The sequence below is a fragment of the Pseudomonas sp. BB438 genome, assembly GCF_057180225.1.
Genome location: NZ_CM170001.1, coordinates 992,744 through 1,049,210, shown reverse-complemented (window position 1 = coordinate 1,049,210; position 56,467 = coordinate 992,744). Strand labels below are relative to the sequence as shown.

General features: G+C 61.7%; 53 protein-coding genes and 3 tRNA genes (3 of these 56 running past the window's edge). 24 read left to right on the top strand and 32 right to left on the bottom strand.

All coding sequences use genetic code 11. The features are described 5' to 3' along the window. Positions 1–13 carry the beginning of a spermidine synthase family protein gene (locus AC1ZV1_RS05085; protein WP_484295782.1) on the bottom strand. It extends 593 nt beyond the left edge of the window, so 13 of the gene's 606 nt are visible here — the first part of the coding sequence; its start codon is at positions 11–13; its stop codon lies off the left edge, out of view. Beyond that, on the bottom strand, positions 1–1,760 hold the 5' portion of the coding sequence (locus tag AC1ZV1_RS05080) for a phosphoethanolamine transferase (protein WP_484295781.1). It extends 7 nt beyond the left edge of the window; only the first 1,760 of its 1,767 coding nucleotides appear in the window; the start codon lies at positions 1,758–1,760; the stop codon falls past the left edge of the window. The genes AC1ZV1_RS05085 and AC1ZV1_RS05080 overlap by 20 nt, the downstream gene beginning before the upstream one ends. A 63-nt stretch (positions 1,761–1,823) precedes the next feature. Next, the gene (locus tag AC1ZV1_RS05075; RefSeq protein WP_484295780.1) at positions 1,824–2,384 is read right to left on the bottom strand and encodes a pilin; all 561 of its coding nucleotides are present in this window, start codon (positions 2,382–2,384) and stop codon (positions 1,824–1,826) included. A 134-nt stretch (positions 2,385–2,518) separates the two neighbouring features. Between AC1ZV1_RS05075 and pilB the strand changes: the two genes are divergently transcribed. The 5 genes from pilB (at position 2,519) to yacG (ending at position 7,192) form a co-directional block, all read left to right on the top strand. Continuing rightward, on the top strand, positions 2,519–4,222 hold the full coding sequence (pilB, locus tag AC1ZV1_RS05070; protein WP_484295779.1) for a type IV-A pilus assembly ATPase PilB: 1,704 nt from the start codon (positions 2,519–2,521) through the stop codon (positions 4,220–4,222). A gap of 3 nt (positions 4,223–4,225) precedes the next feature. Next, entirely contained in the window at positions 4,226–5,443 is a 1,218-nt protein-coding gene (locus AC1ZV1_RS05065) for a type II secretion system F family protein (RefSeq protein WP_484295778.1), read from the top strand. Between the two features lie 3 nt (positions 5,444–5,446). Then, complete coding sequence (locus tag AC1ZV1_RS05060; RefSeq protein ID WP_484295777.1) at positions 5,447–6,319, top strand: prepilin peptidase; 873 nt, start codon at positions 5,447–5,449, stop codon at positions 6,317–6,319. Between the two features lie 64 nt (positions 6,320–6,383). Next, positions 6,384–6,992: a dephospho-CoA kinase gene (coaE, locus tag AC1ZV1_RS05055; RefSeq protein WP_484295776.1), complete on the top strand. Its 609-nt coding sequence runs from the start codon at positions 6,384–6,386 to the stop codon at positions 6,990–6,992. Further along, on the top strand, positions 6,989–7,192 hold the full coding sequence (gene yacG, locus AC1ZV1_RS05050; RefSeq protein WP_484295775.1) for a DNA gyrase inhibitor YacG: 204 nt from the start codon (positions 6,989–6,991) through the stop codon (positions 7,190–7,192). Before coaE ends, yacG begins: the two co-directional genes overlap by 4 nt. Positions 7,193–7,257: 65 nt before the next feature. Here yacG and AC1ZV1_RS05045 read toward each other — a convergent pair whose 3' ends face one another. The 3 genes from AC1ZV1_RS05045 to AC1ZV1_RS05035 all read right to left on the bottom strand — a co-directional run bounded on the left by AC1ZV1_RS05045 (position 7,258) and on the right by AC1ZV1_RS05035 (position 8,701). Beyond that, a complete protein-coding gene (locus AC1ZV1_RS05045) occupies positions 7,258–7,473 on the bottom strand; it encodes a hypothetical protein (RefSeq protein ID WP_484295774.1) in 216 nt (71 codons plus the stop codon). A 107-nt stretch (positions 7,474–7,580) separates the two neighbouring features. Next, positions 7,581–8,270 carry an energy-coupling factor ABC transporter permease gene (locus tag AC1ZV1_RS05040; protein ID WP_484295773.1) on the bottom strand — a complete coding sequence of 230 codons (690 nt, stop codon included), beginning with the start codon at positions 8,268–8,270 and terminating at the stop codon, positions 7,581–7,583. Continuing rightward, on the bottom strand, positions 8,267–8,701 hold the full coding sequence (locus tag AC1ZV1_RS05035) for an FAD/FMN-containing dehydrogenase (RefSeq protein ID WP_484297503.1): 435 nt from the start codon (positions 8,699–8,701) through the stop codon (positions 8,267–8,269). The genes AC1ZV1_RS05040 and AC1ZV1_RS05035 overlap by 4 nt, the downstream gene beginning before the upstream one ends. 121 nt (positions 8,702–8,822) lie before the next feature. On the opposite strand from AC1ZV1_RS05035, the gene AC1ZV1_RS05030 reads away from it, so the two are divergent. The 3 genes from AC1ZV1_RS05030 (at position 8,823) to AC1ZV1_RS05020 (ending at position 11,069) form a co-directional block, all read left to right on the top strand. After that, positions 8,823–9,452: a DUF1780 domain-containing protein gene (locus AC1ZV1_RS05030; protein ID WP_484295772.1), complete on the top strand. Its 630-nt coding sequence runs from the start codon at positions 8,823–8,825 to the stop codon at positions 9,450–9,452. A gap of 94 nt (positions 9,453–9,546) precedes the next feature. Then, positions 9,547–9,717 (top strand): DUF3094 domain-containing protein, encoded by a 171-nt coding sequence (locus AC1ZV1_RS05025; RefSeq protein WP_484295771.1) that lies wholly within the window; start codon positions 9,547–9,549, stop codon positions 9,715–9,717. Positions 9,718–9,770: 53 nt separating this feature from the next. Beyond that, positions 9,771–11,069 carry an NAD(P)/FAD-dependent oxidoreductase gene (locus tag AC1ZV1_RS05020; protein WP_484295770.1) on the top strand — a complete coding sequence of 433 codons (1,299 nt, stop codon included), beginning with the start codon at positions 9,771–9,773 and terminating at the stop codon, positions 11,067–11,069. 145 nt (positions 11,070–11,214) lie between these two features. Here the strand turns inward: AC1ZV1_RS05020 and cyoE are convergent, their stop codons facing one another. The 11 genes from cyoE to AC1ZV1_RS04965 all read right to left on the bottom strand — a co-directional run bounded on the left by cyoE (position 11,215) and on the right by AC1ZV1_RS04965 (position 22,593). Beyond that, positions 11,215–12,102, bottom strand: a complete 888-nt coding sequence (gene cyoE / locus AC1ZV1_RS05015) for a heme o synthase (protein ID WP_081517366.1) — start codon at positions 12,100–12,102, stop codon at positions 11,215–11,217. Positions 12,103–12,113: 11 nt separating this feature from the next. Beyond that, positions 12,114–12,476, bottom strand: a complete 363-nt coding sequence (cyoD, locus tag AC1ZV1_RS05010) for a cytochrome o ubiquinol oxidase subunit IV (RefSeq protein ID WP_484295769.1) — start codon at positions 12,474–12,476, stop codon at positions 12,114–12,116. After that, positions 12,476–13,105: a cytochrome o ubiquinol oxidase subunit III gene (cyoC, locus tag AC1ZV1_RS05005; protein WP_015475724.1), complete on the bottom strand. Its 630-nt coding sequence runs from the start codon at positions 13,103–13,105 to the stop codon at positions 12,476–12,478. Before cyoC ends, cyoD begins: the two co-directional genes overlap by 1 nt. Positions 13,106–13,109: 4 nt before the next feature. Continuing rightward, on the bottom strand, positions 13,110–15,092 hold the full coding sequence (gene cyoB / locus AC1ZV1_RS05000; protein WP_484295768.1) for a cytochrome o ubiquinol oxidase subunit I: 1,983 nt from the start codon (positions 15,090–15,092) through the stop codon (positions 13,110–13,112). A gap of 6 nt (positions 15,093–15,098) precedes the next feature. Next, positions 15,099–16,094 carry a ubiquinol oxidase subunit II gene (cyoA, locus tag AC1ZV1_RS04995; RefSeq protein WP_484295767.1) on the bottom strand — a complete coding sequence of 332 codons (996 nt, stop codon included), beginning with the start codon at positions 16,092–16,094 and terminating at the stop codon, positions 15,099–15,101. A 925-nt stretch (positions 16,095–17,019) separates the two neighbouring features. Beyond that, positions 17,020–18,474, bottom strand: a complete 1,455-nt coding sequence (locus AC1ZV1_RS04990) for a TolC family protein (protein WP_484295766.1) — start codon at positions 18,472–18,474, stop codon at positions 17,020–17,022. Positions 18,475–18,479: 5 nt separating this feature from the next. After that, a complete protein-coding gene (locus tag AC1ZV1_RS04985) occupies positions 18,480–19,781 on the bottom strand; it encodes an HlyD family type I secretion periplasmic adaptor subunit (protein WP_484295765.1) in 1,302 nt (433 codons plus the stop codon). Positions 19,782–19,787: 6 nt separating this feature from the next. Next, entirely contained in the window at positions 19,788–21,977 is a 2,190-nt protein-coding gene (locus tag AC1ZV1_RS04980; protein WP_484295764.1) for a type I secretion system permease/ATPase, read from the bottom strand. Between the two features lie 372 nt (positions 21,978–22,349). Beyond that, positions 22,350–22,425, bottom strand: a tRNA-Lys gene (locus AC1ZV1_RS04975). 6 nt (positions 22,426–22,431) lie between these two features. Next, a tRNA-Pro gene (locus tag AC1ZV1_RS04970) sits at positions 22,432–22,508 on the bottom strand. Positions 22,509–22,517: 9 nt separating this feature from the next. Then, a tRNA-Asn gene (locus AC1ZV1_RS04965) sits at positions 22,518–22,593 on the bottom strand. Between the two features lie 216 nt (positions 22,594–22,809). Here AC1ZV1_RS04965 and AC1ZV1_RS04960 point away from each other — a divergent pair. After that, a complete protein-coding gene (locus AC1ZV1_RS04960; RefSeq protein ID WP_484295763.1) occupies positions 22,810–25,113 on the top strand; it encodes a DUF1631 domain-containing protein in 2,304 nt (767 codons plus the stop codon). 11 nt (positions 25,114–25,124) lie between these two features. After that, complete coding sequence (locus AC1ZV1_RS04955; RefSeq protein ID WP_484295762.1) at positions 25,125–25,478, top strand: PilZ domain-containing protein; 354 nt, start codon at positions 25,125–25,127, stop codon at positions 25,476–25,478. Positions 25,479–25,542: 64 nt separating this feature from the next. Here AC1ZV1_RS04955 and clpB read toward each other — a convergent pair whose 3' ends face one another. From clpB to rluD, 3 genes are all read right to left on the bottom strand, one after another. After that, positions 25,543–28,107 carry an ATP-dependent chaperone ClpB gene (gene clpB / locus AC1ZV1_RS04950; RefSeq protein WP_484295761.1) on the bottom strand — a complete coding sequence of 855 codons (2,565 nt, stop codon included), beginning with the start codon at positions 28,105–28,107 and terminating at the stop codon, positions 25,543–25,545. A gap of 206 nt (positions 28,108–28,313) precedes the next feature. Beyond that, the gene (pgeF, locus tag AC1ZV1_RS04945; RefSeq protein WP_484295760.1) at positions 28,314–29,039 is read right to left on the bottom strand and encodes a peptidoglycan editing factor PgeF; all 726 of its coding nucleotides are present in this window, start codon (positions 29,037–29,039) and stop codon (positions 28,314–28,316) included. Beyond that, positions 29,036–29,995 carry a 23S rRNA pseudouridine(1911/1915/1917) synthase RluD gene (gene rluD, locus AC1ZV1_RS04940; RefSeq protein WP_484295759.1) on the bottom strand — a complete coding sequence of 320 codons (960 nt, stop codon included), beginning with the start codon at positions 29,993–29,995 and terminating at the stop codon, positions 29,036–29,038. Before rluD ends, pgeF begins: the two co-directional genes overlap by 4 nt. 147 nt (positions 29,996–30,142) lie before the next feature. Between rluD and AC1ZV1_RS04935 the strand changes: the two genes are divergently transcribed. The 4 genes from AC1ZV1_RS04935 (at position 30,143) to AC1ZV1_RS04920 (ending at position 34,486) form a co-directional block, all read left to right on the top strand. Further along, positions 30,143–31,168: an outer membrane protein assembly factor BamD gene (locus AC1ZV1_RS04935; protein ID WP_484295758.1), complete on the top strand. Its 1,026-nt coding sequence runs from the start codon at positions 30,143–30,145 to the stop codon at positions 31,166–31,168. Between the two features lie 143 nt (positions 31,169–31,311). Continuing rightward, the gene (locus AC1ZV1_RS04930) at positions 31,312–31,554 is read left to right on the top strand and encodes a PP0621 family protein (protein WP_484297502.1); all 243 of its coding nucleotides are present in this window, start codon (positions 31,312–31,314) and stop codon (positions 31,552–31,554) included. After that, positions 31,544–33,133, top strand: coding sequence for a sensor histidine kinase (locus AC1ZV1_RS04925; RefSeq protein ID WP_484295757.1), 1,590 nt, complete (start codon positions 31,544–31,546; stop codon positions 33,131–33,133). The genes AC1ZV1_RS04930 and AC1ZV1_RS04925 overlap by 11 nt, the downstream gene beginning before the upstream one ends. 15 nt (positions 33,134–33,148) lie before the next feature. Beyond that, complete coding sequence (locus tag AC1ZV1_RS04920; protein WP_484295756.1) at positions 33,149–34,486, top strand: sigma-54-dependent transcriptional regulator; 1,338 nt, start codon at positions 33,149–33,151, stop codon at positions 34,484–34,486. Positions 34,487–34,499: 13 nt separating this feature from the next. On the opposite strand, the gene thiO is transcribed toward AC1ZV1_RS04920, so the two are convergent. Next, positions 34,500–35,609: a glycine oxidase ThiO gene (thiO, locus tag AC1ZV1_RS04915; protein ID WP_484295755.1), complete on the bottom strand. Its 1,110-nt coding sequence runs from the start codon at positions 35,607–35,609 to the stop codon at positions 34,500–34,502. 194 nt (positions 35,610–35,803) lie between these two features. Here thiO and AC1ZV1_RS04910 point away from each other — a divergent pair, with 194 nt between their 5' ends. From AC1ZV1_RS04910 to AC1ZV1_RS04880, 7 genes are all read left to right on the top strand, one after another. Beyond that, entirely contained in the window at positions 35,804–36,316 is a 513-nt protein-coding gene (locus AC1ZV1_RS04910; RefSeq protein WP_484295754.1) for a GspH/FimT family pseudopilin, read from the top strand. A gap of 151 nt (positions 36,317–36,467) precedes the next feature. Continuing rightward, positions 36,468–36,950: a GspH/FimT family pseudopilin gene (locus tag AC1ZV1_RS04905; protein WP_484295753.1), complete on the top strand. Its 483-nt coding sequence runs from the start codon at positions 36,468–36,470 to the stop codon at positions 36,948–36,950. Between the two features lie 8 nt (positions 36,951–36,958). Continuing rightward, positions 36,959–37,462, top strand: coding sequence for a type IV pilus modification protein PilV (pilV, locus tag AC1ZV1_RS04900; RefSeq protein WP_484295752.1), 504 nt, complete (start codon positions 36,959–36,961; stop codon positions 37,460–37,462). A gap of 9 nt (positions 37,463–37,471) precedes the next feature. Then, entirely contained in the window at positions 37,472–38,287 is an 816-nt protein-coding gene (locus AC1ZV1_RS04895) for a PilW family protein (protein ID WP_484295751.1), read from the top strand. Beyond that, entirely contained in the window at positions 38,284–38,886 is a 603-nt protein-coding gene (locus AC1ZV1_RS04890) for a pilus assembly PilX family protein (protein WP_484295750.1), read from the top strand. Before AC1ZV1_RS04895 ends, AC1ZV1_RS04890 begins: the two co-directional genes overlap by 4 nt. Continuing rightward, on the top strand, positions 38,886–42,860 hold the full coding sequence (locus AC1ZV1_RS04885) for a pilus assembly protein (RefSeq protein WP_484295749.1): 3,975 nt from the start codon (positions 38,886–38,888) through the stop codon (positions 42,858–42,860). Before AC1ZV1_RS04890 ends, AC1ZV1_RS04885 begins: the two co-directional genes overlap by 1 nt. Next, on the top strand, positions 42,860–43,312 hold the full coding sequence (locus tag AC1ZV1_RS04880; RefSeq protein WP_484295748.1) for a type IV pilin protein: 453 nt from the start codon (positions 42,860–42,862) through the stop codon (positions 43,310–43,312). Before AC1ZV1_RS04885 ends, AC1ZV1_RS04880 begins: the two co-directional genes overlap by 1 nt. A 56-nt stretch (positions 43,313–43,368) precedes the next feature. Here AC1ZV1_RS04880 and ispH read toward each other — a convergent pair whose 3' ends face one another. The 6 genes from ispH to murJ form a co-directional block, all read right to left on the bottom strand. Continuing rightward, a complete protein-coding gene (ispH, locus tag AC1ZV1_RS04875; RefSeq protein WP_484295747.1) occupies positions 43,369–44,313 on the bottom strand; it encodes a 4-hydroxy-3-methylbut-2-enyl diphosphate reductase in 945 nt (314 codons plus the stop codon). Between the two features lie 97 nt (positions 44,314–44,410). After that, positions 44,411–44,863: an FKBP-type peptidyl-prolyl cis-trans isomerase gene (gene fkpB, locus AC1ZV1_RS04870; protein WP_484295746.1), complete on the bottom strand. Its 453-nt coding sequence runs from the start codon at positions 44,861–44,863 to the stop codon at positions 44,411–44,413. Further along, positions 44,856–45,365, bottom strand: a complete 510-nt coding sequence (gene lspA, locus AC1ZV1_RS04865) for a signal peptidase II (protein WP_484295745.1) — start codon at positions 45,363–45,365, stop codon at positions 44,856–44,858. The genes fkpB and lspA overlap by 8 nt, the downstream gene beginning before the upstream one ends. After that, a complete protein-coding gene (gene ileS / locus AC1ZV1_RS04860) occupies positions 45,358–48,192 on the bottom strand; it encodes an isoleucine--tRNA ligase (protein ID WP_484295744.1) in 2,835 nt (944 codons plus the stop codon). Before ileS ends, lspA begins: the two co-directional genes overlap by 8 nt. Positions 48,193–48,213: 21 nt before the next feature. Continuing rightward, positions 48,214–49,152 carry a bifunctional riboflavin kinase/FAD synthetase gene (gene ribF / locus AC1ZV1_RS04855; RefSeq protein ID WP_484295743.1) on the bottom strand — a complete coding sequence of 313 codons (939 nt, stop codon included), beginning with the start codon at positions 49,150–49,152 and terminating at the stop codon, positions 48,214–48,216. 106 nt (positions 49,153–49,258) lie between these two features. Further along, entirely contained in the window at positions 49,259–50,797 is a 1,539-nt protein-coding gene (gene murJ, locus AC1ZV1_RS04850; RefSeq protein WP_484295742.1) for a murein biosynthesis integral membrane protein MurJ, read from the bottom strand. Positions 50,798–51,050: 253 nt separating this feature from the next. Here murJ and rpsT point away from each other — a divergent pair, with 253 nt between their 5' ends. Continuing rightward, on the top strand, positions 51,051–51,320 hold the full coding sequence (gene rpsT / locus AC1ZV1_RS04845) for a 30S ribosomal protein S20 (RefSeq protein ID WP_009617555.1): 270 nt from the start codon (positions 51,051–51,053) through the stop codon (positions 51,318–51,320). Between the two features lie 146 nt (positions 51,321–51,466). On the opposite strand, the gene AC1ZV1_RS04840 is transcribed toward rpsT, so the two are convergent. The 5 genes from AC1ZV1_RS04840 to rplU all read right to left on the bottom strand — a co-directional run bounded on the left by AC1ZV1_RS04840 (position 51,467) and on the right by rplU (position 55,085). After that, positions 51,467–51,922, bottom strand: coding sequence for a CreA family protein (locus AC1ZV1_RS04840; protein ID WP_296288624.1), 456 nt, complete (start codon positions 51,920–51,922; stop codon positions 51,467–51,469). An 11-nt stretch (positions 51,923–51,933) separates the two neighbouring features. Further along, a complete protein-coding gene (gene proB / locus AC1ZV1_RS04835; protein WP_484295741.1) occupies positions 51,934–53,052 on the bottom strand; it encodes a glutamate 5-kinase in 1,119 nt (372 codons plus the stop codon). A 61-nt stretch (positions 53,053–53,113) separates the two neighbouring features. Continuing rightward, a complete protein-coding gene (gene cgtA / locus AC1ZV1_RS04830) occupies positions 53,114–54,334 on the bottom strand; it encodes an Obg family GTPase CgtA (protein ID WP_484295740.1) in 1,221 nt (406 codons plus the stop codon). Between the two features lie 159 nt (positions 54,335–54,493). Continuing rightward, a complete protein-coding gene (rpmA, locus tag AC1ZV1_RS04825; protein ID WP_017521622.1) occupies positions 54,494–54,751 on the bottom strand; it encodes a 50S ribosomal protein L27 in 258 nt (85 codons plus the stop codon). 22 nt (positions 54,752–54,773) lie between these two features. Continuing rightward, positions 54,774–55,085, bottom strand: coding sequence for a 50S ribosomal protein L21 (rplU, locus tag AC1ZV1_RS04820; RefSeq protein WP_017521623.1), 312 nt, complete (start codon positions 55,083–55,085; stop codon positions 54,774–54,776). Between the two features lie 241 nt (positions 55,086–55,326). Here rplU and AC1ZV1_RS04815 point away from each other — a divergent pair, with 241 nt between their 5' ends. After that, positions 55,327–56,295 (top strand): polyprenyl synthetase family protein, encoded by a 969-nt coding sequence (locus tag AC1ZV1_RS04815; protein ID WP_484295739.1) that lies wholly within the window; start codon positions 55,327–55,329, stop codon positions 56,293–56,295. Between the two features lie 170 nt (positions 56,296–56,465). Continuing rightward, positions 56,466–56,467 carry a 2-nt sliver of a PA4570 family protein gene (locus AC1ZV1_RS04810; protein WP_045217230.1) on the top strand. 223 nt of this gene lie beyond the right edge of the window, so just 2 of its 225 coding nucleotides fall inside the window; its start codon straddles the right edge of the window (only 2 of its three bases are visible, at positions 56,466–56,467); its stop codon lies off the right edge, out of view.

Genomic DNA, 56,467 nt, shown 5'->3' with positions numbered 1-56,467 from the left:
TTACAAGACGCATTCGCCAAATCCTTGTCATAATCCATAACTCGACCACCATCTATAGTCACGAGTCTCTTTCCACTCTTGTACGCAGAACTCGAGAAGCTACTCTCTCGCTCTTTTTTTGAAAGCTCAAACCCAGCTGACTGGAGGAAGGTCAGATAAAAGTCCCCCATATAAACCCGTTCACGCGAATTATTTCGTATCGCCTGCAACTCGCCATCATGGTTCTTAGCGTATCCATCCGAATACCAGAAGAGCGCCGGAACATGAAAATTGTACTTAGAGAAAAACCCATGCCCCGCCAAGCTACACCCAGGATCGAACAGAGACTGACCGTGATCCGATGCATACCACATAAATGACACACCAGCTTGTTGACGCAACCTCTCGATAACAGCAGATAGGAGATAATCAGTGTACCGCACACTATTATCGTAAGAATTAACAATTACTTCCTTCTGCGCAGCATCAAAGAGGTTAGGAACACTATCCCGCTTGGGCGAAGGCTTATACTCATCAAACTCAGGGGGATATCGTCGCTGGTAAGGCGTGTGACTACCGAGCGTGTGCAGAACAATCAGGCGCCTCTGACTTCCATCAGATAAGACCCTGGACAACTCAGGTAATAAATCGCCATCCACACCCCCCTTATTAAGGTAATTCCCAAGATTAAGATACTGCACATGATCAGCCAGCGAAGCATATATACCAATTGCCGTATCATGAACACCAACCGGCATCTGCATGGACAGCCAATAGACCTTAAAGCCGGCCTTTTTGAAGTCAGAAATCCAGGAAGTCTTGAAATTCCCAACAGAGATGTCATTTGCAGTAGTTTTACTTAAAATAACTGGAACCGCCGTACGCGTCGCCGCAGTGACAGAAACTGCATTCGAAAAAAATATCATGTTATCCAGCGCACCAAGACGTGGAGTGGTATCTCTTTCGTAACCGGCCAGCCCCCAATGATCAGCCCTAGAAGACTCACCAATAACTACGACATAGTTTTCCTCAGGCACCCCCCTGCTAAAATCCGCACTCCTGTCATGTACGTCAGTGGCCGTCCTCAGCATGCTAGCGTGCTCTTCCAGCACCCCCAGTTGCTGAAAATAATCAAAGACCCGAATAACGAGACCGAACGGGTAGGTCTTCCTATAGTCCCCTATATCCATGGGAAACTGATATGGATCGAATTCAGTATAAAGATCCGCAATAGCATCCCGGCCTTGATCTGTCACAATATGGCCATAAAAGTTAACCAACAGCGCACTCAACGAAGCCAATGCGATCCACCAGCGCGATCGATGACGCCATTTCAGCCGCCACCTCGCACAACCAATGCCGACCGTACAGACCAACACCAACCATAAGATATATGAGAACAGCCACCCTAAACCGGAACCGATATAACCTTGAATTTCATCAAAATTGGTCTCAGAGATTATCGAGATAACATGCGAGGACGATGGGCTGCCATAAACCCAGACATAGAAGATTTCGAATGGCAATAGAACGACAAATATGGAGTTGACCAGCAGCCACCTAGCAGGTGTTCCCAGAAGGGCCAGCAGAAAAATCTCGGCGAGGAGGACGAATGGCAAGGGGTCTGCCAACTCTAGCAAGTCAAGACAATCCCATACAAAGGCAACCGGACTATCAAAGATGGAAATCATCCCTTCAATATAAGGCGAGAAGAGACCATAGTTCGGAGCTAGAAGCAGAAAGAAAATTACAACAAAGAGAGCCCACAAGATGCGATTCATTCTTTCTTCTCAAAAATAAAAAAAGGCGAGCAACGCTCGCCTTTCTTTTACGCCAAAACTAAATCAGGTCGAAGAACGGCAGGAGGCCGGGAAGAATTTCGCAACAGCAGTGGAAGATACAGTGCACTTCCAACCCAGAGCGCCAGTGTAGCTCGAGCCCAGAGCAGTGCTACCATCGCTCTGCATCGGAGTCAGGGTAACGACGGCAGCATCCAAAGTACTATCACCGGTACCTTGCACGGCAACAGCGATAACACCAGTGGTGACGGTTACGCTTTTAACGTACTTGGAGTTGATGTTGGTTGCGGTAGCATCCAGACCAGCAGCAGTGTTATCAGCTGGCAGGGTGCCGGTAGCCTGATAGGACTCAGCAACAGCAGTCTTTGCGGCGCCAACAAAGCCCAACACCTCACTCATCTTGGCACGCTTGGTATAATCTTGGTAAGCCGGCAGGGCGATAGCGGCCAGGATACCGATGATTGCTACTACAATCATCAATTCAATAAGAGTAAAGCCTTTCTGAGCCTTCATAATTTTCTCCTGAGGTTTAGAGTCGGTCTTAGGACCTGAAACTGGATAAGCATATTCCATGCCAAAATCTGAATAGCCATGAATTTGAGGCATCAACAGGAAACCAATTGCTCACCTTCGCGAAAATTTCGCAGGAAGTGACATTTTTCGGCACCACCCCCACTGTGATTTGGCACCTCACTTCAACTACGTTATAAGGCATCCAATTCTCTATTTGGCCACCCTCCATGAACGATCAAGTCGTCTTGTCAGGCCTCGCACGTCAACTGGTCAACTCCCAGTTGCTGGACGAGAAAAGCGCTCAGCAAGCCCAGCAACAGGCCCAGCGAAACAAGCTACCTTTGGTAACCTATCTGGTTCAGAACAAGCTGGTGAAAAGCCGGCCATTGACTGAACTAGCTGCGGAGCAGTTTGGCGTAGCCTTTTGCGATCTGAGCAGCCTGGATCGCGAGAGCTTTCCGAAAGAACTGGTAACCGAGAGACTGGTCAGGCAACACCGTGTTCTGCCTTTATGGAAGCGCGGAAACAAGCTATTCGTCGGAGTCTCGGACCCAACGAACCATCAGGCAATCACTGACATTCAGTTCAGTACCGGTCTGACCACCGAAGCTATCCTCGTTGAGGACGACAAACTCGGTGATGCCATTGAGAAAATGTTCGAAAGCGCTACCGGCGGGCTCGATGATCTGGGCGATGTTGATCTGGACGGTCTGGACATCGAGAGTGGGAATGTAGAGCAAAAGGATGACACCCCAGGCAGCGATGCGGATGACGCACCGGTTGTCCGCTTCGTCAATAAGATGCTGCTCGACGCGATCAAGGGTGGTTCCTCTGACCTGCACTTCGAGCCTTACGAAAAGATCTATCGTGTACGCTTCCGAACTGACGGTATGCTACATGAGGTCGCCAAACCGCCAATCCAGCTGGCGAGCCGTATTTCAGCACGCCTGAAAGTGATGGCCGGTCTGGATATTTCCGAACGCCGCAAGCCCCAGGACGGCCGAATCAAGATGCGGGTATCCAAGACCAAATCTATCGACTTTAGGGTCAACACCTTGCCCACGCTATGGGGCGAGAAAATCGTGATGCGGATTCTGGACTCCTCCAGTGCCCAGATGGGCATTGATGCTCTGGGTTACGAGGAAGCTCAGAAGCAGCTCTACCTAGATGCATTGAAACAGCCGCAAGGCATGATTCTGGTGACCGGCCCCACCGGCTCGGGCAAGACGGTGTCGCTCTACACCGGCCTGAACATCCTCAACACCCCGGACATCAACATTTCCACCGCCGAAGACCCGGTGGAGATCAACCTGGAGGGTATCAACCAGGTGAACGTCAACCCACGCCAGGGCATGGACTTCGCCCAGGCCCTGCGAGCTTTCCTGCGCCAGGATCCTGACGTGATCATGGTGGGCGAGATCCGTGACCTGGAAACAGCCGAGATTGCTATCAAGGCCGCCCAGACCGGCCATATGGTGATGTCTACCCTGCACACCAACAGCGCCGCGGAGACGCTGACGCGCCTGCTGAACATGGGGGTCGCCTCATTTAACCTGGCCACCTCGACAAACCTCATCATCGCTCAACGCCTGGCACGCAAGCTCTGCTCTCAATGTAAAAAAGAGCATGACGTTCCAAAGGAGGCCCTTCTGCATGAAGGCTTCCCCGAGGACAAGCTAGGTACCTTCAAGTTGTACTCCCCGGTTGGGTGCGATAATTGCAACGGGGGGTACAAGGGTCGTTTGGGTATTTATGAAGTGGTTAAAATCACGCCAGCACTGCAACGGATTATCATGGAGGAAGGCAACTCCATTCAGATCGCAGAACAGGCCCGTAAAGAAGGCTTCAACGATCTGCGTACCTCGGGCTTGATGAAAGCCATGCAAGGCATTACCAGCCTCGAGGAAGTCAACCGCGTGACCAAGGATTAATCCATGGCGGAAAAAATATTGAAGAGCAGTGTCTTTGTTTGGGAGGGCACCGATCGAAAGGGTGGGAAGGTAAAAGGAGAGCTTTCCGGAACCAACACCGCACTGGTTAAGGCGCAGTTGCGCAAGCAAGGCATTAATCCGACCAAAGTGCGCAAAAAGGGGATCTCCCTGCTGAACAAAGGCAAGAAGATCAAACCCATGGACATCGCCCTATTCACTCGTCAGATGGCAACCATGATGGGATCGGGCGTTCCGCTGCTGCAGTCTTTCGACATCATTGGCGAGGGGTTCGACAATCTGAACATGCGCAAGCTGGTCGAAGAGATCAAACAGGAGGTCGCTGCCGGCAACAGCTTGGCCAACTCGCTACGCAAGAAACCAATGTACTTTGATGACCTGTACTGCAACCTCGTGGATGCCGGCGAACAATCGGGCGCACTGGAAACGCTGCTCGACCGAGTCGCTACCTACAAGGAGAAGACCGAATCTCTGAAGGCCAAGATCAAGAAGGCGATGACCTATCCCATTGCGGTAGTAGTCGTTGCTGTCATTGTTTCAGCCATTCTGCTGATTAAGGTAGTACCTCAGTTCCAGAGCGTTTTCTCCAGCTTCGGCGCAGAACTACCCGCGTTCACACAGATGGTCATTTCTCTTTCTGAAGTTTTGCAGCAATGGTGGTTTATTTTTTTGGTTGTGCTGTTTGCCATTGCATTTATGCTTCGAGAACTTCACCGGCGCTCAGAGAAGTTCAGGGACTCGGTTGATCGTTCTGTTCTGAAGCTGCCGATTGTGGGAGATATCCTCTATAAGTCGGCGGTAGCTCGCTACGCTCGTACCCTATCCACTACATTTGCCGCAGGTGTGCCGCTAGTTGAGGCCTTAGATTCCGTTTCTGGCGCAACCGGCAACGTTGTCTTCCGTAATGCCGTGCACAAGATCAAACAGGACGTATCCTCCGGCACTCAGCTAAACTTTTCCATGCGCACCACCGGTGTGTTCCCCAGCATGGCCATTCAGATGGCGGCTATCGGAGAAGAGTCCGGCTCGCTGGACAACATGCTGGACAAGGTAGCCAGCTACTACGAAGAAGAAGTCGACAACGCCGTCGATAACCTGACCACCCTGATGGAGCCGATGATCATGGCCGTCCTGGGGGTCCTGGTCGGCGGTCTCATTATCGCGATGTACCTGCCGATCTTCCAACTGGGCTCTGTCGTCTAACCCATGCCTGTTCTCGACTTCCTGGCCAGCACCCCGCTGGCCTTTGTTTTGTGCGCCACCCTCCTCGGCCTGCTGGTCGGCAGCTTCCTCAATGTGGTGATCCATCGCCTGCCGCGGATGATGGAGCTCGACTGGCAGCAGCAGGCCCGGGAAACCCTGGGCTTGCCCGACGGCGAGAAGCGCCCGACCTACAACCTGGTCCTGCCCAATTCCCAGTGCCCGCACTGCGCCCACGAGATCAAGCCGTGGGAGAACATCCCGCTGGTCAGTTGGCTGGTACTGGGCGGCAAGTGTTCGTCCTGCAAGGCGCCGATCAGCAAGCGTTACCCGCTGGTCGAGCTGGCCTGTGGCGTGCTGTCGGCCTTCATCGCCTGGCACTACGGCTTCGGCTGGCAAGCCGGGGCGATGCTGCTGCTGACCTGGGGTCTGCTGGCGATGAGCATGATCGACGTCGATCACCAGTTGCTGCCGGACACCCTGGTCCTGCCACTGCTCTGGCTGGGGCTGATCGTCAATCACTTCGGGCTGTTCACCAACCTGGGCGATGCGCTCTGGGGCGCGGTGTTCGGTTACCTCAGCCTGTGGTCGGTGTACTGGCTGTTCAAACTGATCACCGGCAAGGAGGGCATGGGCTACGGCGACTTCAAGCTGCTGGCCATGCTCGGCGCCTGGGGCGGCTGGCAGGTGCTGCCGCTGACCATCCTGTTTTCGTCGCTGGTGGGCGCGGTGCTGGGCGTGATCATGCTGCGCCTGCGCAATGCCGAAACCAGTACGCCTATCCCCTTCGGCCCCTATCTGGCCATCGCCGGCTGGATTGCGCTGCTCTGGGGTGATCAAATAACCGCGACCTATCTGCAGTTCGCCGGTTTCCGCTAGCCTTCTCCAGCGCCGACCTCCCTCGGCGCCCGCGACGGCCACCGGGCCGGCTGAAAGGAGAACCATGAAACCCTGGATCCTGGGCCTGACCGGCGGCATCGGCAGCGGCAAGACTGCCGCTGCCGAGCATTTCGCCTCGCTGGGCATACACATGGTCGATGCCGACCACGCCGCGCGCTGGGTGGTCGAACCCGGCCGCCCTGCCCTGGCGAAGATCGTCGAGCGTTTCGGCGACGCCATGCTGCTGCCGGACGGCCAACTCAACCGCGCCGCCTTGCGCGAACGCATCTTCAAGGCCGAGGACGAGCGCCGCTGGCTGGAGCAATTGCTGCACCCGCTGATCGGCCAGGAGATCGCCAGCAACCTGGCGCAGGCACAATCTCCCTATGCCATCCTGGTCTCGCCGCTGCTGGTGGAGTCCGGGCAGCACCGCATGACCCAGCGCGTGCTGGTCGTGGATACCCCCGAACACCTGCAACTGGAGCGCACCATGCGCCGAGACCAGGTGTCCGAAGAACAGGTCCGCTCGATTCTCAAGGCCCAGGCCTTGCGCGACGACCGACTCAAGCACGCGGACGACGTGCTGCTCAACGATGGCGACCTCGGGCACCTGCACCAGCAGGTCGAGCGTCTGCATCAGTTCTATCTCGGCCTGCGTGGAGGACAACCATGAGCCAACCCCTGACCATGGAATGCCCCACCTGCGGCGCACCCGTGGAGTGGAGCGCCAAGAGCGAGTTCCGCCCCTTCTGTTCGCACCGCTGCAAGCTCATCGACCTCGGCGCCTGGGCGGCGGAAGATCACGCCATCCCCGGCGATAATCTCGAGGACGAACTGTTTTCCGGCGATCTGGAGAATCCGCGCGGGCATTGATCCGCTCCGTGATTAGCTAGCTCCTACAGAGAAGAAAAAGGCCCGCATCTGCGGGCCTTTTTCATTCAGGGACGCATGAAGGCGTAGTCCCGCTCCTCGTCCAGGTTATCGGCGAGGAAATGCAGCTCATGCCCCAGGTCTTCCTGCGTACGAACCTGTGAGTTGGCCTGCACCACCGCGCTGAGCAGTGCGCGCACGACCAGTTGCGGGTCCTGTCCGGCCGCCTCGGCTTCGATCAGCAATTCGTGGAGGCGCTGCTCGGCCCAGCTGTGAATGCTCATCGGCAATCTCCTTGCGAATGGGGGCCCAAGCTTCCGCGATCACGGGAGGTTTCCGAACTGACCTGGATCAAGCCGCCACGGCCATGGACCTCGCAGATGGTCGAACATCAGCGTGGTTCATCGTCATCCTTCCACGGCGCCTGCAGGTAGCGCGTGCGGTTGAAGGTCTCCAGCCAGTCCGGGTAGAAGACCACCAGCCCGGTGACGATGGTGCCGTTGATGAACGCCTCGGGGAACATGATCAGCCAGAGGTAGCCGATGAAGTCCTCGATCCACGGCGGCATCGGGAACAACCCGTCCATCCACAGCAACCCGAGCCCCAACAGCAGGCTGCAAACCGCCGCCAGCGCGGCCGGGAAGAAGCCCGAGCAGAAGATGTAGACGAACAGGTTACGCGGCTGGCGGCGCTCGACGAGAATCGCCGCGACTTCAGTGATCAGCACTGGAATCAGGATCAACAGAATGCCGTTGACGCCGATGGCCGCCCAGTCCTGGCGGTCGATCAGGCACAGGCCGATCTGCGCGACCAGTCCGACGATGATCGCCAGCGGCCAGTCCAGCAACAGGGTCACGGCGGTCATGCCGATGAAATGGAAGGACACCCCAGAAGCGAAGTCCCGACGCACCAGCCAGAGCAGGAACAGCCCGAGCATGGTGCCGAATACCAGGTGCTGGCGACGGAAGTCGCTGACCAGCTCCAGCCAGGGCGTGCGCCAGATGGCCCAGGCGACGATGGGCAGGTAGATGGCCCAGCCGATCTCCAGGGTTTCCGCTGACAGCAGCTGTGCGGCGATCACGGTGTGCCTCGCTCCAGCGCCTGACGCAAGGCTTCAGCCGAATCGAGTTGGCGGGTAGAGACGACCTTGCCCTGTTCGAGCTGCAGCCAGGTCACCGCATCGGCCTGGGCGGGGAAGCGGTTGGCCACGCGCGGCTCGCGGTCGAGCAGCACGCGGTAGGCGTAGTCGCGCATGGCGGGGATGGCGAACAGCTTGGAGATGGGCGCCGGCATGCGGCTGATGTCCGCGACGAAGGCGACGTGGCGCGCGTCGAGATAACCGGCCGGGCGCTCCGCCAGCACTGCTTTCACCAGCTTCGAACCGGCCATGTCGTGGGCGACCAGCAGCACCTTGAGGTCGGCGTTGGCCGTGTAAGGTTGGTCGAACTGATCCAGCAGCGTCCAGCCGATAGCCGGCGACTCCTGCGCCACCGCCAGGCTCGTCAACACCATCAACAGCATCCCACCCAGCACTCGACTCACGCTTCCCCCTTCCCCGCAGCGGCCAATGGTTGGCAACAGTCTACACCGCCATCGGAGCCCGCCCGCGGTTGCCAGCAACTATGCTTGAGACATGAATGAGTCTGACTATCTGCGTCTGCTGACGCGCCAGGCGGAACAAGCCAACGACTTTCTCTCCAACGCCCGCAAGTGGGAGCGGGAGTGTTGGGCCTGCCAGCGCCTGCTGCAGGCGCTGAAAGTGCCGTATCGCCAGGAGGACTTCGTCGCGCCCACGCAACAGCCGCCGGATGTGCTGTTCCGTGACGCCACCTTCGAGGTGTTCTTCGTGCTCGACCAGGGGCGTCGGCTCAACGAGGAGTGGAAGGAGGAACTGTTGCGCCGACGCATGGCCCAGAGTCTCAACCAACTGATCCGCCGGGAGCAGCGACCGCGGCGGATTCCCTGTGCGGAACTGCAGGCGCGCCTGGCGCCGACGCTGCGCAAGAAGGCACACAACTACACCGAGCGCGGTATCGACCCGCGCGAGCTGGACCTGCTGGCCTTCGTCAGCCTCAAGCGCGAGACGCCGGACTTCAACACGCCCTTCCCTCCTCCGACCGAGTTCCTGCGCCAGGGGTGGCGATCGCTGTCGGTGGTCGGACCTACGTTTGCCCGCGTGCTCTTCGCCCACAGTGACGCGCCGGACTTCCTGCGCGGAAGCCTGGGCCGGAGCATCCTTTTCGATATGGGCGTCGGCCTGTAAACAGACGCCGACGCAAAGCGGCATTGATCGGCGGCGCATTGAGAGGCCGCCCAAGCCCGACTAGAATGCTCGACATTATAAACGGAGGCCGCCCATGCCCAGTCGCCTGAGCCCCGAAGACCAGCAGAAGGTCGATCAGTACCTCAGCTCCCCCGTCCACCAGGTCCAGCGTGCACCGTTCAAGCCCTGGCTGATGATGGCCGGATTGCTTGCGGTGGTCATCGCCCTGGGTTTGCTGAGCCGCCTCCTGGCCTACCTTGCGTGAGCGCCGTGCCGCCACGGGCCGATACAGGATTCCTTAAGCTATGAGAATGCATCATGTCCCATCGTATCGTGATCGTCGGCGGCGGCGCCGGCGGGCTGGAGCTCGCGACCCGTCTCGGCCGCACCCTGGGTAAAAAGGACAAGGCGCGCATTACGCTCGTCGACGCCAACCTCACCCACATCTGGAAACCCCTGCTGCACGAAGTCGCCGCCGGCTCGCTCAACTCTTCCGAGGATGAGCTGAATTACGTCGCCCAGGCAAAATGGAACCACTTCGAATTCCAGCTCGGCCGCCTAACCGGCCTGGACCGCGCGAGCAAGCGCATCCAGCTCGCCGCCACGCTCGATGAGCAGGGCGAGGAACTGGTGCCGGCGCGCGGACTGGACTACGACACCCTGGTCCTGGCCATCGGCAGCACCACCAACGACTTCGGCACCCAGGGCGCTGCGGATCACTGCATCTTCCTGGACACCCGCGAGCAGGCCGAGCGCTTCCACAAGCTGCTGCTGACCCACTACCTGCGCGCCCACGCCGGGCAGGACAAGGACGATCAGATCAGCGTCGCCATCGTGGGTGCCGGCGCCACGGGTGTCGAGCTGTCGGCCGAATTGCACCACGCGGCACAGGAACTGGCGGCCTACGGCCTGACCGGCATTCAGCCGCAGAACATGCGCATCACCCTGATCGAGGCCGGCCCGCGCGTGCTGCCGGCGCTGCCCGAGCGCATCAGCCAACCGGTACACCAGACGCTGGAAAAACTTGGCGTGCGCGTGGCCACCGGTTCGGCCGTGCAGGAAGTCACCGCCGAGGGGCTGCGCACGTCCGCTGGCGAGTTCATTCCGGCAAGCCTGAAGGTCTGGGCAGCGGGCATCCGCGCGCCAAGCCTGCTCAAGGACATCGACGGCCTGGAGACCAACCGCCTCAACCAGTTGGTCGTGCGTTCGACGCTGCAGACCACCCGCGACGACAACATCTTCGCCTTCGGTGACTGCGCCGCCTGCCCGCTGGGCGATGGCAGCGAGCGCACCGTGCCGCCGCGCGCTCAGGCCGCACACCAGCAGGCATCGCTGCTGGCCAAGGCTCTGGTCGCGAAGCTGGATGGCAAACCGCTGCCGGAATACCGCTACACCGACTACGGCTCGCTGATCTCGCTGTCGCGCTTCAGCGCGGTGGGCAACCTGATGGGTAATCTGATGGGCAGTGTGAAGCTGGAAGGCTGGCTGGCACGCATGTTCTATGTGTCGCTGTACCGCATGCACCAGATGGCGCTGTACGGGCCGTTCCGCACCGCGCTGCTGATGATCGCGGATCGCATTGGCCGCAGCACCGAGCCCAGATTGAAGCTGCATTGATCCATCGGTGAAGGACGAAGGGCGGACTCCGAAAGTATCCGCTCTTTTTAGAGCGCGAAGCCCCTGCAACATCTGCGTCGCCGAGAAATACCAGGCACAAAAAAGCCGCCCCGAGGGGCGGCTTTTTCGTTGCAGCCGAGCAGCCTTACAGCGCCGCCAGCATCGACTGGGCCGGGATGGCCTGGAAGTCGATGGACATCATCAGGCTCAGCACGCTGATTGCGATGATGGAGAAGGCGAACAACTGGCGGGCCCAGCGGCGGTCGTCTTCAGCACTGAAGCCTTTCACCGCGATGAACAGCCACCAGGCACTGACAGCCAGCGCCACCACCAGGTAACCGTAGCCGGCAAAGCCAGTCACGGTCAGCAGCAGGGTCGCCAGGCCGAAGGCCACGACGTAGTACAGGATCTGCTTCTTGGTCGCTTCGATGCCCCGCTCTACCGGCAGCACGGGAATCCCGGCGGCACGGTAGTCGTTGAGACGGAAGATCGCGATGGCATAGCTGTGCGGCATCTGCCAGAGGCAGAAGATCAGCAGCAGCACCGCCGCGCCCATGTCGAAGTGACCGCTGGCGGCGCAGTAGCCCACCACCGGCGGCATGGCTCCGGAGAGACTACCGACCAGCGTGCCGTAGACCGAGCTGCGCTTGAGCCAGAGGCTGTAGAGCACGACGTAGACGAAGAAGCCGAACGCAGCGAGCAGAGTCGCCTGCACGTTGGTCTTCCACGCCAGCAGGCCGAAGCCCGCCGCGCCGAGGACCACGCCGTGGGCCAGGGCGGCCTTCAGCGAGATCTGCCCGGTCACGGTGACACGGCTGCGGGTACGCTCCATGAAGCGATCGATGTCGCGGTCGATGCAGTTGTTGAACACACAACCACTGGCAACGACCAGGGACAGGCCGATCACGGTGGCCAGCAGCAGCATCGGGTCAACGCTGCCGCGAGCGGCGAGGAAGTATCCCCCCGCCACCGCGATCAGGTTTCCGAAGATGATGCCCGGCTTGGCGACCAGGAGATAACGCTTGAGTTTCACGGCATCGGCCCTCAGGGCATCGGCATCATCAGGGTGTCTGCGGTGTAGATGATCCACAGCGACAGACCGACCACCAGCAGGATGATGATGGCGGTGAAGATGAATGCCATGACGTTCCAGCGGCCTTCGGAGCTGAAGTTCATGTGCAGGAAGCAGATCAGGTGCACGACGACCTGCACCAGGCCCAGGATCACCATGGTCAACAGGGTGGCGTGACGCGAGAAGCCACCGTCGATGACCATGTAGAACGGGATCGCAGTCAGGATCACCGAGAGCACGAAGCCGACGGCGTACGAACCCAGGCTGCCGTGACCGGCGCCGTGGTTGTCGTGGCCGGCACCGTGGGAGTCGTGATGATGTGCAGCAGCGGTCATTACAGAGCCCCCATCAGGTAGACGACGGTGAAGACGCAGATCCAGACGATGTCCAGGAAGTGCCAGAACAGGCTCAGGCACATCATGCGGGTGTTGTTCTGCGCGGTCAGACCACGGGTGCCGATCTGTGCCATCAGCACCAGCATCCACAGCAGGCCTGCGGATACGTGCAGGCCGTGCATGCCGACCAGGGTGAAGAACGACGACAGGAAGGCGCTGCGGCTCGGGCCGAAGCCTTCGACGATCAGGTGATGGAACTCGTTGAGCTCCATGCCGATGAACGCGGCACCGCAAAGGAAGGTCACGCCCAGCCAGGCGATGGCCTTGCCCTTGGCACCCTTGTGCGCAGCCAGCATGGCCAGGCCGTAGGTGCAGGAGGAGATCAGCAGGATCGCGGTTTCGACGGCCACGTAGGGCAGTTCGAAGATGTCCTTGCCGCTCGGGCCGCCGGCCGTGTGATTGACCAGCACGGCATAGGTGGCGAAGACGCTCGCGAACAGGATGCAGTCGGTCATCAGGTACAGCCAGAAGCCGAAGACCGTCATGCCGCCGCTGTCGTGGGCGTGGTCATGGTCGTGCGCCGCTTCGTGCGTATCGACCAGGTGTTGATTCAGTACTGCCGTCGACATGGTTTTATACCTGCTGCGCGGTGGCGAGTTTCTGGAAGTTGGCGTTTTCGATGCGCTCGATCTCATCCGGCTGGACGTAGTAGTCCACGTCGGTGACGTAGCTGCGCACGATGACCGAGGCGATCATGCCGACGAAGCCAACACCCACCAGCCACCAGATGTGCCAGATGGCGGCGAAGCCGAAGAGGAAGGCAAACACGGCGATGGAGAAGCCCGCCGCGGTGTTCTTCGGCATGTGGATCGGCGCATAGGCCGGCAGCTTGCGGTACGCGGTACCGGTCTGCTTCATCTCGTGGAACGCGTCGATGTCGTTGACCTTCGGCAGTTCGGCGAAGTTGTAGTACGGCGGCGGCGAGGAAGTGGACCACTCCAGGGTACGGCCACCCCACGGGTCGCCAGTCTCGTCGGCGAGGGCCTTGCGGTTCTTGATCGACACCAGCAGCTGGATCAACTGGCAGGCGATGCCGAAGAAGATCAGCACGGCGCCGAAGAACGCCACGACCAGGTACGGCTTCCACATCGGGTTGTCGTAGTGGTTCAGGCGACGGGTCATGCCCATGAAGCCGAGGATGTACAGCGGCATGAAGGCCATGTAGAAGCCGACCAGCCAGCACCAGAAGGAACGCTTGCCCCACTTCTCGTCCAGCTTGAAGCCGAAGGCTTTCGGGAACCAGAAGACGAAGCCGGCCAGGTAGCCGAACACGGCACCACCGATGATGGTGTTGTGGAAGTGGGCGATCAGGAACAGGCTGTTGTGCAGCAGGTAGTCAGCGCCCGGGATGGCCAGCAGAACGCCGGTCATGCCACCGATGGTGAAGGTGACGATGAAGCCCAGGGTCCACAGGATCGGGGTGTCGAAGCGCAGGCGGCCACGGTAGATGGTGAACAGCCAGTTGAACAGTTTCACCCCGGTCGGGATGGAGATCAGCATGGTCGCCACGCCGAAGAAGCCGTTGACGTCGCCGCCCGAACCCATGGTGAAGAAGTGGTGCAGCCACACGGTGAAGCCGAGGAAGGTGATCGCGGCGCTCGCCCATACCATCGAGGTGTAGCCGAACATGCGCTTGCCAGCGAAGGTCGCGGTGACTTCGGAGAAGATACCGAAAGCCGGCAGGATCAGGATGTACACCTCAGGATGGCCCCAGGCCCAGAAGAGGTTGATGTACATCATGGCGTTGCCGCCCAGCTCGTTGGTGAAGAAGTGCATGTCGAAGTAACGGTCCAGCGACAGCAGGCCCAGGGCCGCGGTCAGGATCGGGAACGACGCAACGATCAGGATGTTGGCGAAGGTGCAGGTCCAGGTGAAGATCGGCATCTGCATCAGCTTCATGCCGGGAGTGCGCATCTTGAACACGGTCACCAGGAAGTTGATACCCGTGAGCAAGGTACCCATACCCGATATCTGTAGTGCCCAGATGTAGTAGTCCACACCCACGCCCGGGCTGTAGGCCAGCTCGGACAGCGGCGGGTAGGCGACCCAGCCGGTGCGGGCGAATTCACCCAGGCCCAGCGAGACGTTCACCAGCATGGCGCTGACGACCAGCAGCCAGAAGCTCAGGGAGTTCAGGAAGGGGAACGCCACGTCGCGTGCGCCGATCTGCAGCGGCACGGCCAGGTTCATCAGACCGGTCATGAAGGGCATGGCCATGAAGATGATCATGATCACGCCGTGAGCGGTGAAGATCTGGTCGTAGTGTTCCGGCGGCAGGTAGCCGTGGTTGGCGCCTTCAGCCAGCGCGAGCTGGCCGCGCATCATGATGGCGTCGGCGAAGCCGCGCAGGAGCATGACCAGGGCGACGATGATGTACATCACGCCGATTTTCTTGTGGTCGATGGACGTCAGCCATTCGGTCCACAGGTAGGTCCACTTGCGGTAGTAGGTGATCGCGCCGAACACACCGAGGCCCAACAGGGCGACGACGGCCAGCGTGATGACGATGATCGGCTCGTGATACGGCACGGCCGACAGTGTCAGTTTCCCGAACATCTGCGGTTACTCCTGGCTCGGATTCATTTGCATGCCCTGCATGCCTTGCATGTTGCTCATGTCGTGGTCCGCCATGGCGGCCTCGTCATGCACTGCTTCGCCGTGCTCGCCCTTGGCGGCCTGCTCCTTGGCTTCGTGAGCCTTGGCCATCGCGTGGCCAGCGTGTTCCCACTTGTTCAGCACGTGGGAGAACAGCTCGGGGCTGACGGTGGCGAAGTAGGTCGCCGGGACGTTCTCGGTCGGTTTGACCAACTCCGGGTACTGATCCAGGTTCAGGGTCTGCTGCGAGGCCTTGACCTTCGCAACCCAGTCCTGGAAGCCCTGCTCGGAGGTGGAGATGGCCTTGAACTTCATGCCCGAGAAGCCGCCGCCGCTGTAGTTCGCGGAGATGCCGTCGAACACACCCTCTTCGTTGGCGATCAGGTGCAGCTTGGTCATCATTCCGGCCATGGAGTAGATCTGGCTACCCAACTGCGGAATGAAGAAGGAGTTCATCACCGAATCCGAGGTGATCTGGAAGTTCACCGGGGTGTCTTTCGGGAAGGCGATTTCGTTGACGGTGGCGATGCCCTGTTCCGGGTAGATGAACAGCCACTTCCAGTCCAGCGAGATGGCCTGGATGGTCACCGGCTTGACCTCTGAGTCCAGCGGACGGTAAGGGTCCAGCTTGTGGGTGCTTTCCCAGGTGATCCAGCCGAGCACGGCGATGATCAGGCAGGGAACCAGCCATACCACCAGCTCGATCCTGGTCGAGTGAGACCAGTCCGGCATGTAGGTGGCCTTGGTGTTCGACGCCCGGTATTTCCAGGCGAACCCAAGGGTCATCAGGATGACCGGCACCACCACGATCAGCATCAGCAGGGTTGCCGTGATGATCAGGGACTTCTCGTCAGCGCCGACCTGCCCTTTCGGGTCGAACAGCGCCATGTTGCAACCACCGAGCATCAGCATCGGCAGAAACGCAAGTCTCTTCAAAATTCCTGTGTACTGCTCTTTTTTCATCTTGCGGCCTTAGTGGATGAAAATCGCTTCACCGCCCATGAGCCTTCGCCACGCTTTGCTCGACGACTCGTTACCCGCGACTTTTCCAAGCCGCCTGCCAGGGCTGTCATGGATTCACGAACGCGGCCGCAAGGATTCCAGGCAAAGGGAGGTCGCCCGGTCTTCGCGATGCGAAACCGATTTCGTCAGCTGATTCGTTCCGTGTTATTCAGCGTGTGGTGTCTGGACTGGCGGCCTGTTAGAGCACGCGCGTCGCACACCGGATGCACGAGTGGATTGCCCGACTCGTCGTATGACAGGAGCCCACCGATGGCAGCCCCCTGTTGTTATGCCGCTGCACCAAAGGGTGAGCACTGGCCATGATCTGCGTCAGTGCGACTCAGCGATTTGGGGGTAGGAAATGGACGGCGGGTATTACAAAGCATTTCAGAAACTGCTTTCAAGGCCCATTCCGCCCATTTTTAACAAGATATTTTCTCAGTCCGAGAAACAGTACCGAGCAGAACCGATCATAAAACGATCAATTCACAGAAGACGAGCAGGGTTATTCCTTCCCTGCCAGGGCCTTGCATGGGGTGCCACGGGGATGTGTCAGAACCATGAAGCACGCGGCTTTCAGAGGCCCGGAGCGAGCACAAAAAGAAGCGCTAGCGCCTTCGGCAAAGTCCTTGCCATGATGGCGATCAAGAAGCGTTGCGAAAGTCGCGGAATCCGCCTGCGCACCCTGCGACACATCGACGCACACCGACTTTAGCAAGGGGCAAAGTCATTCAAATTGTGACGTTCGTGCAGCGTTCACTCGAAGATTTTCCGCGGCTTCCCCGTCTCCCGGAATCGGCAAGACGGGGCCTTCTGATCGCCGACGCGGGCATGCCGGGATAATTCGGACAACACACGCGAAACCCGGGTTGCGCTGAGCGTGAAATCAGAGACTGGCGGCTTCGCTGCCGTTGGCCAGCCACGCGATCAGGCCGCTGGTTTCCGCGCGAATACGCAGGTCGGACGCCTTGACGCTGTAGTAGGTCTCGGCCGCAGCAATCTGCTGGGAGTAGTAGTCATTTTCAGCGATCAGGACATCCAGCAGGGTGCGCTTGCCCAGGTGGTACCACTGGTCATAGAACATCTTGCGCACCCGATCCGACTCCGCCAGCAGGGCACTGTAGTCACCCACACGGGCAGCCGAGAGGTCGCGCTGCTGGACCAGGTTGCGAATGAGGTACTCCGACTCGCGACGGGTCGCCTCCATCTTCTGCTCGGCCGCATCAGCCCGGGCGTAGGCCGCACGTTGCGCCGCCGACGCCGAGCCGCCTGAAAAGGCCGTCCACTGCACGGCAAGACCGGTCGACCAGGGCTCTTCATTGTCGAACATGTTGTCGCCGGTGTTACGGCCCACGACCCAGTTCAGCTTCGGCATCCGCGAAGACTTCGCGGACTCGGCACTGGCCAGCGCCGCCTCCTTCTCCCAGCGTGCCTGACGCACAGCCGGCTGATCACCCATCTGCGCCAGCGCACGATCCAGCGGAATCGGAGCCCAGTCCCATTTCGCGTTCGGCGGCACACTCACATCCTTCCCCACCAGCTTGGCCAGGGTGGTCTTCTGCTCCTGCAGCTTCGACTGCACCAGATCGCGGGCCGTCTGCGCCTGCAGCAAACGGGCTCGAGCCTGAACGACCTCGCTGGCGCGACCCGGGTCGGCCTCGGCAATCCGCGCGAGCATGCTCACCAGTTCACGCAAGCGCGCCACATAGCGATCGCTGATATCCAGCGCCTCCTGCTGACGCGCCAGTTCCAGAACACCCGAAGCGGTGTTGTAGGCGACCGTCACTTCCGTCTGACCTTTCACCTCTTCCTGTGCGTTCGCCGTTTTGCTGCGACTGTCGATGTTGTGCTTGATCGTGCCGAAGTCATAGACCGGCGTGACCATCTGTACGGACGTGGAACCGCTGTTGTCGTAGTTGCTGTTGCCGCTCTGCAGTTGCCTTGAGCTGGCGCTGATCTGCACCTGCGGCCAGCGCGCGCCCTTGGCCTGGTCTACATCGCCCTTGGCAGCCTGCCAGCCGGCATCAGCCTGTCTCATCTCCGGACTGATGCGCAGCGCGGTAGCCACCAGCTCACGCATATAGGCCAGCGAAGTCTCGGCTTGCCCCAGGCTCGACGCCGAGGCCCCTGCCTGCAGTTCTTCCGGCAGGCTCAGGTCCAGCCTGGTCGCCGCCGGTCGGGACGGAGCAGCGGCAGCCCGTTCGGACGCGGCGTAGGCGCTCATTGCGCCCCCCAGATCAGTAGCCTGGGCCACGGAGACAAGCGAGACCATGGCCAGGCCCAGAGCGGATTGGCTGAAGCCCCAGCGTTTGTTGATGGCAGAAGATTTAAGGCTTTTCATGTCAATCATCTCTCGCGGAAGGCTTCACGCGCTTTCAGCGCGGGCTTGAGCAGGTAGTCCAGGATGGTTTTTTCGCCAGTACGGATCTCCGCGGTGGCGGTCATGCCGGGAATGATCGGGAAGTGCCGGTCCCCCATGGTCAACGCGGCCTGGTCGGTGCGAATCAGCACACGGTAGAACGAGCTGTCCGGACGACCCTGGCGGGCCATCTCGTCGTCCTTGATGGTGTCGGGACTGATGAGCTCGACCTTGCCCTTCAGGCCGCCATAGATCGCGAAGTCGTAGGCGGAGATCTTCACAGTGGCAGCGAGGCCCGGGCGCAGGAACGCCACGTCGGCCGGGCGGATCTTTGCCTCCACCAGCAACTGGTCCTCCAGAGGGACGATCTCCATGATGTCCTGGCCCTGCTGAATGACCCCGCCGATGGTGTTGACCCGGACGTTCTTCACGATGCCCTTGAGCGGCGCCGTGATGGTGGTGCGCTTCATCACGTCCTCGCGGCCCGCCGCGCTCTCCAGCGACTGGGCAAGTTCGCTCTCGACGCGCGTCAGTTCGGCGTTGGCTTCGGAGCGGTACTTGTTGCGACGCTCGCTGATCTGCAGGTTGAATTCATTGGCCTGGCGGCGCATGCGAAGAATCTCGACATCCGAGATCAACCCCTGCTTGGCCAGCCGCTCCGAAACAACCAGTTCGCCGTTGGCCAGCGACAGGCTCTTCTGCAAGCCGGCAATGCCATCATCGAGCGCGTGTTTTCGGGCGTTGTAGGCCTCGGTCTCGGCCTCGACGATGGACGGCACGGCCTTCACATCATCCGGGAAGACCAGCGGCTGACCGTAGGCCTCCGAACGCAGGCGCACCAGTTGGCCCTTCAGCGCCAGGGCCTTGGACTGCGCCTCACGGTAGCTGGCGTTGGCACGGGTCGGGTCGATCTTCAGCAGGACCTGGCCAGCCTCCACCACGTCGCCCTCCCGGACAGTCATCTGCTCGAGAATGCCGCCTTCCAGGCTCTGAATGATCTGCTCGCGGCTGGAGGGAATGACCTTCGCTTCCCCGAGGGTGATCTCTTCTACCCGGGCGAAATAGGCCCAGATGATGAGCCCGGTAAACACGGCAGCGATCAGCGCCAGCACGACCGTACTCGCCGTGGTTTTCTGCGAGATCAGAGCAGCCTGCAGGTCGGAAACATAGGCAATGTCGTTTTCGCGCAGGCGGGCTACTTCCTTGGAGTAGGGGGTAGCCTGGGACGCAAGCGCCTTCGGGGAATCGACGACGGCGGGAGCCGTCGTTTGCATATCAGAAGTCGTCATGATTACTCACCGATCAGTAGCCGGCGCCTGACTCGGCGCGGGGGAGTTGTTGGCCTGCAGGGCCTGTAGAACGACGTCCTTCGGGCCGTCGGCAACGATCTGGCCGGTGTCCAAGACGATCAGGCGGTCAATCTGCTCCAGCACCGAGAAACGGTGGGTCGCCACCACGACCGTACAGCCCTGGGTCGCGGACTCCAGGCGCTTCAGGAACAGGCGCTCGGTCTGCATGTCCATGCCGCTGGTGGGCTCGTCCAGCAGAAGCACCTGGGGACGAAGCAACAGCGTGCGAGCCAGGGCGACCAGTTGGCGCTGTCCACCGGACAGGGCCTGGCCCATTTCCCCTACGGGACGGTCGAAGCCCAGCGGATGGTTGGCGACCACCGAGTCCAGGCCGGTCAGGCGCACCACGTGCAAGAGCTCCTCACTGCTCGCGGACGGATTGCCGATCATCAGGTTCTCGCGCAGCGAGCCGTAGAACAGCCGCGCATCCTGGCCGACGTAGCCCACTGTGGAGCTCCAGTCCGCCGGATCGATCTGCTCGGCGTCGATACCGTTGATCAGCAGTTGGCCTTCTACCGGCTGGTACAGGCGAGCCATGGTTCGCAGAAGGGTCGACTTGCCGCTGCCGATGCTGCCGACGATGGCCACGCGCTCACCGTGCTTGACGCACAAATTGATGTTGTTCAGAACCGTGGGGCGCGGCTGCATCGGCGGTGCCGGATAGGAAAACTTCAGCTTGCTCAACGACAGCGTCGCGTTGTTCGGAACGTCGAGGTAGCGGCGGCCGTTGTCACGTACCGTGGGAATCTCCATCAGTTGGTTCAGCGAGCCCAGGGCCGTTTTTGCCTGTTGGTAACGCACGGCCAGGCCTACCGAGCTGGCCAGTGGCGCGAGCGCACGGCCGCTGAGCAGCACCATGCCGACCAGCGCGCCTTGGGTGAGGTCGCCGTCGCCGATCAGATACACGCCCCACAGCACGGTGATGACGGTGGTGAGCTGGGAGATCAGCGAAACCGAGTTGGAGGCCATGTTCGACAGGGACTTGGTCTTGATCCCCGAGGCCGCCAACTGCGCACTGAAGTCTTCCCAGCGACGCAGCATGCTGCCCTCGGCGCGTACCGCCTTCAGCGTCTCGACGCCTTCGATGGCCTCGATCAGCAGGCCGTGCTTCTGCGAGGCTTCGCGCAGGTTTTCCTTCATCAGCTTCGACAGCGGCCACTGGATGTACGCGCACAGCGCCAGCAGGACGATCATCGCCCCCAGCGGCACCAGCGCCAGCGGCCCGCCGAGCACGAACAGCACGAAGACGAACAGCAGGCAGAACGGCAGGTCGGCCAGGGTTGCCAGCGACGCCGAGGTGATGAAGTCGCGCACCGACTCGAACTCGCGGAACTGGTTGGCGAAAGAGCCCGCCGACAGCGGCTTGTGCTCCAGCCGAACCTCCATCAACTGACGGAACAGCTTCGCTCCCAGGACCAGGTCGGCCTTTTTGCCAGCGTTATCGATCAGGTGGGCGCGGACCTGCCGCGAGACGAACTCGAAACCGATCGCCAGCACCACGCCGGCCGCCAGCGACCAGAGCGTGACATAGGCCTGGCTCGGCACGACCCGGTCGTACACGTTCATGATGAAGAAGGTGCTGGCCAGCGCCAGGATATTGATCAGGAAGGTCGCCAGCGCCGCGCTGTAGTAGAAGCGCCGGTAGCTCCACAGGGTGGAGAACAGCCAATGCCCCCTGCCCTCCTCCCTGGGAATCTCGGTGCGCGCATCCGGCGTCGCCTTCGGGCGGGCCAGCAGGGCGTAGCCCAGATAGTTTTCCTGCAGCTCCGCCGCACTCATGGTGATGCTGCCGCCACCCGCCTCCGGGAGCAGCAGCTCGAACTCCTCACCGCGGCGAGCCACCAGGATACGGGCCTCGCCATTACGGAACAGCAGCAGCAGAGGGAACAGGTAGGCCGACAGCTCTGCAGGACGGCGCTTGACCCAGCCGGCACCGATCCCGGCCTGCTCGAGCATGCGAGTCACCAGACTGGGACGCAGCTTCCGGTCACGCGGCAGACCGGCATAGAGCGACTCGAGCGTCGCTGGCCGCTCGAAGTGGGTGCACAGCCAGCGCACGCCAGCCAAGAGGCTGTCACTTTGAGATGAAAAGCCCAGGTCGACTTCAGCAGTCGCAGGCGCAGAGGAGGAATTCATGTGCACACCTTCGTAGGAGGGGGAAGCTGGGCACATGTTAGAAATGCGCGATTGAGCGCGGCATCGGAAAAGCCTGATAGGTCTGACATCCCTTTCCTTCAGCGATTTAGCCACATTGGGCCGCAGCGGAAGGTGCGGTCAGGAACTGAAAGGCGTCACCCGGACGGCGTACGATCCAGGCGATAGGGGCTGTCGGAGACGGGGAACCATCAGATAAGCGTGACAGGCGATTCCGACACAGCCGGCGCGCTGGAGAATGCGAAGAATTGAAGTGGGAGCAGAAACGAAAAAGCCCACCTCAAGAGGTGGGCTTTTTCTGAGAAGCGGTTTTGGGACCGCTCCAGGCATTCAGCAGACCTGATGCCTTGAATATGGTGGGTCGTGTAGGATTCGAACCTACGACCAATTGGTTAAAAGCCAACTGCTCTACCGACTGAGCTAACGACCCTGAATTTGGTCGGGGTAGGGGGATTCGAACTCCCGACATCTTGCTCCCAAAGCAAGCGCGCTACCGGACTGCGCTATACCCCGTTTGAAAGTTGGCTCCGCGACCTGGACTCGAACCAGGGACCCAATGATTAACAGTCATTTGCTCTACCGACTGAGCTATCGCGGAACGACGAGCCTTTCAATCTCCTTTACTTTCCTCCGGCTTCACCGGATTCCCGTATCAGAGGCGCGCCATTTTACGTATATCGAAACGCCTGTCAACACTCTGATCCAAAAAGTTTTTCTCTGCTTTGCAGGGGAGCGGGCTGGTTGCTATATCTGCATGGAAAAACACGAGTGATCCACCGCGGGTGCAAACGGAACGATCACGCACAGGATGGCCATGAGCAACAAGGACACCCCACCGCCCTCCCCCATTGCCAGCCGGGTGATCCAGCCCCGCTTCGGCGAACTGGTGCAGGGTTGCCGCCAGATGGCGATGAACCACCTCGCCGAACTCCTGGGCCATGTCTTCGCCCAGGTGGACGACACGCTTTTCGAATGCGCAGAAAAAGCCGAGAACAACCAGGTCCAGGCGCTGTTCTTCGACGCCATGCGGGAAGTCCGCCGTGAAAGACCGAATCTGGAGCGTTTCTATCACCAACGGATCGCCCAGGGGCTGAGCGACTTCCTCGAAGGCAATTTGCCCCAGCTGGAGCCGCTGGAAGAGCTGGATGTGGATCAGCTGACACTGGTCGGCAACGACGAATATGAAGAGACGCTGCTGGTGACCAACATGGTCAACCAGGTACGCGCCCATTGCGCCCAGCTGCTGTTTGCCCTGGATCAGCGCCTGGCGCTACTCAACAACGGCAGCAAGCTTGGCGAGGACCGCAACCCCTTCGGCCCTCACGCCATCGCCCAGGCCTTCCGCGACACCCTCGCGCGCAGCGCCTTCCCACTGCGGATCAAGACCATCCTTTATGTACTGTTCGATCAGCAGGTCATGCAGCACCTGCAACCTCTATATGAACAGTTGAACAAGCGCCTGGCCGACGGCGGCATCCTGCCGAACCTGAAGTACCGTCCACAGGGCCAGCGATCGGCAGCACCAGCCTCGCCCCGCCCGGCTGCGGCAGAGAAGATCACTACGACGACGGACAGTGGAGCGCTCCCGCCGCCAGCCCAAGCGACCGCTGGCGACCTGCCGGACATGCCGCCAGGCGACCGCAACGCCTTGTTCGGCGGTCTGGCCGTGCTGCTCGCCGAACACCGTCGACGCGGGGACAAGGCCACGCTGTTCGGCAACACGCAGAGTATCGTCAGCTTCGGTCCGAGCTCCGCCACCACGACCTACAGCGCCAACGAGCTATTGGAGGCGCTGAACCGCCTGCAGCGCGAATCGGCCCACGAGCTGGCCCAGCGCCTGCGCCAGCCGCAGCCGGTCGACGCGCTGAAGGCCGATCTGCAGCGCCAGCTGGAGGCTGGCAGCGCACAGCCGAACAACACCCGGCTGACCGACCAGGAAGCTGACGTCATCGACCTCGTGGGCATGGTCTTCGACTTCATCCTTGATGACGAGAACCTGCCCGACAGCTGCAAGACCACCCTTTCCCACCTGCATACGCCCTTCCTCAAGGTGGCGTTGCTGGACAAGCAGCTGTTCACCCAGCATCACCATCCGGCGCGCAAGCTGCTCAATGCCATGGCCCAGGCCGGCGTGCTCTATGGCGGCGAGGGCGAAGAGCGCGCGCTGCTGGCGAAGATGCACTGGGTGGTCGAACGGGTGATCCAGGACTTCGCCGGCGATCTGGCGCTGTTCGACACCCTGCTGGGCGAATTCAACGAATACGTCGCCAACCTGCGGCAAAAGGTCGAACTGCGCGAGCGTCGCGCCATGGAGGCCGCTCGAGGCCGCGATCGCCTGTTGGCAGCGCGAGAGCAGGCACTCGAGGCCATCGCCAAGGTCACCCATGAGCGCGATCTGCCGGAACTGGTGCGTAACTTTCTGGAAATGAGCTGGTGTGATGCTCTCACGTTCATTGTCCTGCGTAGCGGCGAGCACAGTGACGAGTGGAGGCGCGCCTGCGAGGTCGGCGAACAACTGGCCTGGAGCGTCACCCCACTGGATGCCGACGACCGTGATCACCTGCAGGCAATCCGCCTGGCCCTGCTGGAAGACCTGCGCAAGGGCCTGGAAGTGCTGGGCGGCTACCACGAGGACGGCATCCGGCGGCTGCTGCAGGATCTGGTCGCCTGCCAGCACGCGATCCAGGCACAGAAACCGCTGATCGCCGCACAGCTCAAGCAGGATCTGCCGGAAAGTCCACTGGGCGCCATGCTGGGTGCCGAAGGCCATACCCTGATCAAACCCAACGGCGAGGCGCTGTCCGACCGCGCCCGGGCATTGATGAAAGAGCTCAGCCACCTGGAGTTCGGCACCTGGTTCGAATTCGGCGACACCACACCTGCCCGCCGGCTCAAGCTCTCGTGGTTCAGCCCAACCACGCGCAACTACATGTTCGTCGACCACACCGGGCAGCGAGTGGCGGTCAAACCAATAGTGCAGTTGGCCCAGGAGATGGAAGCGGGCAAGGTCCGCCTGGTACCGACGGAACAGTCCGCCCCGCTGATGGATCGCGCGCTGAGTGCCATCTACCGGGTCCTGCAACGCATTACCTACGGGCGCAGCCCGGCACAGACCTGAAGGAGCAGTCGATGGGAGAACGTCGCCAGCACAGCCGGCATCAGACCGGGCTGACCGTAGAAGTCTTCGACCGCCACTCTGGGCGCAGTCTCGGACGACTCGCTGACTTGTCCGCCGAAGGCTTCATGCTCTGCGGCGTGGATGTTCCAGAGACCGATTCAGTCTGGGAATGCCTGCTGGTACCCGCACCGCCGCTGGACGAAGTCGGCGAGATCCATCTGGGCGCCGACTGTCTGTGGAGCCGCGCCGGCACTGACGGACAACTGGGCTGGGCAGGCTTCCACATCATCGATATCGCCGAGGATCAGGCGGAGCGGGTCGAACAACTGCTGGTCATGCTCGGTGGCGCCCGCGAAACAGACTGACCGCTGCGTCTGAATCGGCCACGAAAAAGCCCGCCAATTGGCGGGCTTTTTCGTGGAGCAAGGATCAGGAGAAGACGATCTCGTCGCTCTCGACCTTGGCATGGATCTGCGTGCCAGGGTTGAACTTGCCGGCCAGGATCAGCTGCGCCAGCGGGTTCTCGATCCAGCGCTGGATCGCGCGCTTGAGCGGCCGCGCGCCATACACCGGGTCGAAACCGACGGCGATCAGCTTGTCCATCGCCTCATCGCTCAGCTCCAGGCTCAGTTCGCGCTCGGCCAGGCGCTTGCGCAGACGGCCCATCTGGATCCGCGCGATGCCGGCGATCTGCTCGCGGGCAAGCGGCTCGAAGACCACCACCTCGTCGATCCGGTTGATGAACTCCGGACGGAAGTGCGCGTTCACCGCATCCATGACCGCCGCATGTTGCGCCTCACGGTCGCCCACCAGTTCCTGGATCTGCGCCGACCCGAGGTTCGAGGTCATTACCACCACGGTATTGCGGAAGTCCACGGTACGACCGTGGCTGTCGGTCAGGCGACCGTCTTCCAGCACCTGCAGCAGCACGTTGAAGACATCCGGGTGGGCCTTCTCGACCTCGTCCAGCAGCACCACGGAATAAGGCTTGCGGCGCACGGCTTCGGTCAGGTAGCCACCCTCTTCATAGCCGACGTAGCCCGGTGGCGCACCGATCAGGCGAGCCACGGAATGTTTCTCCATGAACTCGGACATGTCGATACGAACCAGTGCTTCCTCGGTGTCGAAGAGGAATTCGGCCAGGGCCTTGCACAGCTCGGTCTTGCCCACCCCGGTCGGGCCGAGGAAGAGGAACGAACCGCTGGGGCGATTCGGGTCCGCGAGGCCCGCACGGGAGCGACGGACAGCGTTGGAAACCGCCACCACGGCTTCGTTCTGGCCAATGACGCGCTTGTGCAGCTCGTCTTCCATGCGCAGCAGCTTCTCGCGCTCGCCTTCGAGCATCTTGGACACCGGAATACCGGTCCACTTGGCCACGACTTCGGCGATTTCCTCGTCGGTCACCTTGTTTCGCAGCAGCTGTTTCTCGGTCTGACCGTGCTGGTCGACCATCTGCAGGCTGCGCTCCAGGTCCGGAATGGTCTGGTACTGGATGCGCGCCATGGTTTCCAGGTCGCCCTTGCGCCGCGCGGTTTCCATTTCCTGCTTGGCTTGCTCGATCTTCTGCTGGATCTGCGCGGAACCCTGGACCTCGGCTTTCTCCGACTTCCAGATTTCCTCGAGATCGGCGTACTCGCGCTCGAGCTTGGCGATGTCTTCTTCCAGCTTGGCGAGGCGCTTCTTGGTGGCCTCGTCGTCTTCCTTCTTCAGCGCCTCGCGCTCGATCTTCAGCTGGATCAGGCGACGGTCCAGGCGATCAAGTTCCTCCGGCTTGGAGTCGATCTCCATGCGGATGCGGCTGGCTGCTTCGTCGATCAGGTCGATGGCCTTGTCCGGCAACTGGCGGTCGGTGATGTAGCGGTGGCTGAGCTTGGCCGCGGCGATGATCGCGCCGTCGGTGATGGTCACACCGTGGTGCACCTCGTAGCGCTCCTTCAGACCACGCAGGATGGCAATGGTGTCTTCCTCGCTCGGCTCATCGACCAGCACTTTCTGGAAACGACGCTCCAGGGCGGCATCCTTCTCGATGTACTGGCGGTATTCGTCCAGGGTAGTGGCGCCCACGCAGTGCAGTTCGCCGCGGGCCAGGGCCGGCTTGAGCATGTTGCCGGCGTCCATGGCGCCCTCGGCCTTGCCGGCGCCGACCATGGTGTGCAGTTCGTCGATGAACAGGATGATCCGACCTTCCTGCTTGGACAGTTCGTTGAGCACGGCTTTCAGGCGCTCCTCGAACTCGCCGCGGAACTTCGCGCCGGCGATCAGCGAGCCCATGTCCAGCGCCAGCAGGCGCTTGTCCTTCAGGCCGTCGGGCACTTCGCCGTTGACGATGCGCTGGGCGAGGCCTTCGACGATGGCGGTCTTGCCGACGCCGGGCTCGCCGATCAGCACGGGGTTGTTCTTGGTACGGCGCTGCAGGACCTGGATGGTCCGGCGGATTTCGTCGTCACGGCCGATCACCGGATCAAGCTTGCCTTCCTCGGCGCGCTTGGTCATGTCGACGGTGTACTTGTCCAGCGCCTGGCGAGAGTCCTCGGCGTTCGGGTCGTTGACCGCTTCGCCGCCACGCAGGTTGGCCACGGCGTTTTCCAAGGCTTTCTTGGACACGCCCTGGCTGGTCAGCAGCTTGCCGAGCTTGGTGCTGTCGTCCATGGCCGCCAGCAGGACAAGCTCGCTGGAGATGAACTGGTCGCCCTTCTGCTGAGCCAGGCGGTCGGCCTGGTTGAGCAGACGCGCCAGGTCCTGCGACAGGTTCACGTCGCCGGTGGGATTCTGGATCTTCGGCAGCGTGTCCATCTCCTTGTTAAGAGAGGAGCGCAGCGCCGGGATATCGAAGCCGACCTGCATCAGCAGGGGCTTGATGGAGCCGCCCTGCTGCTCGATGAGCGCGGACAGCAGGTGTACCGGCTCGATGGCCGGGTGGTCATGTCCAACGGCCAGGGACTGGGCATCGGAGAGTGCAAGCTGGAGCTTGCTGGTCAAACGGTCGATTCGCATGAGGGTCGTCCTTCCTTTCTATAGCGGGCCGGAGCGATGAGTGCCCCTGGTCACGACTAACCCGCCGGGATGCCAGATAGATAAGGACGATTTTGGTCGGTTCAAGCCATTTGGCCATGACACCCGTCAGTTAGTGCCTTGGAAAGGGCCTCCGAAACGGAGTTGAACCCGTAGAAGCGAGCAAGCTCGTCCCTACAAACAGACGGTCAGGCCAGCCAGACCAGACTGGCCAGGCGGCCAGTGCGGGCGCTGCGGCGGTAGGAATAGAAGCGCTCGGTGTCGGTGAAGGTGCAGAAATCCCCACCGTAGACGGCAGTCACACCCTTTGCCACTAGACGGATACGCGCCAGCTCATAGATGTCGGCCATGAACTTGCCAGCGTTGCTGCTCGGCACGAAGGCGCGGTCGGCTTCGGCATGGTTCGCCAGGAAGGCTTCACGCACCTCCGGCCCGACCTCGAAGGCCTGCGGGCCGATGGACGGGCCGAGCCAGACCAGCAGCTCCGCCGGGGCGATGCCCATGGCATCCACCGTCGCTTCCAGCACGCCACCGGCCAATCCCCGCCATCCGGCGTGGGCTGCACCCACGCGGGTACCGGCATGGTCGCAGAACAGCGCCGGCAGGCAGTCGGCGGTCATGATGGTGCAGGCAATGCCGTGCGTGGCGCTCCAACTGGCATCGGCAGTGGCGACGACCGACGGATCGGCCTCCACCACGTCGATGCCGTGCACCTGGCTCAGCCAGGCCGGCTGACACCCCAGCTCGGCAGTCAGGCGACGACGATTCTCGACCACGGCGGACGGCTCGTCGCCAACATGGTCACCCAGGTTGAAACTGTCGAAAGGCTCCGTGCTGACGCCGCCGGCACGAGTCGTCACGCAGGCGCGGACGTTAGCCGGAGCCGGCCAGTCGGGCGTCAGCCAGAGGCTCATACGAAGGACTCGTTGTCTTGTCGCAGGAGACTCAGCAGCCAGGTGAAGTCATCCGGCAGTGGCGATTCCCACTTCATGCGCACATTGGTGGCCGGATGATCCAGCTCCAGGAAGCGCGCGTGCAGGGCCTGGCGGGGGAAGTCGCGCAGGGACTCGACGAGGGTCGGGCTGGCACCCGGCGGAATGCGGAAACGCCCGCCATAGGTAGGGTCGCCCACCAGCGGGTGGCCAATATGCGTCATGTGGACGCGGATCTGGTGGGTCCGGCCGGTTTCCAGCTTCACCCGGGTGTGGGTGTGCGCCCGGAAGCGCTCCAGCACACGGTAATGACTGATCGCGACTTTGCCGGTCTCGATCACCGCCATCTTCTGCCGCTGGACGCCGTGACGGCCGATGGGCGCGTCGACGGTGCCGCCGGCGACGATCACGCCGGTGACGATGGCTTCATAGATGCGGCTGACGCTACGCGCCTGCAACTGGGCTACTAGGTTGGTGTGCGCTTCCAGGGTCTTGGCCACCACCATCAGGCCGGTGGTGTCCTTGTCCAGGCGGTGCACGATGCCGGCGCGCGGCACGTTGGCCAGGTGCGGCACATGGTGCAGCAGCGCATTGAGCAGGGTACCGTCCTGGTGGCCGGCGGCAGGGTGAACCACCAGGCCGGTCGGCTTGTCGATGACCAGGATGTGGTCATCTTCATAGACAATGTCCAGCTCGATGTCCTGGGCGACCCATTCACCCTGGGCCTCCAGCTCGACGTCCAGTTCCAGGCGCGAGCCGGCATGGACGATGTCGCGCGGGCGCAACACGGCGCCATCGACCTTGAGACGGCCGTCCTTGATCCAGCCAGCCAGGCGGGAACGGGAATGGTCGGAGAAGAGCTGGGCGGCGACCTGGTCGAGACGCTGACCACCGAGGTCGAACGGCACTTCTGCCGCGAGTTGGATCATATTGGACATGACGGGACACGAAGGGCGCGCGGCCTTTTGGTTCGGCTGCACGCTGTGGTTAAATACGGGGCCTTTGTCCCAGGGGTATCCCTGGGGCGCCAATCATAACAGACGGTTGCGGCCGCGACAGCCGACCGTCCAGGGACGCAAGCCGCCATGCAAGTGAAACACCTGCTGCTGATCGCCACCCTCGCCTTCGTTACCGCCTGCTCCTCCAAGGGCGAGAAGGTGGATGAGAACCTGAGCGAAAGCCAGCTGTACCAGCAGGCACAGGAAGACCTCAACAACAAGAGCTACACCAACGCCGTCGCCAAGCTGAAGGCGCTGGAGTCCCGCTACCCGTTCGGCCGCTACGCCGAGCAGGCCCAGTTGGAACTGATCTACGCCAACTACAAGAACATGGAGCCCGAAGCCGCTCGTGCCGCTGCCGAGCGCTTCATCCGCCTGCACCCGCAGCACCCGAACGTCGACTACGCCTATTACCTCAAGGGGCTGGCCTCCTTCGACCAGGACCGCGGCCTGCTGGCGCGCTTCCTGCCGCTGGACATGACCAAGCGTGACCCGGGCGCCGCCCGCGACTCCTTCAACGAGTTCGCTCAGTTGGTCAGCCGCTACCCGAACAGCCGCTACGCCCCGGACGCCAAGGCGCGCATGATCTACCTGCGCAACCTGCTGGCGGCCTATGAAGTGCACGTCGGCCACTATTACCTCAAGCGCCAGGCCTACGTCGCCGCCGCCAACCGTGGCCGCTATGTGGTCGAGAACTTCCAGGAAACCCCGGCTGTCGGCGATGGCCTGGCAATCATGGTCGAGGCCTACCAGCGCCTGGGCCTGAACGACCTGGCTGACTCGAGCCTGGAAACCCTGAAGGCCAACTACCCGGACAACCCCAGCCTCAAGGATGGCCAGTTCGTTCCGCGTGAAAACGAAGCCGACAACCGCTCCTGGCTGGCCAAGGCGACCCTGGGCCTGATCGAGTCCAACGATGCCCCGCCGCACATGGAAACCCAGGCATCCAAGGACGTGATCAAGCAGTACGAGGACGCAGAGCAGCAGATCCCGTCCGAGCTCAAGCCGGAAAACCAGAGCGACGTGCAGGAAGAACAGCACGAGTCCGAAGGCAACGCTGGCAACAGCGACCGCTCCTGGTTCAGCTATATGACCTTCGGCATCTTCGACTGATACCGACTGGTTCGACGAAAAAGGGAGGCTTCGGCCTCCCTTTTTCATGCTGGAAGGACATAGGCACTTTTTGCCGCACAGACACCAGCTCACTGTCCGCCACCGCCTGGCTTGGATAAACTGCCGCTCTTTGAGCACAAGGGATTGCCATGACCCGTCTGCTGTTCTGGATCGCCCTCTTCGCCTTTGGCTGGTGGCTGTGGCGCAGGGCCACCCGCCCGGCGCGCCCCGCGAAGAACACCAAGGCCGACGAACAGGCCCCACCCATGGTCCGCTGCGCCCAGTGCGGGGTCCATGTGCCGCAGAGCCACGCTCTGCAGGACGAGAGCCAGTGGTACTGCAGCCGCGCGCACCTGGAACAGGACCACGCCGACCGTGGCCGCTGAAGGCATCTCCCTCACGGGCCAGGGCCTGCGAGTCCTGCGCCTGTACCACCTGTACCGCCTGACCATCGGGCTGGTGCTCGTGCTGCTGATCTCCAGCAGCCTCGACGACGAACTCCTCAAACTGGCCCACCCCGAGCTGTTCCACGTCGGCTGCTGGGTCTACCTGGTCCTCAATATCCTGATTGCGGTACTGATGCCCACGCCGCGCCAGTTGCTGCCGCTGTTCATCCTGGCAGCGCTGGACATCCTCCTGCTCAGCGCCCTGTTCTATACCGCCGGCGGCATTCCCAGCGGTATCGGCAATCTGATGGTGGTCGCCGTGGCCATCGCCAACATCCTGCTGCGCGGGCGCATCGGCCTGCTGATCGCCGCCATCGCCGCCATCGGCCTGATCTACCTGACCTTCTACCTGAGCCTGAGCCAGGCCACGGCCCTGAACCACTACGTACAGGCCGGTGGCCTGGGCGCCTTGAGCTTCGCATCAGCCCTGCTGATCCAGGCCCTGGCGCGGCGCCAGCAGATGGTCGAAAGCATTGCCGAGCAGCGCGCCACCACGGTGGCCAACCTCGAGGAACTCAACGCACTGATCCTCCAGCGCATGCGCACCGGCATCCTGGTCCTGGGCGATCGCCACCGGGTGCTGCTGGCCAACCAGAGCGCCACCACCCTGCTGGGCGGCCACGACCTGCCTGGCCACTCGCTGGCCGAGTACAGCCCCCCCCTGGTCTCCAGCCTGCAGCAATGGCAACAGAATCCCGCCCTGCGCCCACCCAGCCTGCAACCCGTGGAGTCCGGCCCCACCGTACAGCCGAGCTTCATCCCGCTGCGCCGGGGCAACGAGCAGCACATCCTGATGTTCCTCGAGGATATCTCACAGATCACCCAACAGGCCCAGCAGCTCAAGCTCGCCGCCCTGGGTCGCCTTACCGCGGGCATCGCCCATGAGATCCGCAACCCGCTGGGCGCCATCAGCCATGCGGCGCAGCTGCTGTTGGAGTCCGAAGAGCTCGACAAGCCCGACCGACGCCTGGCGCAGATCATCCAGGACCAGTCGCGGCGTATGAACCTGGTCATCGAGAACGTCCTGCAGCTGTCGCGCCGCCGCCAGGCGGAGCCGCAGTTGCTTGATCTGAAATACTGGCTGCACCGCTACGCCGGCGAAATGCGCGAGAGCCTGCGCGAAGACCAGCAGATCCACGTGGAAACCGGCCAGGGCACGGTGCAGACGCGCATGGACCCGCACCAGTTGACTCAGGTACTGACCAACCTCGTGCAGAATGGGTTACGGTACAGCACGCAGAAGAACGGCGCCGGCCAGGTCTGGCTGCGACTGTTCCGCGACAGCGAGACCGACCTGCCCGTGCTGGAAGTGCTCGATGATGGCCCCGGTATCGCTACCGATCAGCGGGTGAAGCTGTTCGAGCCGTTCTTCACCACGGAAAGCAAGGGCACCGGCCTTGGCCTCTATATCTCCCGCGAGCTTTGCGAAAGCAACCAGGCCCGGCTGGACTACAAGACGCGCGACGAAGGCGGCAGCTGCTTCCGCATCACATTCGCTCACCCGCGCAAACAAAGCTAAGAAGACGCAAAGAACATGAGCCGTCAAAAAGCCCTGATCGTCGATGACGAACCCGACATCCGCGAGTTGCTGGAAATCACACTCGGACGCATGAAGCTGGATACCCGCAGCGCCCGCAACGTCAAGGAAGCCCGCGACTTCCTGGCCCGCGAGCCCTTCGACTTCTGCCTCACCGACATGCGCCTGCCCGATGGCACCGGACTGGATCTGGTGCAGTACATCCAGCAACGCCACCCCCAGATGCCGGTGGCAATGATCACCGCCTTCGGCAGCCTGGACACCGCAGTGCAGGCGCTCAAGGCCGGCGCTTTCGACTTCCTGACCAAGCCGGTAGACCTCGCCCGCCTGCGCGAACTGGTGAACTCCGCCCTGCGCCTGCGCTCCCCCGATGCCGAGGAAGCACCGGTGGACAGCCGCCTGCTCGGCGACTCGCCGCCCATGCGCACCCTGCGCAACCAGGTGGCCAAGCTCGCCCGCAGCCAGGCGCCGGTGTACATCAGCGGAGAATCCGGCAGCGGCAAGGAGCTGGTAGCCCGGCTGATTCACGAGCAAGGCCCGCGCGAGGTCCAGGCCTTTGTGCCAGTCAACTGCGGCGCCATTCCTTCTGAGCTGATGGAAAGCGAGTTCTTCGGCCACAAGAAAGGCAGCTTCACCGGCGCCGTGGAGGACAAGCTTGGCTTGTTCCAGGCGGCCAATGGCGGCACGCTGTTTCTTGATGAGGTCGCCGACCTGCCGCTACCGATGCAGGTCAAGCTGCTCCGCGTCATCCAGGAAAAAGCTGTGCGCGCCGTAGGCGGGCAGCAGGAAGTTGCGGTGGACGTGCGCGTTCTCTGTGCGACCCACAAGGACCTCGCCGCCGAAGTCGCCGCCGGTCGCTTCCGCCAGGACCTCTACTACCGCCTGAATGTCATCGAGCTGCGGGTTCCGCCACTGCGCGAACGTCGCGAAGACATTCCGCTGCTGACCGACCGTGTGCTCAAGCGCCTGGCCGGCGACACCGGACTGGCTGCTGCCTCGGTCAGTGCCGATGCGCTGGAGAAGCTCAAGAACTACCGCTTCCCGGGCAACGTCCGGGAGCTGGAAAACATGCTGGAGCGCGCCTACACACTCTGCGAGAACGACATTATCCAGCCGCACGACCTGCGCCTGGCCGATACCAGCACCGCAGATTCCAGCGGCGAAGCCAGTCTCGCGCAGATCGACAACCTCGAGGACTACCTTGAGGACATCGAACGCAAGCTGATCATGCAAGCCCTGGAAGAAACCCGCTGGAACCGCACCGCAGCGGCGCAGCGTCTGGGCCTGACCTTCCGCTCCATGCGCTACCGTCTGAAAAAACTGGGGATCGACTGATCCCCAGCCGTTCTCAGACGATGGGCGTCGCGACCAGGCGCCCTTCCGGCGCGTAAGGCGTCGCTTCGATGATCGGCAGACGCGCTTGGATCAGGTCTGCCAGCAACTGGCAGGATGCCGGTGCCAGCACCAGCCCATTGCGGTAGTGCCCGGTGTTCAGCCAGAGGCCATGATGGCCGGGCACCTCGCCGATGAAGGGAATGCCCTGCGGCGAGCCTGGACGCAATCCCGCCCAGTGATTCACCGGCTCCCTGCCCGCCAGCGCAGGGATCAGCTCTTCTGCCGAAGCACGCAGGCTGGCCAGAGCCTCATCCGACGGCGTCTTGTCGAACCCAGCGTGCTCCAGGGTACTGCCGATCAGGATGTGCCCGTCACGCCGCGGAATCGCATAGCGACCTTTTGCCAGCACCATGCTGGAAAGAAACGCCGGCTCGCCACGGTAGAGGATCATCTGCCCCTTCACCGGCTCCACCGGCAGTTCCAGTCCCAGCGTCGCCAGTAGCTGGCCGCTCCAGGCGCCGGCTGCCAGCACTACCGCGTCGGCGGTGAAGTTACCCTGTGCCGTACGCACACCCTTCACGGCATTGCCGTCGCGCAGAAAGCCAGTCACCTCGACCTGCTCCTGCACACTCACATTCGGCAGTCGTACCAGCGCCTCGCGCAGCGACTTGGCCAGGCGCGGGTTACGCACGTTGGCCACACCCGACATATACACCGCACGCTCGAAGCCCTGCCCCAGCACCGGAACAGCTTCGTGCACCGCGTCGATGTCCACTTCCGAAAGCGGGCGACCATGTTTTTCGGCCCAGGCCAACGCCTCGGCCTGATCGTCGAGATCGAGCCAGTACAGGCCCGTGACATGCACCTCAGGATCGAGCCCGGTATCGGCCAACAGGCGATCACCCAGTTTGGGATAGAAATCCTGCGACCAGTGGGCCAGGTTGGCGACAGCCGCGCTGTAACGCCACGGATAGAGCGGCGAGACGATGCCGCCACCGGCCCAGGACGCTTCGCGCCCGGTCTCGCCCCTCTCCAGCAGCACCACCTCGGCACCCGCCTGCCCCAGAGTCCAGGCAGTCAGCATCCCGACTACCCCACCGCCCACCACGATCATGTCCGGCATACCACGCCCCACATCACAGGAAAATCAACGGCCCAACGCCGGCCGCACACTATACCGGGCAGGGGGCACCGGCGGAGCACGACAGAAGTCGGTGCGGCATCGGACCACTCCTACAGCGTCTGTCCAACTCCCTGGCGGGCATGCCGTGTTCAGCAACCAATACTTCCCGCACCTCAATTGCCCGGAAGCGAACCATGCCCAGGGACCAAGGCTTCACCCTCGTCGAATTGCTGCTCACCCTCACGATACTTGCCATCGCGCTATCAATCGCCGCCCCCTCATTCAGTGAACTGCTGAATAATCAGCGCGCGAGCACCGCGACCCAGGAACTGCGCAACGCCCTGAGTTACGCCCGGGAAACCGCCGTGCACAGCGGACAACCCATCAGCATCGCCGCCACCAACGGTGACTGGGCCTCCGGCTGGGAGGTCTTCGTCGATCCCACCAACCGAGGGACTCGCGACTCCCTGCGCCTCCCGCTCGCCGTACACGGCCCGCTGATCGGCATCAGCATCCGCACCGACAACACCTCTCGCCGCTTCATCCACTTCACCCCGCGCGGCAACGCGATCCAGCCCAACGGCGCCTTCCACTCCGGCACGCTGACGCTCTGCGGCGCAGGCCAAACGAGTCATCGCATCGTGTTCAACAAGGCCGGGCGCATCCGTACCGAGGCCGGAGCCACCGGGGACGTCTGCCCGCTCTGACCGACTTCTCATGCTCTACGCGACGGGGTTCACAGAACCCGGAAAGGCATGACCGAACGTCACCCTAATACGAACGGTCATCCATAGAAAAAAGACATTTCCCACACGACTAGGCAGCATTGCCGCCATCGAAAATGTGAGGAGTTGGTCTATGTCGCGCCCCAGGGACTCGGCGGGGTTTACCATTATCGAGTTGATGCTTGTCGTGACTCTCGTCGCCATCTTCGCCGCGATCGCGTTGCCCAGCTTCACGACTACGATAACCAACTCTCGTCTGCAGTCGAGCAACAACGAGCTGGCCAGTTTGGTCCAGTACGCTCGCAGCACGGCTGTCCAAAACAATCAGGTCACGGCACTTTGTCTCAATGCCGGCGTGTGGTCGGTCCACAAGGACTGTTCGGATAGCAACATTTTGCGCTCGTTCACTCCAGCCTCCGGCGTCACCGTGTCCGCATCCGTGACCAATCTGACATTTCATTCCAACGGCACAGCCAGCTCGACCGCCAGCCTCATCAGCTGCTACGGCGGTGCAGCCTCGAAGGGGTACAAGCTGGAACTGCTCGCCAGTGGCTACCTCCGCGTCAACTCTCAGGGAAAGGACAACGGAAACGCCCTGTCCTCTTGCACTCCATGAGGCCTCTGATGAACAAGACGTGCGGCTTCAGCATGATTGAAGTGCTGATCACTCTGCTCCTCATCTGTATTGGGGTACTTGGGATGGTCGCCCTTCAGGGGCGTACCGTGCAGTACACCCAGGATGCAACTCAAAGGAACGCGGCTGCCGCCCTAGCCAACGATCTCATTGAGCTCATAAGGGCCAACCCGAACGGTTTGCCGGCAAGCTCAGGCTTCTACAAGGCAACTGGCACCGCATTCCCGGCCGTACCCTCGGCAGGGTGCAGTGCCATGACGAACGTTGCCTCCGAGCAACTGGCGTGCTGGGGCCAGAAGGCCGGTCGGCTACTACCCGGTGCCTCATCTTTGCTAACCAGTGATTTCTACGTCTGCCGGTCGCTTAATGCTGGTAGCTGTGCGACGACAGGATCTGCGGTCGAAATCAGGCTGGCCTGGAAGGTCAAGCCCGGCGAGTGCATGGATAACAGCTCCGCCACTACGTGCTACTACCGCTTGCGGACTGAAATCTAGGAAGACGCCATGAAGCTCTCTCGTCTACAACGCGGACTGTCCATGATCGAGCTAATGGTTGCTCTGGCCATCAGCAGCTTCCTCATCGTCGGCGTCACACAGATCTACATCGATAACAAGCGCGGCTACTCATTTCAGCAGGGCCAATCGGAGAACCAGGAAGGCTCTCGCTACTCAACGCTGTTCCTGCAGCAGGAACTAGCCAAGGCAGGTTATCGCCGAGCACCCGACCAGGAAATGAACGACGCATTCAAGGCAGAAAACCTCTCCGGCTGTAACTTCGCAGCCGGGCAGACAGTCATGAGGATCAGCGCATCGTCCATCTGCATCCGATACCAACCTCGTGACAGCACCGAACGGGATTGCCAGGGCAATGCGGTCACTACAGCAGCTGACTACCTAGCCCCCTACACCGCATCGACGGAAAACTTTGTCGAGCGCATCTGGTTCGACAGCAATAAGGGCGATCTGGTCTGCACGCGCCAACCCGCGGGCGGTGAAAGCAAAGATGTCAGCGTAATGACTGGGCTGGCAGACGTGCGATTTGCGTTTGGGACAGGGACTACCAGCAACCCCCGAGCAGTCACCCAGTTTGTCGTTACACCTGCAAACAACCAACCGATCCTGGCGATACGCTTCATCACCCTCACGCGCAGCATCTCAGGCGGCATCCGCTATGCGAGCACCGTCGATACAGCCTTACAGAACTGGAAAGACTATAGCGGCGCATCCGCTAGCGAAGTAAGTGCACTGAAGAATGCAGATAACAGCCAGCTATATCAGTTCAGCCAGAATACCGTCAGCCTCAGGAACCTTCTGCCATGATCACCGCCCGGCCCCACTTCTACGCACCGGCCCCTCGGCGCCGGCAGTCCGGTGCCTCGCTGTTCATCGCGTTGATCATCCTTTTGCTGGTGACCGTATTCGCACTTTCCAGTACACGCGAGACTGCGCTCGAATCACGTATCACCGCGAACTACATAGAACAGCAACGACTGCTCAACGGAGCTGAAGCCGGGCTACGCGATGGCGAGTCCTGGATGGTAAGTCCAATCAGGCCGCTGGATCCTACGGCCTCGTGCGCAGCGGCCTCTCCAAATACTGTTCCAGCACCATGCTTGCTTTCGCTACGGAACAACGTACCAACCTATTCAGTTCTATTCGCCACCAGCAACCTGTCCCGCCCTTATTACCCGAAGGACGGCACTCAAGCAGATTCAGCGATGCCGGTTCGCTGGTATGCCCTGCCCGCCCCCAACGGGGGCGCGTCCGCCCAGAATGAAAACCCGGAAAGCCTTCAGCAGGCCCAGGGAACTGGCACGTTCCGCTATGAGATCAATAGCAAGGCTGCGACGACCGCGACCGGTAACGCGACCTATCTACGCTCGACTACCGCAAAATACTTCGACAACGGTGATCGCTGATGAATCCCCGCACGTTCCCCCGTAAAGCCACAGCCAGCCTCGTACTGTGCTCGGCTTTTTTCGGCGGCGCCCATGAAGCTCAAGCCACGCTGCTGAACATCGGCCAGTCCCCGCTGATCCTTTCCGAGTCCGTGGCGCCCAACCTAATCCTGACCTTGGACGACTCAGGAAGTATGCGCTATGCCTTTGCCCCGGACAGCATGGGTGACAACGGTGCCACTCGCCGGTTCAAAGCTGCTGTGTTCAACCCGATGTACTACAACCCGGCAGTCACGTATCTGGTCCCAACCAAAGTGAACGCCGATGGAACGAGAGCCAACCCTGGCTATACCACCTCGTTCACTGCCGCATACTCCAACGGTTTCAAAACCAGTACCGGTACCACCGACCTGAGCACCTCATACTGGGTCACGCGCAACTCCGATCCTGCAACGGCTCCTAGCACCAGTTTCACAGCCACCGATTCGACCTACGGCTGGCGCCAGTATGTGCAGAACCCAACCGCGGACTTCGGCCCTAAGAGCACACAGAGCAGTTCCATTGCTCCGGCAGTAGTGACCAGTAACGTAACCTACGCCAGCAACCAATCACGCTGCCCTACCAACATCAATGCGTCGACACAGACAAGCAATAACAGCTCGACCGACGCCAACGGCACCGTGACCCGTCAAGACTACAGCACCACAACGAGCTACTCGAATATCAGCTGCTCGGGCTCCGGCTCCAGAATCAAGGTCACCGTCACCACTTCTGCCGTGACCACCACCACGACCACAGTGACTACGGCGGACAGAACACAAGCGCGTGTCCCTGCTTACTACTATCTGTACGACGCGACCCTAACCGGGTGCACATCCACCACCACAGACGACAACTGCTATCGCCTAGTAAACGTCACTGCCACTTCCGGCATCGGCAACTCCGATGAGCGTCAGAATTTCGCCATTTGGTACTCGTTCTATCGTACACGGGCGCTGGCCACGCTGAGCGCCGCGAACCTTTCGTTCAACAGCCTGCCTGTCAGCATTCGCCTAACATGGCAGACACTGAACAGCTGCACCACCTTGAACTCCAGTGGTTGCGGAACCAATTACTTCCGCAAGTTCTCTGACCAACACCGGGGAAACTTCTTTACTTGGCTGACCAACGTTCCATTCGTCGATGGCACCTCTTTGCGAGTGGCGATGAGTCGCGCTGGCGAATTCCTCAAGACCAGTGACGCCTGGGCGTTTGATCCCAATCCGTTCACATCGACCGGAGGTCGAGGAACCACCGTCCAAAGCCCAACGTACTCCTGCCGCCCGAGCTACCAGATCATGATGACTGACGGCATGTGGAACGGTAACAACGGCACCACCAGCGCTACGCTCAAACCAGACCAGACAACTGCCACACTGCCTGACGGCAAGTCGTACTCCCGCCAAACACCGTTCTACGATGTAACCCAAAGCACCCTTGCAGACTTGGCGTTTCACTATTGGGCGACGGACGCCAACACTTCCCTCGACAATGATGTGAAGCCCTTGCTTGTAGCGCCCAATACTGCCGACGCAACTGCCGAATACTGGGACCCACGCAATGACCCTGCCAACTGGCAGCATCTGGTCAACTACACCATTGGCCTAGGGCTGACCAGCGCATTGAACTATCCCGGCCTTCCTTGGACCGGAGATACCTATGGTGGTGCTGGATATACCGCACTGAAGAATGGCACTGCCTGGCCTGCAGCAGGGGCCGACAGCAGCAACAACGTTTATGACCTCTGGCACACCGCGATCAACTCACGCGGGGAGTTTTTCAGTGCAGACAGCCCGGACAAGATCGTCGAGGCCTTCCGCACCATCATCAATCGCATCAGCAACCGCACCACCTCCGCCAGTGCGCCGGGCGTGACAGCATCGGTCGTCGCCGACACCATCACCCGCGAGGTCTACGAGACACAATTCAATAGCGAGGACTGGTCCGGGAACCTGATCAAGTACACGATCGATAGCAATGGAGCAAGAACCCAGGCATGGGACCTGGCCACCACACTCAGCGGCGTGCAAGCATCTGGCCGGACGATCAAGATGTACAGCAGCAGCGGCACCAGTAAGCTCAAGGACTTCACCTGGAGCAACCTCAGTACCGCCCAGCAGACGCTACTCAACCGCGACTACGACACCACAAACTCTACCGCTGACACCAGGGGCGCCCAACGCTTGGCGTACATCCGGGGCGACCAGAGCAATGAAGGCAGCGCAACTGACCAATTCCGTGAGCGAGCCACCGTAGTCGGCGATATCGTCAACTCGTCACCGGTTCTCGTGGGCACCCCGAAGTTCCTCCCCTATCTGGCCGACGCTATCGATGGCGCCACCACAGACGGAACAAGCAAGTATGCAACCTTCCGTACGGCCAATAACGCCGACGGCAGCAATCCTGCCCGCCGCCCCATGGTTTATGTCGGCGCCAACGATGGCATGTTGCACGGATTCGATGCTCGCACTGGTGCTGAAATTTTCGCTTACGTACCATCGGCAGTAATCGAAAATCTCTACAAGCTGCCAGCCAAGAAGTACAAGGGGGGCGCTCACCAATTCTATGTAGATGGCTCTCCAGTGGTTTCGGACGTCTACTTTGGCGACGCCTGGCATACCGTACTGATCGGCACCCTGCGCGCTGGCGGGCGTTCGATGTTCGCCCTGGACATTACCAATCCGGACGCCATCACCTTGCTTTGGGAGAAGAGCTTCGATACCAGTAGCACGTACGCCAACATGGGGTACAGCTTCCCGCAACCGAGCATTGCTCGTCTGCACAACGGCAAATGGGCGGTGGTCACCGGAAACGGCTATGGCAACCAGAGCGGTACCGATGCCGACAAGGCATCGCTAATGATCCTAGATGTACAGACAGGTGACATGCTCAAAGAACTGGTCGTGGCTGGCGACACTACCAAGGCCAACGGCCTGTCTGCCGTGAAGCTCGCAGACAACAACGGCGACGGTGTATCTGAATACGCCTACGCCGGAGATCTACAAGGCAACCTCTGGCGTTTTGATCTTTTCCCGGCCAGCATCCGCAACAGCACCGCCGCGGACCCCTTCAAACGTGGCGGTACCAATGGCATTACCGATACATCGAGTACTTCCAATGACTTCACCGTCTCCTACGGCGGCAAGCCGATGTACACAGCCCTGGACAGCAGAAGCAGTGGCGCAACGTCGCAGACCATCATGGCTGCTCCATCACTGGTCCGGCACCCGAGCACCCTCGGGTTCCTGGTGATCTTCGGTACTGGTAAGTACTTCGAAACTACCGACGGCAACGTCGACTCGACCCGTGCTCAAAGCATCTATGGCATCTGGGACCGCAAGACCAAAGCCCAAAGCACTTCTGCCCCGAGCCCGGCACTTGGTCGGTCCAACCTGGTCAGCCAGAGCATCACAGAAGAGGCTGCGAGCAACCCATTCAGCAACAACGTGAACGTAGACGGGATTCGCACCATTAGCCAGAACGCAGTCCAGTGGTACACCACCGGCGCGAACGACACCACGGACTCCAGCGTGAACAAATGGGGCTGGGTGCTTGACCTGAAAATCGCGGGGGCCAGCACGTTGAGCGGTGAAATGATGATCAACCCAATGTCAGCGCGCAGCCAGACGCTCTTGGTGAACACTCTCACGCCCAACGCTGATCCCTGCAAAGAAGGAGTCGACTCCTGGGTGTACGGGCTTGACCCTTACACCGGCGGCCGGACGACATTCAACGTGTTCGACCTGAATAACGACAGGACCATCAATGATGGGGATACCTACGGCAGCAGCAATACTGTCATTTCAGGCTACAAGAAGCAGGGCGCCGGCGGCTTTACTACCAACAACGGCGACATATTCACTTCCCCTGGCCAGGGCGGAGGCGTGATGTACAATTCCGGCCCGTCGTCCAATGGACGCCAGACTTGGCGAGTCATTCCCGAGGAGGTGCGCTGATGAATGCTCTACCAAGATCCAGCAATGGCTTCACCCTGATGGAACTGATGATAGTTGTGGCGCTGATTGGGGTCCTTACCAGCATCGCGTACCCCAGCTACCAGAACTATGTGCTGCGCGCAAACCGATCCGAAGGGCAGGCTATGCTCAACGATGCGGCTGCGCGCCAGGAGCGCTACTTCGCGCAAAACTACAGCTACGTGACCAACGCAAGCGACATAGAAAAACTGGGTATGCGCAACAGCACAACCGCCAACAACGCCACCACCGTCACCTCGGATACAGGCAAATACACGCTCTCTGTGGCTGCAGATAACAGCGGTTACGCGCTGACGGCAACTACCGCCGGGCCACAGAGAAGTGACACAAAATGCGGCAATCTCACATTGAACGGTGCCGGAACCAAAGGCGTGACAGGCACTGGAGCTTCCGTAGAGGATTGCTGGAAATGAAAACGGAAAGCCCGATCAACTGATCGGGCTTTTTCTTGTCTGCATTCCGACTCGGCTCAGATCGCCTTCACCCGCAGTTCTTTGGGCATCGAGAAGGTAATGTTCTCCTCCCGCCCGTCCAGCTCGACTTCAGGCTCCGCCCCCCAGTCACGCAGCTGCTGGATCACGCCGCGCACCAGGACTTCCGGAGCCGAAGCGCCAGCGGTAATGCCGATGCGCTGCACGCCGTCGAACCACTCCTTCTGCATGTCCTCGGCGCCGTCGATCAGGTAGCCGGGGGTACCCATGCGCTCGGCCAGCTCGCGCAGGCGGTTGGAGTTGGAGCTATTCGGGCTGCCGACCACCAGCACCAGGTCGCACTGGTCGGCCAATTCCTTCACGGCGTCCTGGCGGTTCTGGGTCGCGTAGCAGATGTCGTTCTTGCGCGGACCCTGGATGTGCGGGAATTTCGCGCGCAGGGCGTCGATCACCTTGGAGGTATCGTCCATCGACAGGGTGGTCTGGGTGACGAAGTGCAGCGCCTCGGGGTTGCGCACGTCCAGCGCGGCGACGTCTGCCTCGTCTTCCACCAGGTAGATGGCGCCTCCATTGGAGTCGTCGTACTGACCCATGGTGCCTTCCACTTCCGGGTGGCCTTCGTGGCCGATCAGGATGCATTCGTGGCCGTCGCGGCTGTAACGCACAACTTCCATGTGCACCTTGGTCACCAGCGGGCAAGTGGCGTCGAAAACCTTCAGGCCACGGTTCTCGGCCTCCTTGCGTACCGCCTGGGAAACGCCGTGGGCGCTGAAGATGACGATGGTGTCGTCCGGCACCTGATCGAGCTCCTCGACGAACACGGCGCCGCGGTTGCGCAGGTTCTCCACCACGAACTTGTTGTGCACTACTTCATGGCGCACGTAGATCGGCGGGCCGAAGACGTCGAGGGCGCGGTTGACGATCTCGATCGCCCGGTCGACGCCGGCACAGAAGCCGCGGGGATTGGCGAGTTTGATTTGCATGGTGGCCTCGGGTGCTACGCAAGCCGGCCCACGAGGGGCCGGTAGGAATACTTCGCCTGCAACGCAACGGCCCGCCAGCAGCGAGCCGCGCAGCCAATCAGGCTGGTTGTACGTCGATGATATCGACTTCAAACGCCAGGGTCTTGCCGGCCAGCGGATGGTTGAAATCGATGGTGACGTGCTGCTCGTCGAATTCCTTCACGATGCCCGGCAGTTCGGTCTTGGCGGCATCGTTGAAGATCACCAGCAGGCCTTCGGCCAGCTCCATGCCTTCGAACTGGTCGCGCGGCATCACCTGAACGTTGGCCGGGTTCGGCTGGCCGAAGCCCTGCTCCGGCTCGATGGTCAGGGTGCGCTTGTCACCGGCCTTGAGGCCGAACAGTGCCTGCTCGAAGCCCGGCAGGAGATTGCCATCGCCGACCTTGAAGGTGGCCGGTTGCTTGTCGAAGGTGCTGTCGACGACGTTGCCGTCATCGAGTTTCAGGGCGAAATGCAAGGTGACCTTCGAGTCGCCGCCGATGCGCTGAATGGTGTCAGAGGAATCAACCATTGGCGGTCTCTCCGGAATTCTTCGATTTGAACATGTCCAGCGCCAGCATGATGGCGCCGACGGTGATGGCGCTGTCGGCCAGGTTGAAGGCTGGGAAGCGCCAGCGGTCCTGCCAGTGCACGAGGATGAAGTCCACCACGTGCCCGAGGACCATGCGGTCGTACAGGTTGCCCAGCGCGCCGCCCAGCACCAGCGCCAGGGCGATGGCCAGCCAGGTCTCGCCGCGCTTCAAGCGCTTGAGCCAGACCAGCAGCACGCCGCTGACCACGACGGCGATCAGGGCGAACAGCCAGCGCTGCCAGCCCGAGCTGTCCGCCAGGAAACTGAATGCGGCGCCAGTGTTGTAGGCCAGGGTCCAGCTGAACAGGTCCGGGATGACCTCGATCTGCTGGTACATGGTCAGTTCGGACTGGAAGAAGGCCTTGGTGACCTGATCCAGGACAAACACGACCACGGTGATCCACAGCCAGGGCAGGCGGCCGAAGCGGTCGGCATTAGGCATAGTGACGCACCTCGCCCGCGCCCTCGATGTTCTCGACGCAGCGACCACACAGTTCCGGGTGTGCAGCGTTGCTGCCGACATCGGCGCGGAAGTGCCAGCAACGGCCGCACTTGGCGTGGGACGACTTCACGACCTGCAGCTTCAGGCCCGGCAGCTCGCTCGCCACTGCGTCAGCCGGCGCGGCGGACAGCGGCGCGACGGTGGCCGCGGAGGTGATCAGTACGAAGCGCAGCTCGTTGCCCAGTTTCTCCAGGCGCTTGGCCAGGGAGTCATCGGCATACAGGGTGATCTCCGCCTGCAGGTTGCCGCCGATGGTCTTGGCGCTGCGCAGGTTTTCCAGTTCCTTGTTCACGGCCGCCTTGGCAGCCATGACTTCGTCCCAGTAGGCGCGGTCCAGTTCGGCATCGACCGGCAGCTCGGTCAGGCCGTCGTACCAGGTGGTCAGCATCACCGACTCGGCGCGCTCGCCCGGCATGAAGCTCCAGATCTCTTCGGCGGTGAACGCCATGATCGGTGCGATCCAGCGCACCAGGGCCTCGGCGATGTGGAACAGCGCGGTCTGGCAGGAACGGCGGGCAACGCTGTTCGCCTGGGTGGTGTACTGGCGGTCCTTGATGATGTCCAGGTAGAAGCCGCCCAGCTCCTGCACGCAGAAGTTGTGCACCTTGGAGTAGACGTTCCAGAAGCGGTAGTCGCGGTAGGCCTCTTCCAGCTCGCGCTGCAGCTGCAGGGCGCGGTCGATGGCCCAGCGGTCCAGGGCCAGCAGCTGGTCGTTGGGCAGCAGGTCCTTGGCCGGGTCGAAGCCGGAGAGGTTGGACAGCAGGAAGCGCGTGGTATTACGGATACGACGGTAGGCGTCGGCGCTGCGCTGAAGGATGGTCTGGGATACCGCGATCTCGCCGGAGTAGTCGGTGGAGGCGACCCACAGGCGCAGGATGTCGGCGCCCATGCTGTCGATCACGGTCTGCGGCACCACGGTGTTGCCCAGGGACTTGGACATCTTGCGGCCGGACTCGTCCACGGTGAAGCCGTGGGTCAGCAGCTGGCGGTACGGCGCATGGCCGTCGATGGCGCAACCGGTCAGCAGCGACGAGTGGAACCAGCCGCGGTGCTGGTCGGAGCCTTCCAGGTAAAGATCGGCGGCCGGGCCGCTGGCGTGCCCCAGCTCGGCATGGGAGCCGCGCAGCACGTGCCAGTGAGTGGTGCCGGAATCGAACCAGACGTCCAGGGTGTCGTTGATCTTGTCGTATTGCGCGGCCTCGTCACCCAGCAGTTCGGCGGCGTCGAGCTTGAACCAGGCCTCGATGCCTGACTGCTCGACACGCTGGGCGACTGCTTCCATCAGCTCGACAGTGCGCGGGTGCAACTCGCCGGTGGCCTTGTGCAGGAAGAACGGGATCGGTACGCCCCAGTTGCGTTGACGCGAGATGCACCAGTCCGGACGGCCAGCGATCATGCCGTGCAGGCGCGCCTGGCCCCAGTTCGGCACGAACTCGGTCTCGGTGATGGCTTCCAGCGCGCGCTCGCGCAGGGTGGCGCCGGTCTGCGGCTGCTTGTCCATGCCGACGAACCACTGCGCGGTGGCACGGTAGATCAGCGGAGTCTTGTGGCGCCAGCAGTGCATGTAGCTGTGGCTGATGCTGGCGTGCTTGAGCAGCGCGCCCACTTCATCGAGCTTGGCGACGATAGCCGGGTTGGCCTTCCAGATGAACTGGCCGCCGAAGAACGGCAGGTCGGTCACGTAGACGCCATTGCTCTGCACGGGGCTGAGGATGTCGTCGTTGCTCATGCCGTACTGCTTGCAGGTACGGAAGTCGTCCTCGCCGTAGGCCGGAGCGGAGTGGACCACGCCGGTGCCAGCGCCCAGCTCGACGTACTCGGCCAGGTAGACCGGCGAGAAGCGCTCATAGAACGGATGGCGGAAGCGGATCAGGTCCAGCGCCTCGCCCTGGGCGGTGGCGATGACCCGACCTTCCAGGCCGTAGCGCGCAAGGCTCGACTCGACCAGCTCTTCAGCCAGCACCAGCAGACGCTCGCCGGTGTCGACCAGCGCATAGGTGAATTCGGGGTGGACGTTCAGCGCCTGGTTGGCCGGGATGGTCCAGGGGGTGGTGGTCCAGATGACGATGGCAGTCGGCTTCGGCAGGCTGGCCAGGCCGAAGGCGGCGGCCAGCTTGTCGGCGTCTTCCACCGGGAAGGCGACGTCGATGGCGTCGGACTTCTTGTCGGCGTACTCGACTTCCGCCTCGGCCAGGGCCGAGCCACAGTCGAAGCACCAGTTCACCGGCTTCAGGCCCTTGAACACGAAGCCCTGCTTGACCATTTCGGCGAGCGCGCGGATTTCGCCGGCCTCGTTGGAGAAGTTCATGGTCTTGTAGGGATTGTCCCAGTCACCCAGTACGCCCAGGCGGATGAAGTCGGCCTTCTGCCCTTCGATCTGCTCAGCGGCATATTCGCGGCACAGTTCGCGGGTCTTGTCCGCCGGCAGGTTCTTGCCGTGGGTGGTCTCGACCTTGTGCTCGATCGGCAGGCCGTGGCAATCCCAGCCCGGCACATAGGGGGCGTCGTAGCCGGCCAGGGTCTTGGAGCGGACGATGATGTCCTTGAGGATCTTGTTGACCGCGTGACCGATGTGGATGCTGCCGTTGGCGTAAGGCGGGCCATCGTGCAGGATGAATTTCGGGCGACCTTCGCCAATCTTCCGCAGCTTCTGGTACAGGCCAATATCGTTCCAGAGCTTCAGGGTCTGCGGCTCGCGCTGCGGCAGGCCGGCTTTCATCGGGAAGTCGGTTTCGGGAAGGTTCAGAGTGGCTTTGTAATCGGTCATCTCAGGGCCTGTTCAGGATCTTCAATCAAGCGGTTGGCCCAGCCAATAGGCTCGGGCGGCGGCGATGTCGGCGAGGATGGCCGCCTTGAGTGCCTCGAGCGAGGCGAAACGCTGCTCATCACGCAGCTTCTGGTGGAACGTGATATCCAGGTGCTGGCCGTAGAGATCGCCAGCAAAGTCCAGCAGATGCACTTCCAGGTGGGGCCGGCCGTCGCCATTCACAGACGGTCGGGTGCCGATGTTGGCCACCCCGTTTTGGCGCTGGCCAGCCACCATCGTGCTGACAAGGTAAACGCCATTGAGCGGCGCCTTGCGGCGCTTGAGCTGGATGTTCGCGGTGGGCGAGCCCAGGGTGCGACCCAACTTCTGCCCGTGCAGCACGCGGCCGCTCAGGCGATACGGACGACCCAGCAGGCGCTCGACCATATGCAGGTCGCCGTCGGCCAGGTCCTTGCGAATACGCGAGCTGCTCACGCGCATGCCGTCGACTTCCACGGTGGTCGCGGCTTCGACGGTGAAGCCCTGCTCCGCGCTGGCGTTGACCAGGAAGGCGAAGTCGCCGGAACGGTCGCAGCCGAAGCGGAAGTCGTCACCCACTTCCAGATGGCGGACCCGCAAGCCTTCCACCAGCACCTGGCGAACAAATTCGGCGGCCGACAGCTCGCGCAGACGGCGGTTGAACGCCAGGCAGAGGACGAAGTCGACGCCATACTCACGCAGCAGTTCGAGCTTCTCGCGCAGGCGCGTCAGGCGCACCGGGGCGGCATCGGGCGCGAAGTACTCGCGCGGCTGCGGCTCGAAGATCACCACGCAACTGGGCACGCCCAGCTCCAGCGAACGCTCGCGCAGACGCCCCAGGATCGCCTGGTGGCCGAGATGGACGCCGTCGAAGTTACCGATGGTGGCGACACAGCCCCCGGACAGGGGCCGCAGGTTGTGAAGGCCTCGAAGCAGCTGCATAGCGCGCGTATTGCTCAGAAAGTGGTCGATTATACCCACACCCGCGGCCGCGCGACAGGCAAAATGCCGTCGCCGCAAACGGATGCAATGCTTTGCCCGGCGAAGGTTACAGCACCGCGCGGCGGGAGAAGTCCCGCAGGCGGAAGCCGAGGAGCGCCAGCATACCGAAATAGGCAATCACACCGGCCACCACCAGCATACCCAGGCGCACCAGACGAATCGGCATGCCACCCTCATCCCAGGCCGGCATGAAGTGCATCATGCCCAGCAGCACGGCGCACATCACCAGTACAGATACGACTAATTTGGCGATGAACCTGCCCCACCCTGGCTGCGGGTCGAAGAGCTGGTGCTTGCGCAGCTGCCAATACAGCAGGCCGGCGTTCAGGCAAGCCGCCAGGCTGATCGCCAGCGCCAGGCCTGCATGCTTGAGCGGGCCGATGAACACCAGGTTCATCAACTGGGTGGACACCAGGGTGAACAGCGCGATCTTAACTGGCGTCTTGATGTTCTGCCGCGCATAGAAGCCCGGCGCCAGCACCTTCACCAGGATGATGCCGAGCAGGCCGACCGCGTAGGCGATCAGCGCGTGCTGGGTCATCAGGGCGTCGTGGGCGCTGAACTTGCCGTACTGGAACAACGCGACGGTCAGCGGCTCGGCGATCACCGCCAGCGCCAGGGAGCACGGCAGCACCAGCAGGAAGCACAGGCGCAGGCCCCAGTCCATCAGCCGCGAATACTCGTGGCGGTCATCGCTGGCGTAGGTCTTGGCCAGGGACGGCAGCAGGATGGTACCCAGTGCCACACCCAGTACGCCGGACGGCAGCTCCATCAGGCGATCCGCGTAGTACATCCACGACACCGAGCCGGCAACCAGGAAAGACGCGAAGATGGTGTTGATGATCAGTGAAATCTGACTGACCGAGACGCCGAGGATCGCCGGGCCCATCTGCTTGAGCACGCGCCAGACGCCGGAGTCGCGCAGATTGACGCGTGGCAGCACCAGCATGCCGATTTTCTTCAGGTGCGGCAGCTGGTAGAGCAGCTGCGCCAGGCCACCGGCCAGCACTGCCCAGCCCAGCGCCATGATCGGCGGATCGAAGTACGGCGTCAGGAACAGCGCGAAGAGAATCATGCTGACGTTCAGCAGGGTCGGCACGAAGGCCGGCACCGAGAAGCGGTTCCAGGTATTGAGGATCGCCCCCGCCAGCGAGGCCAGCGAGATCAGCAGGATATAAGGAAAGGTGACCCGCAGCAGGGAGCTGGTGAGCTCGAACTTTTCAGGCGAATCGACGAAGCCGGGCGCCGTCACCCAGATCACCCAGGGCGCGGCGAGCATGCCCAGCGCCGTGACCAGCGCCAGGATCAGGGTCAGCAGGCCGGACACATAGGCGACGAAGGTGCGAGTCGCCTCCTCGCCCTGCTGGGTCTTGTACTCGGCCAGGATCGGCACGAAGGCCTGGGAGAACGCCCCCTCGGCGAAAATGCGCCGCAGCAGGTTAGGCAGCTTGAAGGCGACGAAAAAGGCGTCGGTGGCCATGCCGGCACCGAACATGCGCGCGACGATCGTGTCGCGCACGAAGCCGAGCACCCGCGAGATCATGGTCATCGAGCTGACCGCAGCCAGCGACTTGAGTAGGTTCATAGCGTCCAGAACTGGTAGAATGGCCGCCCCTGCAGGGTGCAGCCCTGGGCTGGAGCGATTGCTCGAGCGCCAGGCGAAGCGCAGCAGTGTAGGGCCGCGGGGCGAATAAATCACCCCATCCGCCGGACAGCGTGCGCCCGCCGCACCACTCGTCGGAGGCCGCGCATACCCTTGACAAGGCCCTGATGCAACGGCATTATTCGCGGCCTTAATTTATTCGCAACATCCCAAGTTTTTTTCGAGGAGCTCGACGGTGGCCAACACACCTTCCGCCAAAAAACGCGCCAAACAGGCTGAGAAGCGTCGCAGCCACAACGCCAGCCTGCGTTCCATGGTTCGTACCTACATCAAGAACGTAGTCAAAGCAGTCGACGCCAAGGACCTGCCGAAGGCCCAGGCCGCTCTGGTTGCTGCCGTACCGGTCATCGACCGTATGGCTGACAAAGGCATCATCCACAAGAACAAGGCCGCTCGTCACAAGAGCCGCCTGAACGCCCACGTGAAGGCCCTGGCCACCGCGTAAGCGTTCTGTTCTTGAAAAACCGGCCTCAGGCCGGTTTTTTATTGCCTGCGATTTACTCTTCGAACGAGTTATCCCCAGACTCATCACCTCTACCGGTGAAAGGCCTGCAGGCAAAAAGAAAGGGCGGTCACCCGCCCTTCTCTTTTCTACTTTTCAGGCCACGGCATGATCGGAATCGCCGTCACCGCATTCTGCGGACTGCCCTCGATCACCCGATCGCTATAGACGAGGTAGACCAGCGCATTGCGCTTCTTATCGAAGAAGCGCACCACCTGCATGGTCTTGAACACCAGCGAAGTACGCTGCTGGAACACCACCTCGCCATCCTTCAGCTCACCCGCGAAGCGGATCGGCCCGACCTGGCGACAGGAGATCGACGCCTCGGCACGATCCTCCGCCAAGCCCAGACCACCCTTCACGCCGCCGGTCTTGGCACGCGAGAGATAGCAACTGACACCCTGCACCTTCGGGTCATCGAAAGCCTCGACGACGATCTTGTCGTTCGGCCCCACCCACTTGAAGACGGTGGACACCTCGCCGACCACATCGGCCCGAGCCAGCACCGGCAGCAGCATCAGCGCCGCCATCAATCCCTTGCGCATGGGCAATCTCCTCAGACGAGCACCAGGTTGTCGCGATGGACCAGCTCCGGACCGTCGACATAGCCGAGCAGACCTTCAATGGCATCGGTCGGCTGGCCAATGATCTTCTGCGCCTCGAGCGCACTGTAGTTCGCCAGGCCACGGGCGATCTCCCGACCCTGCTGATCCACACAGACCACCATCTCGCCGCGACGGAAACTGCCCTGCACGGCTTTCACGCCGACCGGCAGCAGACTCTTGTGATCCTGGGCAATCGCCTTCACCGCACCATCGTCCAGCACCAGCGTACCGCGCATCTGCAGATGGCCAGCCAGCCACTGCTTGCGAGCCGCCTTGCGACTCTGCTCGGGCGTCAGCAGCGTACCGAGACGCTCACCAGTACGCAGGCGATCGAGCACGCGCTCGATACGACCGCCCACGATGACAGTGTGCGCACCAGAACGCGCCGCCAGGCGCGCCGCGCGCAGCTTGGTCTGCATGCCACCACGCCCCAGCGCACCACCAGTACCACCAGCCACCGCATCCAGGGCAGGGTCATCGGCGCGAGCCTCGAAGATGAGCTCGGCATCCGGATTGTTGCGCGGATCGGCGTCGAACATGCCATCGCGATCGGTGAGGATCACCAGCAGATCAGCCTCGACCAGGTTGGCGACCAACGCCGCCAGGGTGTCGTTGTCACCGAAGCGAATCTCGTCAGTGACGACGGTGTCGTTCTCGTTGATCACCGGGATCACACCAAGATCCACCAGCGTGCGCAGGGTATTGCGCCCGTTCAGGTAGCGCTTGCGGTCGGAGAGGTCGTCATGAGTCAACAACACCTGCGCAGTCTGCAGGCCGTGCACGCCGAAGCTGGACTCCCACGCCTGCACCAGGCCCATCTGCCCCACCGCGGCAGCCGCCTGCAGCTCGTGCATATCACTCGGCCGGGAAACCCAACCCAGTCGACTCATACCCGCCGCGACAGCGCCGGACGACACCAGCACCAGCTCGACGCCCGCGCAATGGAGCGCGACCATCTGCTCGACCCACACCGCCATGGCGTCGCGATCCAGACCGCGACCATCAGCGGTCAGCAACGCACTGCCAATCTTGACTACCCAGCGCTTGGCGCCAGTGACCTTCTCACGCATACCCTCAACCTTAGAAGTCAGGCTTCACACGTTTCATCCGGACCGGCGGGCGCCGACCCGATCAAGGCACGTAGAAGATTTCCGGCCCATCGCCGTCGTCTTCGTCATCCTCGAAATCATCGTCATCCACATCATCGACATTCTTCAGACCGGAGCGACGCAGTGCACGGGCGTCATCCAGGGCCTGCAGACGAGCACGAGCCTCATCCTCGATGCGCTGATCCAGGGCGGCCAGGGCTTCGCCATAGGCCGGCTCCTCCTCGATGCGCAGGGTGCGCTCGTCGAGGTATTTCATGATGTCCTGGCTCAGCTTCTCGGTGCCTTCGCGCTCCAGCGCAGAGATCACGTAGACCGGTCCCTCCCAACCCAGGCGCTCGACCACGGCCTGCTTGCGACGCTCCTGCTCCTCGGGCTCAAGGATCTGGTCCATCTTGTTCAGCACCAGCCAACGGTCACGCTCGGTCAGCGCGGGACTGAACTTCTCCAGCTCGTGAACGATGACTTCAGCAGCATCGGCCGGGTCGCTTTCATCCAGCGGCGCCATGTCGACGATGTGCAGCAGCAGGCGAGTACGCGCGAGGTGCTTGAGGAAGCGGATACCCAGACCGGCACCTTCGGCAGCACCTTCGATCAGGCCGGGAATATCGGCGACCACGAAGCTCTTGAAGCGACCAACGCTGACCACGCCCAGGTTCGGCACCAGGGTGGTGAAAGGGTAGTCGGCGACCTTGGGCTTGGCGGCGGACACCGCACGAATGAAGGTGCTCTTACCTGCGTTCGGCAGCCCCAGCAGACCAACGTCCGCCAGCACTTTCAGCTCCAGCTTGAGGTCGCGCGCCTCGCCCGGCTTGCCCGGCGTGGTCTGGCGCGGCGCACGGTTGGTACTCGACTTGAAACGGGTATTACCCAGGCCGTGCCAACCGCCCTGGGCCACCATGATGCGCTGACCGGCAGCGGTCAGGTCACCGATGATTTCCTGCGTATTGGCATCAATGATGGTGGTACCGACCGGCACCGGCAGGACGAGGTCCTCGCCCTTGGCGCCGGTGCAATCCTTGCTGCCGCCGTTCTCGCCGCGCTGGGCATCGAAACGACGGGTGTAGCGGTAGTCCACCAGAGTATTCAGGTTCTCGTCGGCCTCGAGGAACACCGAGCCGCCGTCGCCACCGTCACCGCCGTTGGGACCGCCTTTCTCGATGAACTTCTCGCGGCGGAAGCTCATGAGGCCGTTGCCGCCGTCACCGGCTTTCACGTGGATGGATACTTCGTCGACGAATTTCATTGCGAACGCCTCCCGCCGAGCCGGCGGGTTGAAAATAAGAAAAGGAGCATAGGATACAGCCAAGTACGCGCAAACGCCCGAACCGACAGCACCTCGCCTGGAGACGCCAGAAACAAAAAAGCCCCGTCGCGAGACAGGGCTTTTTCAGTGAGAGCTCGCTTAGGCAGCGACGACGCTTACATAGCGACGGCCAAAGGCGCCTTTCACTTCGAACTTGATCACGCCGTCGACTTTGGCGAACAGGGTGTGATCCTTGCCCATGCCAACGCCGTAGCCAGCGTGGAACTGGGTGCCGCGCTGACGCACGATGATGTTGCCTGCCTTGACAGCCTGGCTACCGAACAGCTTCACGCCAAGGCGTTTGCTTTCTGAGTCGCGGCCGTTGCGGGTACTACCGCCAGCTTTTTTGTGTGCCATGAGTCAATTCTCCTAAAAGGAATTAGGCCTGGATGCCGGTGATTTTGATTTCAGTGAACCACTGGCGGTGGCCCTGGCGCTTCATGTGGTGCTTGCGGCGGCGGAACTTGATGATGCGCACTTTGTCGTGACGACCGTGGGAAACCACTTCTGCAGTCACTTTTGCGCCTTCTACCACCGGCAGGCCGATCTTGACGTCATCGCCGTTGGCGACCAGCAGAACGCGATCCAGGTTGATCGCTTCGCCGGTGGCGACGTCGAGTTTCTCGACCTTGAGGAATTCGCCTTCGGTGACCTTGTATTGCTTGCCACCAGTAACAATTACTGCGTACATCTGGATGTCTCCGTTAGACCTGCTCACCCGACGCTTTATAGAAAGAGGAATCGGTCGGCATGGCTGCATGGGGCCGGAAAGGACGCCCGTGCAATTGCGTAAGGCAGGATATGCCAGGGAAGTTCGGGGCCGCGATTGTACGCAAACACCTGGCGCGGATCAAGCCCCACGGGGCCTTGCCTTGACAGCCCAAACAGCGGCACCTAGCATGCCGCGCAATCTACGAGGAGCGCTGTCTTTAATGCAACCCCAGGCTTTCTATCGCGTGGTGGCGGACGACTTCACCGCCGTCGACGGCATCATCCGTCGCCAACTCACTTCCCGCGTTCCCCTGGTGGAAAAGATCGGCGACTACATCATCTCCGCCGGCGGCAAGCGTCTTCGCCCGCTGCTGGTGCTCCTCTCGGGCAAGGCCCTGGGCTATTCGGGCGATGACCTGAAGCTGCTGGCCGCCACCATCGAGTTCCTGCACACCTCCACCCTGCTGCACGACGACGTGGTCGACGCCTCCGGCCTGCGCCGCGGCCGCGCTACTGCCAATGCCCAATGGGGCAACGCGCCGAGTGTGCTGGTGGGCGACTTCCTTTATGCACGCTCCTTCGAAATGATGGTCGAGCTGGGCTCCATGCCGGTCATGCGCATCATTTCCCAGGCCACCCGCGTGATCGCCGAAGGCGAAGTGCTGCAGCTGTCCAAGGTCCGCGACGCCAGCACCACCGAAGAAACCTACATGGAAGTCATCCGCGGCAAGACCGCGATGCTCTTCGAAGCCTCCACCCACAGCGCCGCTGCGCTGGCCAACGCCCAACCGGAACAATCCGAGGCGCTGCGCCTGTTCGGTGACGCCTTGGGCATCGCCTTCCAGCTGGTGGACGACCTGCTCGACTACCGCGGCGATGCTGCCAGCCTCGGCAAGAACGTCGGCGACGACCTCGCCGAAGGCAAGCCCACCCTGCCGTTGATCGCCACCATGCGCGACGGCACCCCGGAGCAGGCCGCGCTGGTCCGCAAGGCCATCCAGCAGGGCGGCAGCCAGGACCTGGAAGGCATCCGCGCTGCCGTGGAAGCCGCCGGCGCGCTGGACTACACCGCCAACCTGGCCCGCGACTACGCTGCCCGCGCCATCGACTGCCTGAAGGCGCTGCCGGACAATGAATACAAGGCCGCGCTGGTCGAACTGGCCGAGTTCGCCGTCGCCCGCACGCACTGATCCGCCGTTTCGCAACAGCCCGCCCCGGTTCACCGCGGCGGGCTTTTTGTTGCCTGTCCGTTGACCGGGAACAACAGATCGTCGCCTGCGTGAAAATTTTTCCAATTCAGGCTTGCTATTAAGATAATAAGAATTATTCTCATTAAACGGTCTGCACGGAGGAACACGCCAT

Excerpts from the sequence above, each read along its gene's own strand:
- coaE (WP_484295776.1), top strand. The coding sequence starts at position 6,384 with ATGAAACCCTGGATCCTGGGCCTGACCGGCGGCATCGGCAGCGGCAAG.
- rplU (WP_017521623.1), bottom strand. The coding sequence starts at position 55,085 with ATGTACGCAGTAATTGTTACTGGTGGCAAGCAATACAAGGTCACCGAA.
- AC1ZV1_RS05030 (WP_484295772.1), top strand. The coding sequence starts at position 8,823 with ATGAATGAGTCTGACTATCTGCGTCTGCTGACGCGCCAGGCGGAACAA.
- AC1ZV1_RS05025 (WP_484295771.1), top strand. The coding sequence starts at position 9,547 with ATGCCCAGTCGCCTGAGCCCCGAAGACCAGCAGAAGGTCGATCAGTAC.
- fkpB (WP_484295746.1), bottom strand. The coding sequence starts at position 44,863 with ATGGTTGATTCCTCTGACACCATTCAGCGCATCGGCGGCGACTCGAAG.
- AC1ZV1_RS04815 (WP_484295739.1), top strand. The coding sequence starts at position 55,327 with ATGCAACCCCAGGCTTTCTATCGCGTGGTGGCGGACGACTTCACCGCC.
- murJ (WP_484295742.1), bottom strand. The coding sequence starts at position 50,797 with ATGAACCTACTCAAGTCGCTGGCTGCGGTCAGCTCGATGACCATGATC.
- cyoB (WP_484295768.1), bottom strand. The coding sequence starts at position 15,092 with ATGTTCGGGAAACTGACACTGTCGGCCGTGCCGTATCACGAGCCGATC.
- pilB (WP_484295779.1), top strand. The coding sequence starts at position 2,519 with ATGAACGATCAAGTCGTCTTGTCAGGCCTCGCACGTCAACTGGTCAAC.
- cyoA (WP_484295767.1), bottom strand. The coding sequence starts at position 16,094 with ATGAAAAAAGAGCAGTACACAGGAATTTTGAAGAGACTTGCGTTTCTG.
- AC1ZV1_RS04910 (WP_484295754.1), top strand. The coding sequence starts at position 35,804 with ATGCCCAGGGACCAAGGCTTCACCCTCGTCGAATTGCTGCTCACCCTC.
- AC1ZV1_RS05075 (WP_484295780.1), bottom strand. The coding sequence starts at position 2,384 with ATGCCTCAAATTCATGGCTATTCAGATTTTGGCATGGAATATGCTTAT.
- cyoD (WP_484295769.1), bottom strand. The coding sequence starts at position 12,476 with ATGACCGCTGCTGCACATCATCACGACTCCCACGGTGCCGGCCACGAC.
- thiO (WP_484295755.1), bottom strand. The coding sequence starts at position 35,609 with ATGCCGGACATGATCGTGGTGGGCGGTGGGGTAGTCGGGATGCTGACT.
- AC1ZV1_RS04980 (WP_484295764.1), bottom strand. The coding sequence starts at position 21,977 with ATGAATTCCTCCTCTGCGCCTGCGACTGCTGAAGTCGACCTGGGCTTT.
- AC1ZV1_RS04895 (WP_484295751.1), top strand. The coding sequence starts at position 37,472 with ATGAAGCTCTCTCGTCTACAACGCGGACTGTCCATGATCGAGCTAATG.
- AC1ZV1_RS04960 (WP_484295763.1), top strand. The coding sequence starts at position 22,810 with ATGAGCAACAAGGACACCCCACCGCCCTCCCCCATTGCCAGCCGGGTG.
- pilV (WP_484295752.1), top strand. The coding sequence starts at position 36,959 with ATGAACAAGACGTGCGGCTTCAGCATGATTGAAGTGCTGATCACTCTG.
- ispH (WP_484295747.1), bottom strand. The coding sequence starts at position 44,313 with ATGCAAATCAAACTCGCCAATCCCCGCGGCTTCTGTGCCGGCGTCGAC.
- AC1ZV1_RS04985 (WP_484295765.1), bottom strand. The coding sequence starts at position 19,781 with ATGACGACTTCTGATATGCAAACGACGGCTCCCGCCGTCGTCGATTCC.
- ileS (WP_484295744.1), bottom strand. The coding sequence starts at position 48,192 with ATGACCGATTACAAAGCCACTCTGAACCTTCCCGAAACCGACTTCCCG.
- AC1ZV1_RS04920 (WP_484295756.1), top strand. The coding sequence starts at position 33,149 with ATGAGCCGTCAAAAAGCCCTGATCGTCGATGACGAACCCGACATCCGC.
- AC1ZV1_RS04905 (WP_484295753.1), top strand. The coding sequence starts at position 36,468 with ATGTCGCGCCCCAGGGACTCGGCGGGGTTTACCATTATCGAGTTGATG.
- yacG (WP_484295775.1), top strand. The coding sequence starts at position 6,989 with ATGAGCCAACCCCTGACCATGGAATGCCCCACCTGCGGCGCACCCGTG.
- AC1ZV1_RS04880 (WP_484295748.1), top strand. The coding sequence starts at position 42,860 with ATGAATGCTCTACCAAGATCCAGCAATGGCTTCACCCTGATGGAACTG.
- rpmA (WP_017521622.1), bottom strand. The coding sequence starts at position 54,751 with ATGGCACACAAAAAAGCTGGCGGTAGTACCCGCAACGGCCGCGACTCA.
- clpB (WP_484295761.1), bottom strand. The coding sequence starts at position 28,107 with ATGCGAATCGACCGTTTGACCAGCAAGCTCCAGCTTGCACTCTCCGAT.
- cgtA (WP_484295740.1), bottom strand. The coding sequence starts at position 54,334 with ATGAAATTCGTCGACGAAGTATCCATCCACGTGAAAGCCGGTGACGGC.
- AC1ZV1_RS04885 (WP_484295749.1), top strand. The coding sequence starts at position 38,886 with ATGAATCCCCGCACGTTCCCCCGTAAAGCCACAGCCAGCCTCGTACTG.
- AC1ZV1_RS04955 (WP_484295762.1), top strand. The coding sequence starts at position 25,125 with ATGGGAGAACGTCGCCAGCACAGCCGGCATCAGACCGGGCTGACCGTA.
- AC1ZV1_RS05035 (WP_484297503.1), bottom strand. The coding sequence starts at position 8,701 with ATGGTGTTGACGAGCCTGGCGGTGGCGCAGGAGTCGCCGGCTATCGGC.
- AC1ZV1_RS05020 (WP_484295770.1), top strand. The coding sequence starts at position 9,771 with ATGTCCCATCGTATCGTGATCGTCGGCGGCGGCGCCGGCGGGCTGGAG.
- rluD (WP_484295759.1), bottom strand. The coding sequence starts at position 29,995 with ATGTCCAATATGATCCAACTCGCGGCAGAAGTGCCGTTCGACCTCGGT.
- ribF (WP_484295743.1), bottom strand. The coding sequence starts at position 49,152 with ATGCAGCTGCTTCGAGGCCTTCACAACCTGCGGCCCCTGTCCGGGGGC.
- pgeF (WP_484295760.1), bottom strand. The coding sequence starts at position 29,039 with ATGAGCCTCTGGCTGACGCCCGACTGGCCGGCTCCGGCTAACGTCCGC.
- AC1ZV1_RS04840 (WP_296288624.1), bottom strand. The coding sequence starts at position 51,922 with ATGCGCAAGGGATTGATGGCGGCGCTGATGCTGCTGCCGGTGCTGGCT.
- lspA (WP_484295745.1), bottom strand. The coding sequence starts at position 45,365 with ATGCCTAATGCCGACCGCTTCGGCCGCCTGCCCTGGCTGTGGATCACC.
- AC1ZV1_RS04935 (WP_484295758.1), top strand. The coding sequence starts at position 30,143 with ATGCAAGTGAAACACCTGCTGCTGATCGCCACCCTCGCCTTCGTTACC.
- AC1ZV1_RS05045 (WP_484295774.1), bottom strand. The coding sequence starts at position 7,473 with ATGAGCATTCACAGCTGGGCCGAGCAGCGCCTCCACGAATTGCTGATC.
- AC1ZV1_RS05065 (WP_484295778.1), top strand. The coding sequence starts at position 4,226 with ATGGCGGAAAAAATATTGAAGAGCAGTGTCTTTGTTTGGGAGGGCACC.
- AC1ZV1_RS04990 (WP_484295766.1), bottom strand. The coding sequence starts at position 18,474 with ATGAAAAGCCTTAAATCTTCTGCCATCAACAAACGCTGGGGCTTCAGC.
- AC1ZV1_RS05060 (WP_484295777.1), top strand. The coding sequence starts at position 5,447 with ATGCCTGTTCTCGACTTCCTGGCCAGCACCCCGCTGGCCTTTGTTTTG.
- proB (WP_484295741.1), bottom strand. The coding sequence starts at position 53,052 with ATGCGTGAGAAGGTCACTGGCGCCAAGCGCTGGGTAGTCAAGATTGGC.
- AC1ZV1_RS04890 (WP_484295750.1), top strand. The coding sequence starts at position 38,284 with ATGATCACCGCCCGGCCCCACTTCTACGCACCGGCCCCTCGGCGCCGG.
- cyoC (WP_015475724.1), bottom strand. The coding sequence starts at position 13,105 with ATGTCGACGGCAGTACTGAATCAACACCTGGTCGATACGCACGAAGCG.